General features: G+C 67.5%; 43 protein-coding genes and 1 tRNA gene (2 of these 44 running past the window's edge). 25 read left to right on the top strand and 19 right to left on the bottom strand.

Annotated features, from left to right (window positions below):
* The 4 genes from J2S76_RS18640 to J2S76_RS18625 form a co-directional block, all read left to right on the top strand.
* Window positions 1-1,183: the 3' portion of an HlyD family secretion protein gene (locus J2S76_RS18640; RefSeq protein ID WP_307062875.1), read on the top strand. Its footprint begins 26 nt before the window's first position; 1,183 of the gene's 1,209 nt are visible here — the last part of the coding sequence; the start codon falls outside the window, past its left edge; the stop codon is at window positions 1,181-1,183.
* A gap of 10 nt (window positions 1,184-1,193) precedes the next feature.
* The gene (locus tag J2S76_RS18635) at window positions 1,194-2,777 is read left to right on the top strand and encodes a DHA2 family efflux MFS transporter permease subunit (RefSeq protein WP_370874793.1); all 1,584 of its coding nucleotides are present in this window, start codon (window positions 1,194-1,196) and stop codon (window positions 2,775-2,777) included.
* Between the two features lie 532 nt (window positions 2,778-3,309).
* Window positions 3,310-4,875, top strand: coding sequence for a 2-isopropylmalate synthase (locus J2S76_RS18630; RefSeq protein WP_307062873.1), 1,566 nt, complete (start codon window positions 3,310-3,312; stop codon window positions 4,873-4,875).
* 182 nt (window positions 4,876-5,057) lie between these two features.
* A complete protein-coding gene (locus J2S76_RS18625; RefSeq protein ID WP_307062871.1) occupies window positions 5,058-5,795 on the top strand; it encodes a DUF930 domain-containing protein in 738 nt (245 codons plus the stop codon).
* An 86-nt stretch (window positions 5,796-5,881) separates the two neighbouring features.
* Here the strand turns inward: J2S76_RS18625 and J2S76_RS18620 are convergent, their stop codons facing one another.
* The 4 genes from J2S76_RS18620 to pabB form a co-directional block, all read right to left on the bottom strand.
* On the bottom strand, window positions 5,882-8,161 hold the full coding sequence (locus J2S76_RS18620) for a DUF6600 domain-containing protein (protein WP_307062868.1): 2,280 nt from the start codon (window positions 8,159-8,161) through the stop codon (window positions 5,882-5,884).
* Window positions 8,162-8,351: 190 nt separating this feature from the next.
* On the bottom strand, window positions 8,352-9,140 hold the full coding sequence (locus J2S76_RS18615; protein ID WP_307062866.1) for an aminotransferase class IV: 789 nt from the start codon (window positions 9,138-9,140) through the stop codon (window positions 8,352-8,354).
* Window positions 9,137-9,721, bottom strand: a complete 585-nt coding sequence (locus tag J2S76_RS18610; RefSeq protein WP_307062865.1) for an anthranilate synthase component II — start codon at window positions 9,719-9,721, stop codon at window positions 9,137-9,139. Before J2S76_RS18610 ends, J2S76_RS18615 begins: the two co-directional genes overlap by 4 nt.
* Window positions 9,718-11,133 (bottom strand): aminodeoxychorismate synthase component I, encoded by a 1,416-nt coding sequence (gene pabB, locus J2S76_RS18605; protein ID WP_307062863.1) that lies wholly within the window; start codon window positions 11,131-11,133, stop codon window positions 9,718-9,720. The genes J2S76_RS18610 and pabB overlap by 4 nt, the downstream gene beginning before the upstream one ends.
* Window positions 11,134-11,346: 213 nt before the next feature.
* Between pabB and J2S76_RS18600 the strand changes: the two genes are divergently transcribed.
* The 6 genes from J2S76_RS18600 to J2S76_RS18575 all read left to right on the top strand — a co-directional run bounded on the left by J2S76_RS18600 (window position 11,347) and on the right by J2S76_RS18575 (window position 16,373).
* Window positions 11,347-12,333: a tripartite tricarboxylate transporter substrate binding protein BugD gene (locus J2S76_RS18600; RefSeq protein WP_307062861.1), complete on the top strand. Its 987-nt coding sequence runs from the start codon at window positions 11,347-11,349 to the stop codon at window positions 12,331-12,333.
* Between the two features lie 81 nt (window positions 12,334-12,414).
* Window positions 12,415-12,906 (top strand): tripartite tricarboxylate transporter TctB family protein, encoded by a 492-nt coding sequence (locus tag J2S76_RS18595; protein ID WP_307062860.1) that lies wholly within the window; start codon window positions 12,415-12,417, stop codon window positions 12,904-12,906.
* A 12-nt stretch (window positions 12,907-12,918) separates the two neighbouring features.
* Window positions 12,919-14,418, top strand: coding sequence for a tripartite tricarboxylate transporter permease (locus J2S76_RS18590; RefSeq protein WP_307062858.1), 1,500 nt, complete (start codon window positions 12,919-12,921; stop codon window positions 14,416-14,418).
* 120 nt (window positions 14,419-14,538) lie between these two features.
* Window positions 14,539-14,614 (top strand) — tRNA-Lys (locus J2S76_RS18585).
* A gap of 225 nt (window positions 14,615-14,839) precedes the next feature.
* A complete protein-coding gene (locus J2S76_RS18580; protein ID WP_307062856.1) occupies window positions 14,840-15,052 on the top strand; it encodes a hypothetical protein in 213 nt (70 codons plus the stop codon).
* Window positions 15,053-15,473: 421 nt separating this feature from the next.
* The gene (locus J2S76_RS18575; protein WP_307062854.1) at window positions 15,474-16,373 is read left to right on the top strand and encodes a transglutaminase family protein; all 900 of its coding nucleotides are present in this window, start codon (window positions 15,474-15,476) and stop codon (window positions 16,371-16,373) included.
* 67 nt (window positions 16,374-16,440) lie between these two features.
* On the opposite strand, the gene J2S76_RS18570 is transcribed toward J2S76_RS18575, so the two are convergent.
* Window positions 16,441-17,538 (bottom strand): alkene reductase, encoded by a 1,098-nt coding sequence (locus J2S76_RS18570; protein ID WP_307062852.1) that lies wholly within the window; start codon window positions 17,536-17,538, stop codon window positions 16,441-16,443.
* Between the two features lie 199 nt (window positions 17,539-17,737).
* On the opposite strand from J2S76_RS18570, the gene pncB reads away from it, so the two are divergent.
* From pncB to J2S76_RS18535, 7 genes are all read left to right on the top strand, one after another.
* Complete coding sequence (gene pncB, locus J2S76_RS18565) at window positions 17,738-19,030, top strand: nicotinate phosphoribosyltransferase (RefSeq protein WP_307062850.1); 1,293 nt, start codon at window positions 17,738-17,740, stop codon at window positions 19,028-19,030.
* Between the two features lie 378 nt (window positions 19,031-19,408).
* Window positions 19,409-20,641: an SH3 domain-containing protein gene (locus J2S76_RS18560; RefSeq protein ID WP_307062848.1), complete on the top strand. Its 1,233-nt coding sequence runs from the start codon at window positions 19,409-19,411 to the stop codon at window positions 20,639-20,641.
* Between the two features lie 130 nt (window positions 20,642-20,771).
* Window positions 20,772-21,794: a Gfo/Idh/MocA family protein gene (locus J2S76_RS18555; RefSeq protein ID WP_307062847.1), complete on the top strand. Its 1,023-nt coding sequence runs from the start codon at window positions 20,772-20,774 to the stop codon at window positions 21,792-21,794.
* A gap of 11 nt (window positions 21,795-21,805) precedes the next feature.
* A complete protein-coding gene (locus tag J2S76_RS18550; protein ID WP_307062845.1) occupies window positions 21,806-22,960 on the top strand; it encodes a DegT/DnrJ/EryC1/StrS family aminotransferase in 1,155 nt (384 codons plus the stop codon).
* 90 nt (window positions 22,961-23,050) lie between these two features.
* On the top strand, window positions 23,051-24,601 hold the full coding sequence (gene murJ, locus J2S76_RS18545; RefSeq protein WP_307062843.1) for a murein biosynthesis integral membrane protein MurJ: 1,551 nt from the start codon (window positions 23,051-23,053) through the stop codon (window positions 24,599-24,601).
* Between the two features lie 136 nt (window positions 24,602-24,737).
* Window positions 24,738-25,982, top strand: a complete 1,245-nt coding sequence (locus J2S76_RS18540; protein WP_307062841.1) for an efflux RND transporter periplasmic adaptor subunit — start codon at window positions 24,738-24,740, stop codon at window positions 25,980-25,982.
* 17 nt (window positions 25,983-25,999) lie between these two features.
* A complete protein-coding gene (locus tag J2S76_RS18535) occupies window positions 26,000-29,173 on the top strand; it encodes an efflux RND transporter permease subunit (protein WP_307062839.1) in 3,174 nt (1,057 codons plus the stop codon).
* 545 nt (window positions 29,174-29,718) lie between these two features.
* On the opposite strand, the gene J2S76_RS18530 is transcribed toward J2S76_RS18535, so the two are convergent.
* Window positions 29,719-35,466 (bottom strand): apolipoprotein A-IV repeat region-like domain-containing protein, encoded by a 5,748-nt coding sequence (locus J2S76_RS18530; RefSeq protein WP_307062837.1) that lies wholly within the window; start codon window positions 35,464-35,466, stop codon window positions 29,719-29,721.
* A gap of 401 nt (window positions 35,467-35,867) precedes the next feature.
* On the opposite strand from J2S76_RS18530, the gene J2S76_RS18525 reads away from it, so the two are divergent.
* Window positions 35,868-36,188 (top strand): 2Fe-2S iron-sulfur cluster-binding protein, encoded by a 321-nt coding sequence (locus J2S76_RS18525; RefSeq protein WP_307062835.1) that lies wholly within the window; start codon window positions 35,868-35,870, stop codon window positions 36,186-36,188.
* On the opposite strand, the gene J2S76_RS18520 is transcribed toward J2S76_RS18525, so the two are convergent.
* From J2S76_RS18520 to J2S76_RS18510, 3 genes are read right to left on the bottom strand one after another with little or no spacing between them, the layout of a single operon-like run.
* Window positions 36,179-37,240 (bottom strand): YcjF family protein, encoded by a 1,062-nt coding sequence (locus J2S76_RS18520; protein WP_307062833.1) that lies wholly within the window; start codon window positions 37,238-37,240, stop codon window positions 36,179-36,181. The genes J2S76_RS18525 and J2S76_RS18520 overlap by 10 nt on opposite strands.
* 21 nt (window positions 37,241-37,261) lie before the next feature.
* A complete protein-coding gene (locus J2S76_RS18515) occupies window positions 37,262-38,725 on the bottom strand; it encodes a YcjX family GTP-binding protein (RefSeq protein WP_307062831.1) in 1,464 nt (487 codons plus the stop codon).
* A 2-nt stretch (window positions 38,726-38,727) separates the two neighbouring features.
* Window positions 38,728-39,246, bottom strand: a complete 519-nt coding sequence (locus J2S76_RS18510) for a SixA phosphatase family protein (protein WP_307062829.1) — start codon at window positions 39,244-39,246, stop codon at window positions 38,728-38,730.
* 180 nt (window positions 39,247-39,426) lie between these two features.
* Here J2S76_RS18510 and J2S76_RS18505 point away from each other — a divergent pair, with 180 nt between their 5' ends.
* Both J2S76_RS18505 and dksA read left to right on the top strand, forming a co-directional pair.
* The gene (locus J2S76_RS18505; RefSeq protein WP_307062827.1) at window positions 39,427-40,293 is read left to right on the top strand and encodes a MipA/OmpV family protein; all 867 of its coding nucleotides are present in this window, start codon (window positions 39,427-39,429) and stop codon (window positions 40,291-40,293) included.
* A 221-nt stretch (window positions 40,294-40,514) separates the two neighbouring features.
* On the top strand, window positions 40,515-40,931 hold the full coding sequence (dksA, locus tag J2S76_RS18500) for an RNA polymerase-binding protein DksA (RefSeq protein WP_018386958.1): 417 nt from the start codon (window positions 40,515-40,517) through the stop codon (window positions 40,929-40,931).
* A 178-nt stretch (window positions 40,932-41,109) separates the two neighbouring features.
* Here dksA and J2S76_RS18495 read toward each other — a convergent pair whose 3' ends face one another.
* Window positions 41,110-41,721, bottom strand: coding sequence for a hypothetical protein (locus J2S76_RS18495; RefSeq protein ID WP_307062824.1), 612 nt, complete (start codon window positions 41,719-41,721; stop codon window positions 41,110-41,112).
* 525 nt (window positions 41,722-42,246) lie between these two features.
* Between J2S76_RS18495 and J2S76_RS18490 the strand changes: the two genes are divergently transcribed.
* The 4 genes from J2S76_RS18490 (at window position 42,247) to J2S76_RS18475 (ending at window position 48,739) form a co-directional block, all read left to right on the top strand.
* Window positions 42,247-42,495, top strand: coding sequence for a hypothetical protein (locus J2S76_RS18490; protein ID WP_307062821.1), 249 nt, complete (start codon window positions 42,247-42,249; stop codon window positions 42,493-42,495).
* A 291-nt stretch (window positions 42,496-42,786) separates the two neighbouring features.
* Window positions 42,787-45,315, top strand: a complete 2,529-nt coding sequence (cckA, locus tag J2S76_RS18485; protein WP_307062819.1) for a cell cycle histidine kinase CckA — start codon at window positions 42,787-42,789, stop codon at window positions 45,313-45,315.
* A 31-nt stretch (window positions 45,316-45,346) separates the two neighbouring features.
* Window positions 45,347-46,990, top strand: coding sequence for a glucose-6-phosphate isomerase (gene pgi / locus J2S76_RS18480; RefSeq protein ID WP_307062815.1), 1,644 nt, complete (start codon window positions 45,347-45,349; stop codon window positions 46,988-46,990).
* A 120-nt stretch (window positions 46,991-47,110) separates the two neighbouring features.
* Window positions 47,111-48,739 (top strand): alpha-D-glucose phosphate-specific phosphoglucomutase, encoded by a 1,629-nt coding sequence (locus J2S76_RS18475; RefSeq protein WP_307062813.1) that lies wholly within the window; start codon window positions 47,111-47,113, stop codon window positions 48,737-48,739.
* 69 nt (window positions 48,740-48,808) lie between these two features.
* On the opposite strand, the gene J2S76_RS18470 is transcribed toward J2S76_RS18475, so the two are convergent.
* From J2S76_RS18470 to J2S76_RS18440, 7 genes are all read right to left on the bottom strand, one after another.
* Window positions 48,809-49,357, bottom strand: a complete 549-nt coding sequence (locus J2S76_RS18470; protein WP_307062811.1) for a MarR family winged helix-turn-helix transcriptional regulator — start codon at window positions 49,355-49,357, stop codon at window positions 48,809-48,811.
* Window positions 49,358-49,609: 252 nt separating this feature from the next.
* Window positions 49,610-50,113 carry a DNA starvation/stationary phase protection protein Dps gene (gene dps, locus J2S76_RS18465; RefSeq protein ID WP_307062809.1) on the bottom strand — a complete coding sequence of 168 codons (504 nt, stop codon included), beginning with the start codon at window positions 50,111-50,113 and terminating at the stop codon, window positions 49,610-49,612.
* A 78-nt stretch (window positions 50,114-50,191) separates the two neighbouring features.
* On the bottom strand, window positions 50,192-51,148 hold the full coding sequence (gene speB / locus J2S76_RS18460) for an agmatinase (RefSeq protein ID WP_307062807.1): 957 nt from the start codon (window positions 51,146-51,148) through the stop codon (window positions 50,192-50,194).
* Window positions 51,148-52,104 (bottom strand): agmatinase, encoded by a 957-nt coding sequence (gene speB / locus J2S76_RS18455; RefSeq protein WP_307062805.1) that lies wholly within the window; start codon window positions 52,102-52,104, stop codon window positions 51,148-51,150. The genes speB (J2S76_RS18460) and speB (J2S76_RS18455) overlap by 1 nt, the downstream gene beginning before the upstream one ends.
* Before the next feature lie 193 nt (window positions 52,105-52,297).
* Window positions 52,298-53,074, bottom strand: coding sequence for a creatininase (locus J2S76_RS18450; RefSeq protein WP_307062804.1), 777 nt, complete (start codon window positions 53,072-53,074; stop codon window positions 52,298-52,300).
* 32 nt (window positions 53,075-53,106) lie between these two features.
* A complete protein-coding gene (locus J2S76_RS18445; RefSeq protein ID WP_307062802.1) occupies window positions 53,107-53,847 on the bottom strand; it encodes an SDR family NAD(P)-dependent oxidoreductase in 741 nt (246 codons plus the stop codon).
* Entirely contained in the window at window positions 53,841-54,599 is a 759-nt protein-coding gene (locus J2S76_RS18440) for an SDR family NAD(P)-dependent oxidoreductase (RefSeq protein WP_307062800.1), read from the bottom strand. Before J2S76_RS18440 ends, J2S76_RS18445 begins: the two co-directional genes overlap by 7 nt.
* A gap of 303 nt (window positions 54,600-54,902) precedes the next feature.
* Here J2S76_RS18440 and J2S76_RS18435 point away from each other — a divergent pair, with 303 nt between their 5' ends.
* Complete coding sequence (locus J2S76_RS18435; RefSeq protein ID WP_307062798.1) at window positions 54,903-55,802, top strand: LysR family transcriptional regulator; 900 nt, start codon at window positions 54,903-54,905, stop codon at window positions 55,800-55,802.
* Here the strand turns inward: J2S76_RS18435 and J2S76_RS18430 are convergent.
* Both J2S76_RS18430 and trmFO read right to left on the bottom strand, forming a co-directional pair.
* Window positions 55,799-56,872: a serine/threonine protein kinase gene (locus J2S76_RS18430; RefSeq protein ID WP_307062795.1), complete on the bottom strand. Its 1,074-nt coding sequence runs from the start codon at window positions 56,870-56,872 to the stop codon at window positions 55,799-55,801. The two genes, J2S76_RS18435 and J2S76_RS18430, sit on opposite strands and share 4 nt — an antisense overlap.
* On the bottom strand, window positions 56,869-57,671 hold the 3' portion of the coding sequence (gene trmFO / locus J2S76_RS18425; RefSeq protein WP_307062793.1) for a methylenetetrahydrofolate--tRNA-(uracil(54)-C(5))-methyltransferase (FADH(2)-oxidizing) TrmFO. It continues 631 nt past the right edge of the window; only the last 803 of its 1,434 coding nucleotides appear in the window; its start codon lies beyond the right edge, outside the window; its stop codon occupies window positions 56,869-56,871. The genes J2S76_RS18430 and trmFO overlap by 4 nt, the downstream gene beginning before the upstream one ends.

Here is a 57,671-nt window from a genome sequence, read left to right as displayed (position 1 = left end):
GCCGGCCGTCGAGAGTGGGCGCCCGGGTGCGGGCGAGCCGATTCCGATCACCGCCCGCAGGCCGGGCTCGACACCCGCCGAGGCCGAGCCGGTCCCGGATCTCGCGGCGCCGGCCGGGGCGACCGCCCCGGACGCCGCGCCACCCCGGCGCTCGCGCAAGAAGCTGGTGTTCGGCGCCATCCTCCTCGCCGCCCTGGCGGGAGGGGCCTATTACGGGCTCGACTGGTGGCAGGTGGGACGCTTCCTCGTCTCCACCGATGACGCCTATGTCGGCGCCGACACCTCGATCCTCGCCGCACGGGTCGCCGGCCACATCGTCGCGCTCGATGTCGAGACCAATCAGAGCGTGAAGGCCGGCGACGTCATCGCTCGTATCGACGATGGCGACTACCGGCTGACGCTGCAGGCGGCGCAGGACAAGATCGCCACCCAGCAGGCGACCATTGAGCGCTATGGCGAGCAGATGGCGGCGGCGCGGGCGCAGGTTGACCAGGCGAAGGCGCAGCTCGTCTCCGCCAATGCCGAGTTGCAGCGGGCCGATCTTGAACTCGCCCGCCAGAGCGAGCTGATGAAGGACCAGTTTTCCAGCCGCGCCACGCTGGAGAAAGCCCGCGCTGACCGCGACAAGGCAAAGGCCGCCGTTGATGCCGGCACCGCCGCCATCGCCTCGGCGCAGGCCGATGTCACTGTCCTCGCCGCCCAGCGCACCGAGGCGACGCGCACGCTCGACGAACTGCAGACCGCCCGCGACCAGGCGCAGCGCGACCTCGACTTCACCCTGGTCCGCGCGCCTTTTGACGGCGTGGTCGGCAACCGGGCGGTGCAGGTCGGCCAGCTGGTGCAGTCCGGCACGCGGCTCGTCGCGCTGGTGCCGTTGTCGCAGGTCTATGTCGACGCCAATTTCAAGGAGACCCAGCTCGGCCAGCTGCATCCCGGGCAGAAGGTCGACATCGCGGTCGATGCCTATCCCGACGAAACCTTCCACGGCCATGTGCTCAGCCTTGCCCCGGCCTCGGGCTCGGTGTTCAGCCTGCTGCCGCCGGAGAACGCCACCGGCAACTTCACCAAGATCGTGCAGCGCGTCCCGGTGCGGATCGAGCTCGACGAGGCTGCCCGCGACAAGGCGGAGCTGCGCCCCGGCATGTCGGTGATCGCCACCGTCGACACGCGCGGCGGCGCCTGAGGAGGCTGCCATGTCCGACACGACAGCCATGGCCGGCGCCGGGCCGGGGGCGAAGCCGCGCGCCGCCTCCTCCGAGGGAAGGCGCATGTTCGCCTTCCTGTGCATGGTGTTCGGCATGTTCATGGCGATCCTGGACATCCAGATCGTCTCGGCCTCGCTCTCGGAAATCCAGGCCGGCCTTGCCGCCTCCTCCGACGAGATTTCCTGGGTGCAGACCAGCTACCTCATTGCCGAGGTGGTGATGATCCCGCTGTCGGGCTTCCTGTCGCGGGCGCTGTCGACGCGCTGGCTGTTCGCCGCCTCGGCGGTGGGCTTCACCATCATGAGTTTCATGTGCGCCACCGCCACCTCGATCAACGAGATGATCGTCTATCGGGCGCTGCAGGGCTTTCTCGGCGGCGGCATGATCCCGACCGTGTTCGCCGCCGCCTATTCGGTGTTCCCGCGCGAGAAGCAGGGCGTCGTCGCCCCGCTGATCGGCCTGGTGGCGACGCTGGCGCCCACCATCGGCCCGACCATTGGTGGCTATCTCACCGACCTGTTCTCCTGGCACTGGCTGTTTCTGGTCAACATCATCCCCGGCATCTTTGTCGTCATCACCACGGTGACGCTGGTGGATTTCGACGAGCCGGACCTCGCTTTGCTCGACCGCTTCGACTGGTGGGGCCTTTTGTTCATGGCCGGCTTCCTCGGCAGCCTCGAATTCGTGCTGGAGGAGGGGCCGACCAATGACTGGTTCGAAGACCATTGGATCGTGATCTTCACCGTCCTCTGCGCCGTGTCGGCGGTGGCGTTCTTCGCCCGCGTCTTCCTGGCGCGCGAGCCGGTGGTGGACCTGCGCGCCTTCGCCAACCGCAATTTCGCCGTCGGCTCGGCCTTCAGCTTCGTGGTCGGCATCGGGCTCTACGGGCTGACCTATCTCTACCCGCTCTATCTCGCCCGGGTGCGGGGCTATTCGGCGCTGATGATCGGCGAGACCATGTTTGTCTCCGGCCTCGCCATGTTCCTGTGCGCGCCCATCGCCGGCCGGCTGATGGGCAAGGTCGATCCACGCGCGATGATCGCCTTCGGCTTCGCCGCCTTCGCCCTCGGCACCTGGCAGGTCACCGGGCTGACGGCGGACTGGGATTTCTGGGAACTGCTGGTGCCGCAGATCCTGCGCGGCGTCGGCATCATGATGGCGATGATCCCGATCAACAACATCTCGCTCGGCACCCTGCCGCCGGACCAGCTGAAGAACGCCTCCGGCCTGTTCAACCTGATGCGCAATCTCGGCGGCGCGGTGGGGCTCGCCCTCATCAACACCGTGCTGAACGACCGCTGGGATCTGCACCTCGCCCGGCTGCACGAGAATGTGCAATGGGCCAATGCCGCCGCCGTCGAGCGGCTGGAGGCGATGACGAAGGCACTCGCCGCCATGGGCTCGGATGCCGGTACCGGGGCGCTGAAGCTGATGTCGGCGCAGGTGCGGATGCAGGCACAGGTGATGGCGTTCTCGGACGTGTTCCTCGTCCTCACCGTGCTGTTCGTCGCGCTGTTCTTCGCCGCCCCGCTGCTGCGCCGGCCCTCGCACAAGGTGGAGGGTGGGCATTGAGTTTACCGCTTCCCCGTCAGGTCCGGCCCGTCCGGGCGTGACGGGGTGGAGCGTCATGGCCGGGCTGCCCCGGTTCGCCACGCCGTTCGGGAGGCGCCCCCCCGCCCGACATCGTGCAGGCCCGGCCTCGCCCGGCCATGACGTCACATTCTTCCGGCGGCCGTCATGCCCGGGCTTGGCCCGGGCACCCATGACTTTCCTTGCCGGTTTCCCCCTACACCCCCGCCCTTGCCGTTTCTCCCGCGCTCGGCTATGACCTTGCGCCAGAGCAACCTCGCGAGAGCCGAGCCGTGACGCTATCGTCCGCCCGCCGTTCTTCCGCGACCCCGACCGCGCTGCGGTTTCCGGGGAAGGCTCTGCTTGCGTTCGGGCTTCTTCTTCTTAGCCGCCCCTGAGGGCCGGCCGGGCTTCGCGCCTGGGCGCTCAGGGGATGACGCCGCCACCAGCCGAACCGTCAGATGTGCGCCGGACGATGCCGCAGGGGACAATGAGCCCCGCTGTACCCGGTGCCGGAGCCGAGAAGGAAGCCCCCATGTCCACCCCCCATGACCGCGTCGTCATCTTCGACACCACGCTGCGCGACGGCGAGCAGTGCCCCGGCGCCTCGATGACGCTGGAAGAGAAGCTGCAGGTCGCCGACCTCCTCGACACGATGGGCGTCGACGTGATCGAGGCCGGCTTCCCCATCGCCTCCAATGGCGATTTCGAGTCCGTCGCCGAGATCGCCCGCCGCACGAAGAGGGCGGTGATCGCCGGCCTCGCCCGCGCCATTCCCGCCGATATCGCCCGCGCCGGCGAGGCGGTGAAGGCCGCGCGCCGCCCGCGCATCCACACCTTCGTCTCGACCTCGCCGATCCATCTGGAACACCAGATGCGCAAGACGCAGGACCAGGTGATCGACATCATCGCCGGCACGGTGGCGCAGGCGCGCAACCTCGTCGACGACATCGAGTGGTCGGCGATGGACGCCACCCGCACGCCGATCGACTATCTCTCCCGCTGCGTGGAGACGGCGGTCAAGGCCGGCGCCACCACCATCAACCTGCCCGACACGGTGGGCTATGCCACCCCGTCCGAATATGAGGCGATGTTCCGGCAGGTGCGCGCCCATATTCTCGACCGGGTGCCCCATGGCGAGCAGATCATCTTCTCCGCCCATTGCCATGACGATCTGGGCCTCGCCGTCGCCAATTCGCTGGCGGCGCTGGCCGGCGGCGCGCGGCAGATCGAATGCACCATTAACGGGCTCGGCGAGCGCGCCGGCAATGCGGCGCTGGAAGAGGTGGTCATGGCCATCCGCACCCGCGGCGACGTGCTGCCCTTCGCCACCGGCATCGAGGCGACCATGCTGACCCGCGCCTCCAAGCTGGTGTCGGCCGTCACCTCCTTCCCGGTGCAGTACAACAAGGCGATCGTCGGCCGGAACGCCTTCGCCCATGAGAGCGGCATCCACCAGGACGGCATGCTGAAGAACAACACCACCTACGAGATCATGACCCCCGACAGCGTCGGCGTGTCCAAGACCTCGCTGGTCATGGGCAAGCATTCCGGCCGCGCCGCCTTCCGCGACAAGCTGAAGGCGCTGGGCTACGAGCTGGGCGAGAACGCGCTGAACGATGCGTTCAGCCGGTTCAAGGAACTCGCCGACCGCAAGAAGGTGGTCTATGACGAGGACATCGAGGCGCTGGTCGATCACGAGATCGCCGCCGCCGATGACCGGATGAAGCTGGTCTCGCTCAGCGTCATCGCCGGCAGCCACGGCCCGCAGCGCGCCACCATGAAGATGAAGGTGGACGGCGTCGTCGTCACCGAGGAATGCGAGGGCAACGGCCCGGTGGACGCGGTGTTCAACTGCATCCAGGCCATCGTCCCGCACGCCGCCAAGCTGGCGCTCTATCAGGTGCACGCCGTCACCGAGGGCACGGACGCGCAGGCCGAAGTGTCGGTGCGGCTGGAGGATGGCGACAAGGCAGTGACCGGGCGCGGTTCCGACCCCGACACGCTGGTCGCCTCGGCGCAGGCCTATATCATCGCGCTCAACAAGCTGGCGACCAAGCGCGGCAGCCTGAACGCGCAGGCCCAGCCGGCGGCGGAATAGTTCTTTCCGGCGCCACGGCACGGCCGTTAACGAAGAGAGCCCCGGCGAAATGGCCGGGGCTCTTTTTGATTCAGCAGCACGTGCCTGTCGCGGCGGCATGCGCCATGCCGGCCATAATGCTGCCGGGAGCATCAAGGATGGCTGTGGGACCACCGGAGGCTTCCCATGCCGGCAGATCCTGCATGACGCTCGTCCCGTCCGTGCCGCACGGCGAGAGCGGATCGCTGGGCGCGGGGGAGTGCCGGCCGGCTCGCGGACGAGGCGGGGCGGAGGCGGCGCAACTGGCCGTGTCGGCGGCGCTGCATCTCGCCTTGCTCGCGGCGGCTGTTCTGGCGGGTGCCCGAAGCTTTCCCGAGCCGGCCGACCCGCCGGCGCTGGAGACCGAGATCATCAGCTCCGACGCCTTCTCCGCCCTGCGCGCGGCACCCTTTCCGCCTGTAACGTCACCTTCGGCGGAGGCATCGCGGCCCTCCGGCCCGGCTTATGCGCCGGCACCGTCGCGCGCTCCTGCCGCTAAGCCGGCCGAGCCGCCGGATATGGTGCGCCCCGCGCGGATGCTTTCCGAACAGGCGCTCGGCAATCCCCGCAGCCGGGGCCTGCGCCGCGAGCTTGAGCGCCTCGGCGACGAGGATCGCCTTGCCCAGCTCTGCGATCTTGAGGCGATGGAGCAGATCCACGCCTGGCGTGCGGATTTCCAGCCCGACCGGCTGGTCGACTACGCCTCGGACGACACGAAGATGGAAGGCGCCGTTTTCACCGCCAGGGGCGGTGCGTTTCGCAGCCAACGCCAATGGTACGAGGTGTCGTATCGCTGCGAGCTGGACCCATCGTTGCGAAAGGTCGTGGGTTTCGCCTTCCATGTCGGCGCGGCGATCCCGCGCGAGGAGTGGGCCAGCTACAATCTCCCGACCCTGCATTGATGTGACGGGCCGCTTCGCATACCTCGCGGCTCGGCGGCCGGCAAAGAAGAAAGCCCCGGCCAATGGCCGGGGCTCGTGTCGTGGAGTCACTCCGCGCCGGGCGGGACCGGGGGCTGGCCCGGCTTGGCGCCACCGGGACCGCCCGGAGGGCGCGGCTGGCCCTGGGGCGGGCGCGCCTGCTGGTTCGGCAGCGGACGGGCCTGAGGCGGTCGGGCCTGCTCGGGCCGGGCCTGCTGCGGAGGCCGGGCCTGCGCCGGGTTGGCCTGCGGCGGTCTGGCCTGCGCCGGGGCCTGCGGCGGCTTCTGCTGGCGCGGCGGTGCCTGCTCCTGACGCTGCTGCTGGCGGGCGCGCTGCTGCTCCTGCTGGGCGTTTTGCTTCTGCTGACGCTCCTGCTGGTTCTGCTGCTGGCGCGCACGCTGCTGTTCCTGCTGGGCGTTTTGCTTCTGCTGACGCTCCTGCTGGTTCTGCTGCTGGCGCGCACGCTGCTGTTCCTGCTGGGCGTTCTGCTTCTGCTGGCGCTCGCGCACTTCCTGGTTCCGCTTCGCCCGGTCGGCATTGTTCTGCGGCACCGGGTTAGGAGCCGGTCTCGCCGCAGCCGGCGGCTGACCGGGCACGGGGCGGGGGGCGCCGGGCGTGGTTTGCACCGCGCCGGGTGTGGCGGCTGGGTTGGGCGCGGTACCGGGCGCAGCGGGGCCTCCCGGCTGGCCGGGGGTGGCGTCTGGGCCGTTATTCGGCCCGCCGGGACGCGGGGGTGTGGTCCCAGGTGCACCGGGGCCTCCCGGCTGGCCGGGGGTGGCGTCTGGGCGGTTGTTCGGGCCGCCCGGACGGAGCGGCGTTGTTCCGGGCGCAGCGGGGCCTCCCGGCTGGCCGGGGGTGGCGTCGGGGCGGTTGTTCGGGCCGCCCGGACGCGGCGGTGTGGTCCCAGGTGCACCGGGGCCTCCCGGCTGGCCGGGGGTGGCGTCTGGGCGGTTGTTCGGGCCGCCCGGACGGGGCGGCGTTGTTCCGGGCGCCGCGGGGCCTCCCGGCTGGCCGGGCATGGCGTCGGGGCCGTTATTCGGGCCGCCCGGACGGGGCGGCGTTGTTCCGGGCGCAGCGGGGCCTCCCGGCGTGCCGGGGCGGCCCGCACCGGGACGGGCGTCCGGCCCGCCCGGGCGACCGGGAGCGCCGCCCGGCGCGAAGCCGGTGGGGCGCGCCTTCTGCGCCCGCTCGGCGCGCTGGCGCTGCTCCGCCTGCATCCTCTCAAAGGTCTGGCGCCGCTTCTCCAGCGCCTCGCGCTGCGCGCGCTGCAAGGTGTCGGCGCGCGCCTCGGCCTGCCGGCGCTCGTCGCGCAGCCCCTCCGCCCGGTCGCGCTGGAGGTCGCGCACCTCGCGGCGGTAACGGTCGGGATTATCAAAACGCTGGTCACGCAATTCGCGCCGGCGATCGGGCTGCAACAGGTTCAGCAGCGCCACCGAGGGGGCGAGCAAGCCCGGCACGTCGCGGTCCTCGCGCACATATTGGCGGATCAGCGGACGGCGGTCCGGCTCGATCTCGCGCACGAAGCGCGGCGGCGGGCCGCGCCGGTCGCCGAAGTCGAGGCGCGGGGCGAAGATGCCCAGCGCGTTGCTGCCCGGGTCATAGAACACGTCGTCGCGCCGTTCGACATAATAGACCTCGCGGCTGGCGAGCCGCTCGCGGATCGGCGCGTCATAGACATTGGTGCCGAAGCCGCGATTGACGTAATAGCCGTCATTCCAGCTCGGCTCGTAGATGTCGGGAGCGGCGCCGAGAAACACGTTGATCTCGGGGATCGGCGCCACATGCACCGCGAGGTTCTCCTCGGCGATGTAGCGATCCTCGACAAACACCCAGCTCTCCGCCACCGGCGGGGCATAGTGGTCCGGTCGGCCGATCGCGTAGCCGGGACGATCGGGGGCGATGGGCGCCCAGCCGGTCTTGCCGCCGCCGCGCCGCCACGTCACCCAGGCCGGCGCCCAGGTGTCGCCCGGCACCCAGAACCAGCCATAGGCGGGATCATAGCCCCAGCGGCCGTAATGATAGGTCGCCCAGCCGAACGGCTCGAAGGATTCCCAGTACCAGCCATAGGCATCCGTCCACACCCAGCGCCCTTCCTGATAGGGCCGCCAGCCCGGGCCGACATCGGAGGGGATGAACACATAGCGGTAGTCCGGATGCTCCACCCAGGTGCCGAAGGCGCCCAGCTGATCGTAGAACAGATCGACATCCATCGTCGCGCCGCCGCCCTGCGGGCCGGCCTGCGCCAGCTGGATCGGGGCGTTCTGCGCGAGGGCGGGGAGGGTGGCGACCCCGGCGAGAAGGCTCGCGCCAATTCCGGCGACGAGCATGGGGCGTTTCAGGCGAAGCATGGGCACCTCCGGCGGCTTTGCAGTGCTCCTTAACGCCGTCGCGGTGCAATGGTTTCAAATATTGGTCAGCCGCCTTGACCTGTCGATGCGGCCGAAATCATGGCGCACCGCCTCGCGGCGAAAATGTGATTCCATTATGTCCGCGATCCGCCGCCTCGGTTTCCCGGATGAGACAAGTAAACGGGCGGAATTATCTCGCACTTTCCGCGCCGTTCAGTACGATGTCCTGCAAATTGCGGACGATATCGCCACCATCCCCAAGTAACACCCCATCCAGCGAGCGCACCGGCCGCAGGAAGCGCACGGAGTTGGTCAGGAACACCGCATCCGCCCCGGCGAGCGCCGCCGGCGCCAGCGGGCGTTCCTCAACGGCAAGGCCCAGCCGTGGCGCCGCCTCCATCACCAGCGCCCGCATGATGCCCGGCAGGCAGCCTTCCGCCAGCGAGGGGGTGATCAGCCGCCCGGCGATCAGCGCGAACAGATTGGCGATGGTGGTGCAGGCGATCCGCCCCTGCGTGTTGAGGATCAGCGCATCGTCGACCCCCGCAAGCGCCGCCTCGCGCGCCGCCAGAATGTGGTCGAGATAGCCCAGCGTCTTCAGGTTCGCGGTGGGCGAGAACTCGTTGCGCCGGCCGCTCGCGGTGATGAGCCGCGCCGGCTGGCCGAGCAGGGAAGGGCTCCATGGCGCTGTCGCCACGATGAGCGTCGGCGCGCCGACGCTGGCCGGCCACAGGCCCCGCGCCGCCGTTCCCCGCGTCACCGTGGTGCGTAGGATCATCGGCGCGGCCGTGATCGCGGCCGCCATCGCCGCCTCAATCGCGGCCGCCTCGATGGCAATGCCGATCCGCTGCGCCGCCGCCACCAGCCGCGCCACATGGCGGTCGCGGGCGAAGACGACGCCGCCCAGCGCCAGCGCGGTGTCGAACACGCCGTCGCCGAGGGTGAAGCCGCGATCCTCGGCGCTGATTGTCGCGCTCACGCCGCGCTCTCCTGCGCCCGCGCCAGCTTGAGGAAATTTCCCATCAGCTCGTAGCCCTGTGGGGTCAGCACCGATTCCGGGTGGAACTGCACGCCGTAAGTGGGGTGGTGGCGATGGGCGAGGCCCATGATCTCGCCATCCTCGCTCCAGGCGGTGGGGATCAGCTCCGAACCCTCGTCCAGCTCCACCGCCAGCGAGTGGTAGCGCCCGGCCGGGAAGGGCGAGGGCAGGCCGGCGAACACGTCCGAGCCGGCATGGCGCAGCTGCGAGGCGCGCCCGTGCATCGGCTCCTTCGCCCGCACCACCCGCCCGCCAAAGGCCTGGCCGATGCACTGGTGGCCGAGGCAGATGCCGAGAATGGGCAGCCTTCCCGACAGCGCCCGCACCGCCTCCAGCGAAATGCCGGCCTCATTGGGCGAGCACGGGCCGGGCGAGATCACCAGCGCCTCGGGTGCCAGCCGCTCGATGGCGGCAAGGTCGAGCGCGTCGTTGCGCGCGACCTCCACTTCCTCGCCCAGCTCGGTGAGGTAGCGCGCGACGTTGAAGACGAAGCTGTCGTAATTGTCGATCAGCAGGATCACGCCAGCGCCTCCGGGGTGAAGGCACGAAACAGCCGTTCCGCCTTGGTCAGGCTCTCGGCATGTTCGCCGGCGGGGTCGGAGAGGGTGGTGATGCCGCCGCCGACGCCGAAGCTGGCGACCCCACCCTCCACCGTCACGGTGCGGATGGCGATGTTGAAATCCATCGTGCCGTCGAAGCCGATAGTGCCGATGGAGCCGCAATAGATCCCGCGCGGGCGGCCCTCCAATTCGCGGATGATCTCCATGGCGCGGATCTTTGGCGCCCCGGTGATCGAGCCGCCGGGGAAGGACGCCGCGATCAGGTCCAGCCCGTCGCTTCCCTCGGCAAGCGTGCCCGTCACCACCGAGACGAGGTGATGCACATTGGCATAGGTCTCCAGCCCGCACAGGCGCGGCACCTTCACCGAGCCGGGCCGGCACACGCGCGAGAGATCGTTGCGCAAGAGATCAACGATCATCACATTCTCGGCGCGGTCCTTTTCGCTGGTGGTCAGTGCCCGGCCGCGAAAGGCGTCGAGCGTCGGCTCCACCGAGCGCGGCACCGTGCCCTTGATCGGGCGGGTCTCCACCTCGGCGCCGTCGAGCTTGACGAAGCGCTCGGGCGAGGAAGAGGCGATGATCCGGTCCTCGTTGACGATCAGCGCCGCGAAGGTCGCCGGGTTGGCGCGGCGCAGCTGGTCGTAGAGGGCGAGCGGGTCGACATCGCCCACCTCTGCCGCGAAGCGCTGGGTGAAATTGGCCTGGAAGATGTCGCCGGCGCGGATGTAGTCGATTACCCGGCTCACCGCGCGGCGGTAGCTTTCCGCGTCGAAGTTCGAGCGCCAGTCCTTTGCCAGCACCGGGGGGCCGAGCGGCGCTTCGGGCACCGCCAGCCGCGCGCTGGCCTCGCTGAGCCGCTCGCGGGCGCGACGGGCGCGGCGGGCGGAGTCGCTCTCCGGCCAGCCGGTGGAGATGAGAAAGGCGCGCTCGGCCACCACGTCGAAGGCGATGACGAGATCATAGAAGCCGAGATCGACCTCCGGCCCTTCGCCGGGCTCGGGCTGCGCGGTGGGGAAGCGGTCGAACAGGCGGCCGGCCTCATAGGCGACATAGCCCGCCGCGCCGGCCTGGAAGGCGGCCTCGCCCGGCAGGCGCGGCTGCGCATAGGCTTTCAGCCGCGCCCGCAGCGCCTCCAGCGGGCCCCCGGGCTCACGCTCGCCGTTCCAGCGCGGCACGCCCGCTTCCACCCGGAAGCGTCCGAACGGCTCGGCCATGAGATAAGACCAGCGCCCGAGCACGGGGTGGCGCATCGCGCTGTCAAGAAAGGTCAGCCCCGCCACGCCCGCGCCCTCGCGACGGCCGAGCCGGCGCGCGGCCTGCCACGGCTCCTGCCAGGCGATTTCGACGACGAGGGGCGGCGGCTGCTGAATCATGCGTCGAATATGGAACGTCGCGGCGCGGCTTCCTAGAGCGGCGACGCGCGTGCCGCTGTCGACGGCCGTATTTCGCCACCGCGCGGCATTTTCTAGTCCAAAGAGTCACTTGACGCTGGGTTGCGCGGGTGGTGGCCTTAGCGCCCCATAAAAGGCGCTCGCGACATGAGCGCTGTGACATCAAAACGGATCAATAAGTCTCGGGAGGGACATATGAGGACTTTCAAGGGGGCCGCCGCCGCTCTGGCCGCGCTGACGCTCGCCGTCCTGCCGCTGTCCGCAGTGCAGGCGCAGGATTTCCCGAACCGTCCGGTGACCATGGTCGTCCCGTTCTCGGCCGGCGGCCCGACCGACACGGTGGCGCGGCTGATCGCCGAATCCATGTCGCGCACCCTCGGCCAGCAGGTGGTGGTGGAGAATGTCGGCGGCGCCGGCGGCACGCGCGGCGCCGGGCAGGTGGCGAAGGCCACCCCCGACGGCTACACGGTTCTTCTGCACCATATCGGCCAGGCGACCGCCGCCACGCTGTACCGCAAGCTGCCCTATAATGTGCTGACCGATTTCGAGGAGGTCGGCCTCGTCACCGACGTGCCGATGACCGTGATCGGCAAATCGGCGCTGGAGCCCAAGGATGCCGCCGAGCTGATCGCCTATGTGAAGGCGAACAAGGACGCGGTGATCTATGGCAATGCCGGCGTCGGCTCGGCCTCGCATCTGTGCGGCATGCTGCTCATGTCGGCACTGGGCACGCAGATGACCACCGTTCCCTATCAGGGCACCGGCCCGGCGATGAACGACCTTGTCGGCGGGCAGATCGACCTCTTGTGCGACCAGACCACCAACACGACCGGCCAGATCAAGGCCGGCAAGGTGAAGGCCTATGGCGTCACCACCAAGACCCCGGTGAAGTCGCTGCCCAATCTCCCGACCCTCGATTCCGCCGGCCTGCCCGGCTTCGAAGTGGCGGTGTGGCACGGCATGTACGCGCCCAAGGGCACGCCCAAGGCCGAGATCGACAAGCTGAACGCCGCCCTCGTCGCCGCGCTGCAGGACCCCAAGGTCATTTCCCGCTTCGCCGATCTCGGCACCGAGCCGGTGGCGCTGGAACGCGCCACGCCGGAGGTGCACCAGAAGTTTCTTGAGGCGGAAGTCGCCAAGTGGAAGCCGGTGATCGAGCAGGCCGGCGTGTTCGCCGACTGACGCGCCTGATCCCTCCTCCCGCCGGTCCGCCGCCCAGCGCGCGGGCCGGCGCTTCACGTCCCGGCCGGCGGAAAAGGTGCCATGACGCGCTTTGTCAAAAATTCGAAGGAGGTCGCCAGCGGCCTCCTGATCGTGTTCCTGGCGGCCTTCTTCGCCTGGCAGGCGATGGGGCTGCCCATGGGGCGTGCCATCCGCATGGGGCCGGGCTATTTCCCGATGATCCTGGCGGGTCTGCTTGGTCTCCTTGGCCTGATCGTCCTTCTCACTGGACTCACTCTCCACCCGGTTGAGGATGAAAACGAGACGCAGAAGATCGGTTTTCGGCGCTGGCCATGGGTGCCGCTTGGGCTGGTGACGCTCGCGGTGGTTGTGTTCGGCCTCGGCATCCGCCCGCTGGGGCTCGGCCCCTCCATGGGGCTCGCGGTGTTCCTCTCGACCCTGGCGAGCCGGCGCTTCAAGCTGACGACGGCGTTGCTCTCTTCCTTCATCATGGTGGCGTTCTCCTGGGCCGTGTTCATCAAGGGGCTCGGCCTGCCGCTGCCCATGCTGGGCCCGTGGCTCGGCGGCTACTGAGAGGCGAAGTCCATGGAAATCTTCGACAATCTCGCTCTCGGCTTCTCCGTCGCGGTCACCTTCCAGAACATTTTCTACTGCTTCATCGGCGTGCTTCTGGGCACCCTGATCGGCGTTCTGCCGGGCCTCGGGCCGGTGCCGACCATCGCCATGCTGCTGCCGATTACCTTCGGCCTGCCGCCGGTTTCGGCGCTGATCATGCTGTCGGGCATCTATTACGGCGCGCAATATGGCGGCTCGACCACGGCGATCCTGATCAACCTGCCGGGCGAGAGCTCCTCGGTCGTCACCGCCATTGACGGCTACCAGATGGCGCGTCAGGGCCGCGCCGGCGCCGCGCTCGCCACCGCCGCCATCGGCTCCTTCTTCGCCGGATCGGTCGCCACTTTCCTGCTCGCCGTCTTCGCCCCGCCGCTCGCCGACCTCGCGCTGAAGTTCGGGCCGCCGGAGTATTTTGCGCTGATGGTTCTAGGACTTGTCGCCTCGGTCGCCCTGGCCTCGGGCTCGGTGGTAAAGGCGCTGGCGATGGTGGTTCTGGGCATTTTGCTCGGCCTGTCCGGGCAGGATGTCTACACCGGCACCCCGCGCTTCACCTTCGACATGCTGGAACTGGCGGATGGCATCGAGTTCGTGGCGCTCGCCATGGGCGTGTTCGGCATCGGCGAGATCGTGCGCAACCTGGAGGATGAGCACACCCGAACCGTGATGGTGCAGAAGGTGAAAGGCCTGCTGCTCTCGAAGGAGGATATCAAGCGCATCATCGGCCCGATCCTGCGCGGCACCTTTCTAGGTTCGTTCCTAGGCATCCTGCCGGGCGGCGGGGCGATCCTGTCTTCCTTCGCCGCCTATTCGATCGAGAAGAAGATTTCCCGCCACCCTGAAAAATTCGGCAAGGGCGCCATTGAGGGAGTTGCCGGGCCCGAGGCGGCCAACAATGCCGGCGCGCAGACCTCCTTCATCCCCATGCTCACGCTCGGCATTCCGTCCAACCCTGTCATGGCGCTGATGATCGGCGCGCTCATCATCCAGGGCATCGTGCCGGGCCCTAATGTGGTGAACGAGCAGCCGAGCCTGTTCTGGGGCATCATCGCCTCGATGTGGATCGGCAATCTGATGCTGGTGGTGCTGAACCTGCCGCTGATCGGCATCTGGGTCCGGCTGCTCACCGTGCCGTACCACATCCTGTTTCCGCTCATCGTCGGCTTTTGCTGCATCGGCGTCTACAGCGTGAACAACAATGCCATCGACGTGTTCACCATGGCCCTGTTCGGGGTGGTCGGCTACGTATTGGTTAAGCTGGACTGCGAGCCGGCGCCGCTACTGCTCGGCTTCATCATCGGTCCGATGCTGGAGGAATATCTGCGCCGCGCCATGCTGATCTCGCGCGGCGATCCCACGGTGTTCTTCACCCGGCCGATCTCCGCCACCATGCTGGGGCTGGCAATTCTCGCGTTGGTCGTCGTGCTGCTGCCCTCCGTGCGCAAGAAGCGCGAGGAGGCGTTCCAGGAGTAGCGGGCAGGTCTCCTCTCGGGCTGGCCTGTGGAAAGATCGGGAAGCCGGGCTGTCCCTATGGACACACCCGGGGGGCTCTGCTACATGACCGCCCGTCCGCAAGGCCACGGTCTGCGGCGGGGGCGCATAGCTCAGTTGGTAGAGCAGCTGACTCTTAATCAGCGGGTCCTAGGTTCGAGCCCTAGTGCGCCCACCAAACTCCGATCCTTCGGAGTTTTGGCGGAACCAAGACGAAGTCATCTTCGTCCATCCCCTGTCTTCATCCGTGTCCGGTGGCGCGTCGCTTGTTAAAGCGGCGCGGGACCAGCGGGTTATCCGGCCAGGATAGCCTCCACCCAAGCGCCCGAGGGCGCGGCCGGGCAGGGGGCTGCACGGCGGACGGGGTCCCGGCGATCCCGACCGTTCCGCTCGGGAGGGCGACATGATCGACCAATCTTCCATGCTCTGTGCCCACTGCCAGCGTTGCGGGCGGCGTTCCGTGCTCGGACGCGTCGATGCGGCCTCTCTGGCGCCCCCGGCCGAGGGGGCGGCGCCCCCGCGCCTGCGCTGCGACATGTGCGGAGGGCGGCAGGTGAAGCTGTTCAACGCCAACGGTCCGGTGGAAATGCTCGCCTTTCTCAATGGGCGTATCTGAGCGGGAGCGAGGCGCCGCGTCCCCTCGAACGAAAGTGCGGCTTGCGCGTTAGGCCTTCAAACAGGCGAACAGGCGAGAGCACGCGATGGCTAATCCCAATAATGACTACGGCTCCTCCAGCCGAGGTCCGTTCAGCGAAGGCGGTTCCTCGAGCCCGGGCGCATCGGGCGGGCCGGGTGGCCAGCCGTCCGGCATCGTCGGCGGATCATATGCGTCGGGCGCCTCGGCGCAGGGTGCGCGCGCAGGGTCGCGCGCTTCCGACAGCGTCGCCCAGGCTGCGGCAGGGCAGGAGCCGACACAGCGCTACTCATTTCGCGCTCTGGTTGCAATGGGCCTGATCGGCTTTGCCGTCGGCCGCCTCTGCTCTCGCTGACATCTCCCGCCTGCCTTGGCCCGCGGGCGGACCTTTTCGGAACTCAACATGCAGACCCTGACCGTCCGACACGTCACCCAGTACACGTACGCCAACCCCGTCACCTTCCAGCCGCATCGGCTGATGCTGCGCCCGCGCGACAGCCACGACCTGAGGTTGGTGGGGGCGAACATCTCGCTGTTTCCGCACGGAAACATTCGCTGGATGCACGACGTGTTCGGCAATTCCGTCGCGGTGGTCGACTTTCTCGAACCATCGGATGAATTGAAGATCGAGAGCGTCCTCACGCTGGAGCGCTATGGGTTGGGCGGGCTCGACTTCGAGATCGAGGAGGGCGCGACCTCCTACCCCTTCGTCTATTCTCCGGACGACCGCATCGACCTCGGCCGCATGCTGGACCCACATCATCCTGACCCGCACGGCGAACTGGAAGCCTGGGCGAAGGGGTTCATCGCCGCGCGGCCGACCGACACCATGGCGCTGCTGACGGATATCAACAACAGCATCCACAAGGGTTTCAGCTATAATCTGCGCTTCGAAGAAGGCACCCAGCCGCCGCTGGAGACGCTGCGGCTGGGCACCGGCTCCTGCCGTGACTTCGCGCTGCTGCTCATCGAAACGGCGCGGGCCCTCGGCTTCGGGGCGCGCTTCGTCACCGGCTATCTCTATGATCCGGCGCTCGACGGCGGCGATTCCGCCCTTGTCGGCGCCGGTGCCACCCATGCGTGGGCGGATATCTACTTGCCGGGTGCCGGCTGGGTCGAGTTCGATCCCACCAACGGCACGATTGCTGCCGACAACCTCATCCGCGTCGCCGTGACCCGCGATCCCAGCCAGGCGGTGCCGGTGGCGGGTGGGTTCACGGGCCTGACCGGCGATTATCTCGGCATGGCTGTCGACGTGTCTGTGCGCTGCGTGCGGCCGGAAGAGCCGCTCGCGGCGGCATAGCCGCAGCGCTTTCCCATAAAAAAGGCCCGCCAGAAGGCGGGCCTTTGTCGTTTTGAGCGAGGAACGCTCAGGCGCCGGCGTTCTCCAGCGTCGGATAGTCCGTGTATCCCTTGGCGCCGCCGCCATAGAGGTGGTCGCGGTCCAGCTCATTGAAGGCGACGCCACGGCGCAGGCGTTCCACGGCGTCGGGCGACGAGATGAAGGCCTTGCCGAAGGCGACGAGGTCGGCCTTGCCGGCCGCGACCACCTCTTCCGCCATCGCCTTGTCGTAGCCGTTGTTCACCATCCAGGCGCCGCTGTAGCGGGCGCGCAGGGCCTCGAAATCGAAGTCCGGCACAATGTCGCGCGGGCCGCCCGTGGCACCCTCGATCATATGGACATAGACCGGGTGCAGGCTCTCGACGACGTCCATCACATGGCTGAACAGCGCCTGCGGATCACTGTCGGTGACATCATTGGCCGGCGTGACGGGGGAAAGCCGCAAGCCGGTCCGCGCGGCGCCGATCTCACCGATCACGGCTTGCAGGACCTCCTTCAGGAACCGGGTACGGTTTTCGATCGAGCCGCCATAGGCGTCGGTGCGCTTGTTGGCGCCGTCGCGCAGGAACTGGTCGATCAGATAGCCGTTGGCACCGTGGATTTCGACACCGTCGAAGCCGGCGAGAATGGCGTTGGCCGAGGCCTGGCGGAAATCGTCGACGATGCCGGGGATCTCGTCCAGCGTCAGCGCGCGCGGCTCGTCGACCTCGGCAAAGCTATTGTTCGCATAGGTCTTGGTGTTGGCGCGAAGAGCGGAAGGGGCGAGAGGGGCGGCGCCGTCCGGCTGCAGCGAGCGGAGCGAGACGCGCCCGACATGCCAGAGCTGCACGAAGATGTGGCCACCGGCGCCATGCACGGCGTCGGTGATCTTCCTCCAACCTTCGATCTGCGCCTGCGTGAAGAGGCCGGGCGTGTCCTGGTAGCCCTGGGCGGTCGCGGAGATCTGCGTCGCCTCGGTGATGATGAGCCCGGCGGTGGCGCGCTGGCGATAATACTCAACCGCGAGCGGCGAGGGGACGAGGTCGGCGCCGGCGCGATTGCGCGTCAGCGGGGCCATGACGATACGGTTGGCGAGGATGATGTCGCCGAGGCGATACGTGTCGAAAAGGGATTTCGTGGCAGCCAAGATGCGCTCCTGTCGAAGAAGGGCCCGTAAGCGAGTACGGGCGTTGGAGTGCACTTAAGCATCGGATTGGCCGTTCCAAGTGCCGGAACGCACGATGGCGCTGAACGCCCGAGCCGGCCGGCGCTGCCGTCACTGGCGTGCCCTGCATTTTCGGCCGGCATGCTCTAGAAGGGGAGGCCGGGCAAACGGGGCCTACCGCATGATCGACATCGCGACTCGCGTCTACAATCACACGTGGAAGATCGACCCGATCGTCCGCTCCGTGCTCGACACGGATTTCTACAAGCTGCTGATGGCGCAGACGATCTATCGTCGGCATTTCCACACGCGCGTCACCTTCGGCATCATCAACCGGACGAAGAGCGTGCGAATCGCCGACTTCGTCGACGAGGGCGAACTGCGCGAGCAGCTCGACCATGTGCGGACATTGTCGCTGACGCGCGGGGAATCGACCTGGCTGCGCGGCAACATGTTCTACGGCAAGCGCCAGATGTTCTCGCCGGATTTCATCGCCTGGCTGGAGACGTTCCGCTTTCCCGCCTATCACCTCGAAAAACGCGACGGGCAGTATGAGCTGACCTTCGAGGGGCCGTGGATCGAGACCACGATGTGGGAGATCCCGGCGCTCGCCATCATCAACGAGCTGCGCTCGCGCGCGGTGTTGCGCAGCATGGGCCGCTTCGAGCTGCAGGTGCTCTATGCGCGGGCGATGACGCGCGTCTGGGAGAAGGTCGAGCGGCTGAAGGCGCTGGGCGGCGCGGGCGTCGCCGATTTCGGCACCCGCCGGCGGCACGGCTTCCTCTGGCAGGACTGGTGCGTGCAGGCGATGATGGAGGGCTTGGGCGAGCGCTTCCTCGGCACCTCGAACTGCCTGATCGCGCTGCGGCGCGAAGTGGAGGCCACCGGCACCAACGCCCATGAACTGCCCATGGTCTACGCTGCCCTGGCCGAAACCGACGCGGAACTCGCGCAGGCTCCCTACAGGGTGCTCGCCGACTGGCAGCAGGATTATGAAGGCAATTTGCTGGTGATCCTGCCCGACACGTTCGGCACCAGCCATTTCCTGGAGCAGGCGCCGGACTGGGTGGCGGGCTGGACCGGCATCCGTATCGACAGCAAGGACCCGATCGAGGGCGGCGAGGAGGCGCTGCGCTGGTGGCGGGCACGGGGGCAGGACCCGACCCAGAAGCTGGCCATCTTTTCGGACGCCCTCGATATTGGCGACATCGAACGCATCTACCGCCACTTCCAGGGCCGCCTGCGGATGGGCTTCGGCTGGGGCACGCTGCTGACCAATGATTTTCGCGGCTTTGCCCCCGAGGGGCGACTCGATCCGATTTCCATCGTCTGCAAGGTGATCTCGGCCGATGGACGCGCAACCGTGAAGCTCTCCGACAACCCCACCAAGGCTATGGGGCCGTCCGAGGAGTTGGCCCGCTACCAGCGAATATTTGGTGAGCTGACCGCGCCGGCGCGGGCGGTGCTGGTGTAGGGGCGCAAGCTGGATTCCCACAACTTATTGCATCCATTGGGTTAATTTGATGGGCGCTTAACAGGTGGGGCCAAGAGTTGCCGCAATCTTTGTTCATAAGGAAATTTCCGGCATGTGACATTCTTGCATCAAAGGGCAAAGTGCCGGTAAGTTGTCACCCGTCGCATACGAAGGCGGTTTACGGAACTCGGTCGCGGGCCTTCGGGCGCCGGCCCGAATGGACTGGAAGAACGCATGCGAAGTGGTCAGCGCCGCACCCCTGAACTGGCCGTCCGTGCCTCCGGGCACTGCCGGCGCGCGCACCGTGCCGACGCTTCCGCCCCTACGGTTTCTTCCGTGCTTCCCCGCCTTTCCCCCGTAGCGTAGAGTCTCCGCGCCATGCCAACGTCATCGCAGCAACCGCGCGGAACCGGGCTCTCCTCCTCTCTGATTTCCGATTTCCGGACCATCGTCAGCTCCCTCGAGCAGGAAAAAGCCGACCGTCATGGTGGCGGCGCCGAGGCGCCGCCCGCCGAGCGTCCGAGCAAGGGCAGTGAATCGCGCTCGATGGGCGATGTGCGCAGCCGCCTCGCGGCTCTCGGAGATATGGGCGATGTGCTTTCCGCCCGCCCGGCGGCGGCGCGGCCGGAAATCGGGAGCGCCTCCAGTGCCGATTCGGCCCAGGCGGCCCGCCGGCGCAGCTTCGGCAGCTCGGCGCGCCAGCCGGGAGAAGCCGAGACGCGGCGCAAACGCAACGCTTCCAAAGATGTCATTACCTGGCAGCGGCTGGGCGTGCTTGCCATCTTCATGGCGGTGGTCGGCGGCGGCGCCGTCCTGCTGCAATCGCTGGCCGCCCGCGAGGAGGCGAAGGTGGCCCCCGAGGTGATCGGCAACGCCGCCGTGGCCAGCGTCGCGCCCTCGGCTGTTCAGCCTGAATCGGGTGCTGGCCCGGCCGCCGCCGTTGCGCTGGTCGAGGTGGCGCCCGCCGCGCCGACGCCAGCGGCCTCCTCCGCCCTCGTCAACGCCCTGCCGGGCAACAGCATCCCGCCCGTTCTGCGCAACACGGCGGCGCCTCTCGACGCGGCCGGCGACACTCTGCCCGTGACGGCCTTTGCAGCGCCGGACGCAGACGTCGGGCCTCTATCGGCCCCGGTCGTTCCGGAGGCGGTGGAGGCCGAGCCCGCCGTCGCCTCGATCGAGTTGACCGCGGCTCCCGCGACGGTGGCGCTGCCGAAGGAGATTCCCCTGCCGCCTTCGCGCGCGCGCGAACGTCAGGTGGCGGCCCTTGCGGCTCCGGCTGCGGAAGCCCAGCCCGCCGCCCCGGCTGAGGCCGCCGAGGAAGGCGATACACCCGCAGGGTTTGGTGGCGAGCCGATCGGCACGGCTGTGACGCGCCGTCCCGTCACCATGCGGGCCGCGCCGAAACGGGGTGCGGCTGCCATCGGCAATCTGCCGGCGGGCCAGAAGGTGGAACTCGTGACCTGCCAGCAATGGTGCGAGATCATCGTCGAGGGCAAGCGCGTCTTCGTCTACAAGAGCTTCATTGACGCTGGCGGCACGGCGGGCGCCGCTGCCGCTGCGGAAGGAACGGGCGGGGCCTCCGAGGCCGACGAGGCAACCGCCGCCGAGTGAGCGCCGTCGGTAACAGGTTGAAGCAATTAGTGAAGCAGTTGGCGCGGCTTTGCGATTCCGCCTCTCTCGCCACGCTTGGGGGCGCGTGTTAGACCCCCGACGACGAATTCAGTTGAAAGGATATGCGCGCATGGTTCAGGACCCGGGCGGGGCAGCAATGCCCGTTCGCGTCGGCGTCGTCGGCGTCGGCATCATGGGTTACAACCACGCCCGCGTGCTCACCGACCTACCGGGCGCCGAACTGGTCGGCATTGCCGACCCCGATGCCGGCCAGCGCGAGAAGGTGGCGGCCCTCCTTGGCTGCCGGGCCTTTGCCAGCCTTGACGAGCTGGTGGCGCAGGGGGCAGACGCGCTGGTCATCGCTGCTCCCACCCATCTGCACCACGATGTTGCGCTCGCGGCCATTCATGCCGGCATGCATGTCCTGGTCGAGAAGCCGATCGCGCCCAGCGTTGCCGAGGCGGAGGCGATCGTCGCCGCCGCCAAGGCCAAGGGCGTGGCGCTGGTCGTTGGCCATGTCGAGCGGTTCAATCCGGCGGTCGAGGCGGTGAAGAACGCCATTCGCGACGAAGAGATCCTCTCCATCGCCATCACCCGCGTCGGACCGTTTCCGCCGCGCATGTCGAATGTCGGCGTGGTGATCGATCTCGCGGTGCACGACATCGACCTCATCTGCCATTTCACCGGCTCGCACATCGTCGATGTGCAGCCGCAGGTAAAGGCAGCGGTGGCGGCGCGAGAGGATATCGCGCTGCTGCAGTTCCGCACCGCCAATGGCGTGCTGGCGCATATCAATACCAACTGGCTGACGCCGTTCAAGGCGCGCACCGTGCATGTCGCCACCCGCAAGAAATATGTAATCGGCGACCTGCTCACGCGGCAGGTGACCGAGTATTTCGACTACAAGCCCGATGGCAGCTATTCGATGCGCCACCTTCCGGTGGCCTATGCCGAGCCGCTTCGACTTGAGTTGCTGCGGTTCCTGGATGCCGTGCGCGGCGGCTCGGCCCCGGCCGTGACGGGCGAGGACGGCGTGGCCGCCATCGCCACGGCAATGCGCTGCCTCGAAGCGCTGGAGCCGACACCGACAGAGCCGCTGCCCGCTGAGCCGACGCCTGCTGAGCCGACGCCCTTGCGCGCCAGCGTGGCCTGAGAGGAAGACCGATGAATTCGCATGTGAAGACCGAACTGGCGCCTATTCCGTTCGTCGATATCGCCGCCCAGCGGGCACGGCTGGGCAGCCGGATCGATGATGCGGTGGCGAGGGTTCTCACCCATTGCCGGTTCATCAACGGGCCGGAGGTGACGGAGTTGGAGCAGAAGCTCGCCGCCTTCGCCGGCGCGAAGCACGCCATCGCCTGCTCCAGTGGCACGGACGCGCTGGCCATGATCCTCATGGCCTGGGGCGTGAAAGCGGGCGATGCTGTGTTCTGCCCCGCCTTCACCTTCTGCGCCACCGCCGAGGTGGTGCCGTGGGTGGGCGCAACCCCGGTCTTCGTCGACATTCTCGAAGACACCTTCAACATGGACCCGGCGAGCCTGGAAGCGGCCATCACGGTGGCCAAGCGCGAGGGCCTGACGCCGAAGGTTGTGGTGCCGGTCGATCTGTTCGGCCAGCCCGCCGACATGGACGCCATCGAGGCCATCGCCACGGCGCATGGCCTCAAGGTGCTGTGCGACACCGCGCAGGGCTTTGGCGCCACCTGGAACGGCCGGCGCACCGGCTCCTTCGGCGATGCCACCGCAACCAGCTTCTTCCCCGCCAAGCCGCTCGGCTGCTATGGCGATGGCGGTGCGGTGCTGACCGATGACGATGAGCTGGTGCCGGTGCTGAAGAGCGTGCGCGAGCACGGCCAGGGCGTCGACAAGTACGAGAATGTCCGCCTTGGCATGACCGGCCGGCTCGATACCATCCAGGCGGCGGTGCTGCTGGAGAAGCTGGCGATCTTCGAGGACGAGATCGCTGCCCGCCAGCGCGTGGCCGAGCGCTACAGCGCGGCGCTGGGCGATGTCTGTGCGGTGCCGGCCGTCGACCCGCGCGCCACATCGGTCTGGGCCCAGTACACGATCCGGCTGCCGCACGGCGTGCGTGACGGGTTGGCGGCGGCGCTGCAGAAGGATGGCGTGCCGACCGCCGTCTATTATCGCCTGCCGATGCACCGCCAGCCGGCCTATGCGCAATTCCCCATTGCAGGGAACGGCCTGCCGGTCTGTGAGCGGCTGGCGGGCGAGGTGATCAGCCTGCCCATGCATCCCTATCTCGACGAGGCTGCCCAGGACCGCGTCATCGCGGCGGTGCGCCGCGCGCTCGGCGCCTAACGTTCGGCGGGACTGGCGAGGCGAGGGCGGGGAGGCTAGCTTTCCGCCCGCACCCGCTTCCGGCAGCCATAACTCCTCCGTCGGCATTCCATGATTCGCAGCATCTTCACCGTCGGCGGCTGGACGCTTCTCTCGCGGCTGACGGGTTTTGTCCGCGATATCGTCATGGCCGCCGTCATCGGTGCCGGACCGCTGGCAGATGCGTTCTACATCGCCTTCCGCTTGCCCAATCATTTCCGCTCCATCTTCGCCGAGGGGGCGTTCAACACCGCCTTCATCCCCGCCTATGCGCGCGTGAAGACGGTGGAGGGCGAGGCGAAGGCCCGGACCTTTGCCGACGGCATCCTCACCGGCGTGGTGCTCGTGCAGCTGGCGATCCTTGCGGTCGCGCTGCTGGCGACCGACTGGGTGGTGGCGACGTTGGCGCCGGGGCTTTCGGGCGACCCCCAGCGCTTCGCCCTGACGGTGGATTTCACCCGCATCACCTTCCCCTATCTCGGGCTGATCGCGGTGGTGACGCTGGTCGGTGGCGTGCTCAACGCCAATGACCGCTTCTGGGCGGCGGCCGCCGCCTCGATCCTGCTCAACGTCGCCATGGTCGCCACGCTCAGCGTGGCCGGTCTGTTTCCCACGGCCGGCCATGCGGCGGCGTGGGGGGTGCTGATCTCCGGCTTCCTGCAGCTCGGGCTCCTCGTTTTCGACGCCGAGCGACATGGGCTGGGTCTGCGCTTCGGCCGGCCAAGGCTCGACCCGGAAATGCGCGCCTTCCTGATCGCGCTGGGCCCGGCGATCATCGGTTCGGCCGGCGTCCAGCTGGCGATCTTCGCCGATACCATCATTGCCTCGTTCCTGCCGGAAGGCGCGGTAGCGGCGCTGTTCTATGCCGACCGGATCAACCAGCTGCCGATCGGCGTCGTGGGCATTGCGGCGGGCATTGTGCTGCTGCCGGAGATGTCGCGGCGTATCGCCGCCAATGACCTCGATGGAGCGCGCTTTTCCCAGTCGCGGGCGATCGAGCTGACGCTGCTGCTGGTACTGCCCTTCCTGGCGGCCGCCTTGACGATCCCCGAGATCATCATGCGCGGCCTGTTCATGCGCGGCGCGTTCACCGCCGAGGCCGCGGCGTCGGCCGGGGCGACGCTGGCGGCCTATGGCATCGGCCTCGCGCCCTTCGTGGTGGTGCGCGCCTTCATGGCCCCGTTCTATGCGCGGGGGGATACGCGCACGCCCGTGCTGGCGACGCTGGGGGCCGCCGTGATCAATATCGGCCTGAAAATCCTGCTGATGGACACTCTCGCGCAGGTCGGCCTCGCCTTCGCAACCTCAATAGGCGGCTGGATCACCGTGCTGGTGCTGGCCTATCTTGCCTACCATCGCGGTTATGAATGCGGCGACGCGCAGTTGTGGCGCAGCCTGCCGCGCCTCGCGCTGATCGGCGCCGCCATCGCCGCAGCTCTTTTCGCTGCCGCGCGGTTCGCCGGGCCGTCTCTGGTCGCCTTCAGCCATGGGCGCGACGAGGCGTTGCTGGCAGTGTGCGTTGCAGCAGGCGGCGCTGTTTATGTGGCCCTGGTGCTGGCGCTGTTCGGGCGGCGCTACCTCAGGGGCCTGTTGCGCGGGCGGCCGCCGGTTGTGCCGAGCTGACGATATATTGCTTACGCGGTGCAGCATAACTGTGGTAGTTCGCAGCGGCGTCTTGGGCTCCGGGCGGGGGGCGTCCATGAAACGCGATCTCGGGACAGGGTCCCGAAATGCCTGAAGAGCCTTCTCGGAGACGGATATGATGACCGCGCTGCCGCGCCTTTCCCTCGCTGCCCTCTCTCTGACTCTGGCGCTGGCAGGCTGCTCCGAGCCGAATCAAGGACAGCAGGGGGCGCCGCCTCCGCCGACCGTGACGGTCGCTCACCCGACCACGCGCACCATCACCGATTACGACGAGTATGTCGGCCGCTTTGCCGCCGTTGACCTGGTGAATGTGTACGCGCGGGTCTCGGGCTACCTTGAGAAGGTGGCCTTCACCGACGGCCAGATTGTAAAGCAGGGCGACCTGCTGTTCACCATCGACAAGCGGCCTTTCCAGGTGGCGCATGATCAGGCGCAGGCCAATCTGCAGCGCGCCCAGGCCGAGCTCGATTTCGCCCAGTCGGACCTGCAGCGCGCCCAGACGCTGATCGACGACAAGACCTCGAACGCCATTTCCAAGCAGGCCTATGACCAGCGCCTGCAGAGCGAGCGCACCTCCCGCGCGGGCGTCGCGGCGGCGCAGGCCGCCTTGCAGGCGGCCCAGCTCGACCTCGATTTCACCGACCTCAAGTCGCCGGTCACCGGGCGCATCGGTGACCGCAAGGTCTCGGTGGGTAATCTCGTCACTGGCGGGTCGGGCGGCACCAATACCAACACGCTGCTCGCCACCATCGTCTCGCTCGATCCGATCTATTTCGAGTTCACCTATGACGAGGCCTCCTATCTGCGCTACCAGCGCATGTCGAAGGCGATGGGCGACAAGGGTCAGTCGATTCCGGTCAAGCTGGGGCTGATCGACGAGAAGGGCTTCACCCACGAGGGCACGCTCGACTTCGTCGACAACCGCATCAGCGAGGACACCGGCACGATCCGCGGTCGCGCCACCTTCGCCAATCCCGACGCCACGTTCACGCCGGGCATGTTCGGCCGGATCGAGGTGCCGTCCTCGGCCCCGCATGAGGCGCTTCTGGTGCCGGATGTCGCCATCGGCACCGAACAGACCCGTAAATTCGTCTATGTGCTGCAGCCGGGCGACCAGCCGCAGGCGCCGCAGATGAAATATGTCACGCTCGGCCGCGCCTATGACGGCCAGCGCGTCATCACCGGCGGGCTGGGCAAGGACGACCTCGTCGTGGTCAACGGGCTGATGCGTATCCGCCCCGGTGCGAAGGTGGTTGGCAAGCTGGACACGCCGCCGGCAACCCCGGCCGCTGGTGGTGGAACCGCCGCGGGCGCTGCCGAGACGCCTGCCAAGGCCTCCGCCACCCCGCCCGCGAACTGAGCGCGGAGGCGGTCCCCATGCGTTTCTCTCACTTCTTCATCGATCGCCCAATCTTCGCCTCGGTGGTTTCCATCGTGGTGATGATCCTGGGCGCCGTCGCCTTCGTCGCCCTGCCCGTGGCGCAGTATCCCGACATCGCGCCGCCCGTGGTCAATGTCAGCGGGCAGTATCCGGGCGCCAGCGCGGAAACCGTGGCGGATACGGTGGTCGCGCCGATCGAGCAGCAGATCAACGGCGTCGAGGGGATGCTCTACATCTCCTCCAACTCGACGGCGGACGGGCGCTTTTCGATCGCCGTGACGTTCGATATCGGCACCGATCTCGATATCGCGCAGGTGCAGGTGCAGAACCGTGTCGCGACAGCGACGCCACGCCTGCCGCAGGACGTGCAGCAGATTGGCGTCACGGTCGCCAAGTCCTCCCCGGACATCCTGATGGTGGTGAGCCTGTTCTCGCCGGACGATTCCCGCGACTCGCTGTTCATCTCGAACTACGCCAACCTGCAGATCAAGGACCAGCTTCAGCGGGTGCCGGGCGTCGGCTCGATCACCGTGTTCGGCTCGCGCGACTATGCGATGCAGGTCTGGCTCGACCCGCTGAAGCTGCAGGCGCTGAATCTGACGGCAGGCGACGTCACAGCGGCCCTCCAGGCGCAGAACCTTCAGGTGGCCTCGGGCGTGCTGAACGCGCCGCCCGTGCCGAACCAGATGGGCTTCCAGGTGGCGGTGCGAACCCTCGGGCGACTTTCGACGCCGGAAGAGTTCGGCAATATCGTCGTGCGGGAAACCGGCAACGCCGTGGTGCGGCTGCGCGATGTGGCGCGGATCGGCATCGAGGCGCAGGACAATTCCTCGATCTCCTATTTCGACTCCAAGCCGTCGGTCGCGCTCGGCATCTTCCAGCTGCCAGGCTCGAATGCGTTGGCCACCGGCGAGGCGATCGAGGCCGCGATCAAGGAGATTGCCAAGGGCTTCCCGCCCGGAGTGACCTATTCCACCGCCTACAACCCGACGCAGTTCATCGCGGAATCTGTCCGCGCGGTGGAACACACCATCATGGAGGCCATCGTCCTCGTGGTGATCGTGGTGGTGCTGTTCCTGCAGAGCTGGCGGGCGGCGATCATCCCGATCCTGGCGATTCCCGTCTCGCTGATCGGCACCTTCTTCATCATGAGCCTGTTCGGCTTTTCGCTGAACAACCTCTCGCTATTCGGCCTCGTTCTGGCGATCGGCATCGTGGTGGACGACGCCATCGTGGTGGTGGAGAGCGTGGAGCACAACATCTCCACCGGCCTCAGCCCGCGCGATGCCGCCTACAAGACCATGGACGAGGTGGGCGGGGCGCTGGTGGCGATTTCGCTGGTGCTGGCCTCGGTGTTCATTCCCTCGGCCTTCATCACCGGCATTTCCGGCGAGTTCTATCGGCAGTTCGCGCTGACTATCGCCGGGTCGACGCTGATCTCGCTGCTGGTGTCGCTCACCCTCTCGCCCGCGATGTGCGCGCTGCTTCTCAAGCCGCACAAGGGGGCCGATCACAAGCCGGCTTGGTATGCCCGACCCCTCACCGGCTTCTTCCATTATTTCAACAAGGGCTTTGACGGTGTCTCGCGCGGCTATGGCTGGCTCACCAGCAAGCTGGTGCGCATCGCCGTCGTCGTGTTGCTGGTCTATGTCGCCATTCTCGCCGGCGGCTTCCAGCTGTTCCGCACCACGCCGCAGGGCTTCATCCCTGCGCAGGACCGCGGCTATCTCATCGTCGCGGCACAGCTGCCCGGGGGCGCGGCCCTCTCGCGCACCAATGCGGTGATGACCAAGGCGGCGCAGGAGGTTCTGGCGACCCCCGGCGTGGCGCACGTAGTCAACATCGTCGGTTTCTCCGGCGCGACCTTCACCAATGCGCCCAATGCCGGCGCCATGTTCGTCATCCTCGGCCCGGCGGCCGAGCGTGCCGAGCATCCCGGCCAGTCTGCCGCCGCCATCCAGGGTACGCTGTTCGGCAAGCTGGCCTCGGTGGAAGAAGCGCAGATGATCGTCGTCATGCCGCCGCCCGTCGCGGGCATCGGCAATGCCGGGGGCTACCGCATGATGATCGAGGATCGCGGCGGGCGCGGCTATGAGGCGCTGCAGGGCGCGGTCTATGCCATGATGGGGGCGGCCAACCAGACGCCGGGGCTCAAGCAGGTCTATTCGCTGTTCGAGACCTCGACGCCGCAGCTCTTCCTCGATATCGACCGCACCAAGGCGCAGCTGCTCGGCGTGAACATCGCCGACGTGTTCTCGACGCTGCAGACCTATATCGGCTCGTCCTATGTCAACGACTTCAACCTGTTCGGCCGCACCTACCGTGTGCAGGCGCAGGCCGACGCACCCTACCGGCTGACTCCGGACGACCTGCTGCGGCTGCGGGTGAAGAATGCGGAGGGACAGCTTGTGCCGCTCGGCTCCTTCACCACGGTGAAGGACATCTCCGGTCCCTACCGCGTGCCGCGCTACAATCTCTATCCGGCGGCGGAACTCGACGGCGACACCATGCCGGGGACCTCGCAGGGGCAGGCGATCCAGAAAATGCAGCAGATCGCCGCCCAGACACTGCCGGATGGATTCGCCTTCGAGTGGACGACGCTGGCCTATCAGCAGGTGAGGGCGGGCAATACCGCGATCTTCGCCTTCGCGCTGGGCGTGGTGTTCGTCTTCCTCGTGCTGGCGGCGCAGTATGAGAGCCTGACCCTGCCGCTGGCGGTGATCCTTATCGTCCCCATGTGCCTGATCGCCGCCGTGGTGGGCATCCAGCTACGCGGACAGGACAACAACATCCTGAGTCAGGTCGGCTTCATCGTCCTGATCGGCCTGGCGGCGAAGAACGCGATCCTGATCGTCGAATTCGCCAAGCAATTGGAAGATCGCGGGGAAAATCGCTTCGTCGCGGCGACCGAGGCTGCCAAGCTGCGCCTGCGGCCGATTATCATGACCTCACTGGCCTTCATCTTCGGCGTGGTGCCGCTGGTCATCGCCACCGGCGCCGGCGCCGAGCTGCGGCAGGCGCTGGGCACGGCGGTGTTCTCCGGCATGATCGGCGTGACCATTTTCGGCCTGCTGTTCACGCCCACCTTCTACGTGACCGCCCGCTGGATCGCCGGCTTTGGTGAACGCCGCCGCGCCCGCAAGCAGGAAGTTGCGTCCGAGCCGCACTGATGCCGGCGGCGCCTTCGCCGACTGCAAAATAGAAAGCCCCGCCGCTCCTCCCGAGCGGCGGGGTTTTTCTTTGCCCGCCGCTCGGGAGGCCCGAGCCGGAACGGTAGAGGCCGCGCCCGTCGGCTGAAGACGGAACGCCACGTTTGGGTGCGCGGCCTATCCCGGGCCGGCATAGGGGCTCTACGGCGGCAGCTCCGTCTCTCCCCCAGCCGGAGGAGCGCAGATCGTCCCCGCGCCTTCGCTTGGTGCGCGTGCGGGCGGCGGGGCTGAGGGTCCATATGGGCGCGCGGCCCGTGGCTTTGGTCGGGCCCCCAACCATTTTGCGTATCGGCGGCGGGCCCGGTTCTCCCGACCTGACGGGTAATCGTGGATCCGCCTGTGCTGCGGCTCCAGGAAGGCGGTGCCGGAGAGGGGACTGATGGAGGCGCCTGTTCCTGCTGGTCGGGAAGGGGGAGACCTGCCCGGCATGGCCGGCCAGCGTGCCCAAACAAAAACCCCCGCACAGGGCGGGGGTTTTCATCAGGCGAGGTCGGCTTAGGGGCGCGTCAGTCGAAGCGGCCGGCGGCGTGGGCCAGCAGCGTATAGACCTTGCCCGTATCCGAGGTCAGATAGGTCTTGGTCAGCTCCTGCCCGCGCTCGTCGCGCGAGACCTGCTCGAGCAGTCGCTCGAACTCGCCGATATAGCGGTCGACCGTGTCGCGGAATTCGAGGTCGCGCCGATATTTGCGGCGGATTTCCTCGAAGGTCTGCTGCCCCTGCATGGTGTAGAGCCGGCGGGTGAAGACATTGCGCTCACCCTTCTTGTAGCGCTCCCACAGATCGACCGCGGCCTCGTGGTCGATCATCCGGGCGATGTCCACCGACAGCGAGTCGAGCGACTCGATGGTGTGGTGCACCGGCCGTTCGGGCTGCCCCTGGCGCGGATCGAAATTGCGGGGGGGCGTGACAGGAACGCTGCGAGGAACGGGGCCGGTCGGTGCCGGGCCTTCGCCATCGGACGCGCGGGCCAACAGCTCGGAAAGCCAGCCGCCCTTGTCGGCTCCGCCACGCTCCGGCGTCGGCGGGGTGATGTTAGCGCGGCGCTGCGGCATGGCACCGCCATTGCCGTTGCCGCGCGGCGGATCGAAATAGGAGGGGACTTCTGAGCGGGCCGGCTCGGGGCGCGGCGCGGGCGGCTGGGCACGCGAGACCGGTGCGCGGGGAGCCGGGGCCAGCGGCGCGGCCGGGAGCGGCGCCGGGCCAACCAGCGGGCCGGCGAGGCGCGGGCGCGGCCCGGCATCGACGTCGAGGGTACGACCGTGACGCGAGACGATCTCGTTCAGCTCGGCCAAGGCCTTGATCTGCTCAGCCACCGTGCGGCGCATGGCGGAAGCGTTGGCCTCGGTTTCCTCCGGCAGCTCCAGGATACCGCGCTTGAGTTCCTCGCGGGTCGTCTCCAGCAGGCGCTGGATGTCGAGCACGGAGGCGCGCAGCGCCTGGGCGGCGCCGGAGAAGCCCTGATTGGCCTGTCGCATCAGCGTGTCGACCTCACGCACGGCCTGCTCATAGGTCTCGTGCAGGGAGGCGACGGTACGCTCGCGCTCGGCTTCGGTCGTCTCGCGCACTTCCTTCTGCTGGCGCACGATGGCGTCAGTCGAGGAGCTGGCTGCGGCGAGGATGGACTGGGAGATGGCGCCCACGCGCTCCTCGGCGCGGCCGAAGGTGCTTTCCAGCGTGCTGGTGTAGTGCGACAGCCGCTCGTCGAGCTCGGCGGTGCGCCCGGAGACCTGCTCGGCGAGGGCGAGAAGCGCCTCGTGCCGGCCGCCGAGCGTATCGTCGAGGTTCTCATGCGCGCTGCCAAGGGCGTTGGCGACGTTGGTGATGAGGTTCGCCTGCTCGCCGAAGGAATGGCTGAGCCGGGCGACATCCTTGAGGACGTCGGTGGAGACGGCGCGGAGATCGCGGATCTGCTCGTCCATGCGGGAGGAGGCGAGCGTGCTGGCTTCCTCGACATTGGTGACCGTGCTGCGGAAGGCTTCCAGCCGCTCGGTGATTGTCTTCTCGGTTTCGGCGAGGTTGTTGACCGAACTGGCGAGCACGTCCTGAAGCTGGACGTTCACATCGCCAAGCCGTTCCAGCAGGCCGGTGACGTCGCCTTGCAGCGCTTCGTTCGTCGCGGCGATTTCAGCCACGGCGGACCGGCCGCTGGCCGCGATCGCCTCGATCAGGCCGCTGCCACGGCCCTCGAGCGATGCCGCGAACTGTTCGGCCAGCCGGGCGAACTCCTCGGAGGCGACGTTGGTGGCCTGGCGGGCGCTGTCGACGAACTGGACGCCCTGACCGCCGAACTCGTCGACGAAGCGGGCGAACTCCTCGGAAACGCCGCCGGTCGCCTGGCGAACGCTTTCGACCAGCTGGGCGCCGCGCCCGTCGAACTCGTCGACGAGGCGCGAGAACTCGCCGGATGCAATTCCGGTCGCCTGACGGGCGCTGTCCACCAGCTGGGCTCCGCGCCCGTCGAACTCGTCGACGAGGCGGGAGAACTCGCTGGAGGCGATTTCGGTCGCCTGGCGGGCGCTTTCCACCAGCTGGGCGCCGCGTCCATCAAACTCGCTGAGCAGCGTATCGCCAGCGCGGGCAATCTCCTGCGTGACCTGGCCGCCGATCTGCTGAAGCGAGGTCGACACCTCGCCGGTGGCAAGCCTGAGCGAGGAATTGACGTCGCTGCCGACCGACTGGAGCGAGGCGGTGACTTCACCTCCTGCGGCCTGCAGAGAGGCAGCGACGTCGCCAGTGATCTGCTGCAGCGAGGAAACGACATCGCCGCTGATCTGCATGAGCTGGTCGGCCCGGCCGGTGGTCGCCGTCTCGAAGGCCGAGATGATGGCGTCTGAACGGGTTTCCAGCGTGTTCAGCAGGTCATCGCTGGCGCGCATGATGTCGGAGACCGCACCGTTGCGGGTGGTGTCGAGCGCCGTCACCAGGTTCTGGCGGTGATCGTCGATGGCCGAGAGCAGTTCGGTGCTGGCGCGGGCGATCTCGCTGGTGATGGAGATGCTTCGGTCTTCCAGCGCCGTGAGAAGGCCATTGCCGCGCTCTTCGACGATGCGGGCGATCTCGTCGGTGCGGGAATCGAAGAGCGTCGTCACCTCGCCGGCACGATCGACCAACGTGCGGCTGACATTGTCGGCGAGCGAGGTCAGGCTGCTTTCGATCTCGGCGGCTTCCGTGCGGAGCTGGCCGGCGACCGCGCCAATGCGCTGGCCGAGGAGGTCGGCCATGGCGGCGCCGCGCACCTCGACCGAGGTGGCGACATTGTCGATGCGGCTGACGACGGTCGCCTCGAAGCGGCCGACCCGATCGTCCAGAGACGTCGCGATGTCCTGGGCTCGTGCCGCAAGGGTGCGGTCAGCCTGGTCGATGTGCTGCGAGAGCTGGTCGGTGATGGTGCCGGCGCGCTCATCGAAGAAGCTGCTCAGCATTTCCAGCGACTGACTCATCGCGTCATTGGCCTGGCGCGCACCTTCCGACAGCGTGTGGGCGAATTCGACGGTACGGTTGCCGAGCGTCTCGTTGAGGCCGTCGACGCCCCGATCCAGCACGCCTTCGATGTTGGCAATGCGCATGTCGAGCGCGGCGGCGACCTGCTCGGCCTTGTTGGAGACCTGGTCGTCGAAGCCGGAGAGGTTGGTGTCGATGGCGCGGGTAACGGCCTCGACGCGGTCCGAAATCCGCTGAACGAGCTCGCCGCCATGGCTGTGAAGGACGCCATCGAAGTCCCGCAGACCGTCGACGATCTGGCGGCCGAGCGTCGAGGTGTCGGTCGAGATACGGTCGGCGATCTCGCCGCCGCGGACGCTGACAAGATCCTCGATGTTGCGGAACTGCTGCTCCAGATGGTCGCGCATGTTTTCGCTGCGCGTGGTGAGGTCGGAGGCGAGATAGTCGGCCGCCTCGCGGAACTGCTCGGTCACGCGGGCGCCATTGTCGGCGAGGGTCTGCGCCGCCTCGGCGCCGACATGGGCGAGCTGCTGGGTCAGGGCCTGGCCCCGATAGTCGATGTCCTGGGAGACGCGGCCCGCTGCCTCGGCAAGGGCGTCGTGGATGCCGGTGCCGGCCTGCGAGAGCTGGTGGACGACGCGCTGGCCGGTTTCGCCCAGGAGGCGCTCCAGCTCGGCGCCGCGCACGGCGACGGCGTCGTAGATTCGGTTGCCGGTGTCGGCGATGCGGTCCGCAAGGTCGTCGCCGCGCACGGTGATGGTGTCGGCGACCCGGTTGCCGGTTTCCTCCAGCTTGCGGACGACTTCGCCGCCGCGCACCGAGAGGTCGAGCACGAGCGCATCGCCGGTGCTCTTGAGCGTCTGATTGACCTGACTGGCCCGAATGGCGATCTCATCGGCCAGCCGCGTGCCGGTGCTCACCAGCGCGTCGGTGATCTCGTCGGAGCGAGCGGTGAGGGTGCTGGTGAGGTTGATGGTGGTGGCGGAAAGCTTGTCACCCATCTCCTCGGTGCGCAGGTTCACCACATGCGACAGCTCGGCGGCGGTGCGCAGCAGGCGATCGCCGATCTCGTCGGTACGCGCGGCCAAAGTGTCGCTCAGGTTTTCGGTGACACCGGCCAGCTGGCGGCTGATCTCATCGGTCCGGGTGGCGAGAGTGTCGGACAGGTTTTCCGTGACGCCGGAGAGCTGGCGGCTGATCGCATCCGTGCGCGAGGCCAGGGTGTCGGTGAGGTTCTCGGCGATGCCAGCAAGCCGCAGGCCGATTTCGTCCGAGCGCGCGGTGAGGGTCTTGGACAGAGTGTCGGTGGCGCCGGACAGCTGGCGGCTGATGTCGTCGGTCCGGGTGGACAGCGTGTCGGTCAGCTGGGTGGTGACGCCGGAGAGACGGTCGCCGATCTGCTCGCTCTGCGCTGAGAGGGTCGAGATAAGGTGGTCGCTGGCGTCGGAGAGGTTGGTGTTGACCTCCGATCCCGTGGCCTGCAGCCGATCGATGAGGTCGCCGCCCTTGTCGGAAAGGGCCTCGATGATGGTGTCGCCGACGCGGCCGAGCGCGAGCGTGATGTGCTCGCCACGGTCGGAAAGCGTATGGGCCACCCGGTCGGCGGCCAGCATGACGGTCTCGTTGATGCGCTCGCTGACGTTGCCGACTTCCTCCGCGAAGGTGTACTGCGAGGAGGCGATCGTCTCGCGCACATGCTCCGTCTGGGTCAGTATGGCATCGCGTTCGAGCTGCAGGCGCTCGATCAGCTGATGCATCTTGCGATTATTGTCGTCATAGGCCTGGGCGAGAGCCGCGACCTCGCCCCGCACGAAGGCTTCCGCCTCGCTGGCGCGGGTGACGGCCTGCTCCAGACCTGCATATTGGGCGAGAGTGTCCGGCGAGACGCCAGCGGGCATCTGGATCGCGGTAAGGCCAGCGCCCGTAGCGGCAACGGCCGGCGAGGGGACAGGGGCGGGTGCCGGGGACGGAGTCCGGGCCGGCTCGGCCAGGCGGATGGCGACCTGCGCCATCGAATAGGCGACGATCCGCATTTCCTGCATGCGCCGCACCATGGCGGCGAGCACGAGGAAGAAGATTGGGGGGATGATGGTCGCAGCGACGCCGGCGAGGAAGCCGGGGGCGTTCACCATCGCGGTGAGGTTGCCGGTCAAGCCGCCGAACTGGGCCTGCAGCAGCACCCCGCCGGCGACGAGCCAGGCGAGCGAGGCGATGGTCGCCAAAACATAGGGCCCGGAGGACGGCCGGCGCTGGAGCGAGGACAGAAGCTGACCGATGCTCTCGCGGTCGTCATTGGCCGCACGGCGCCCCTTGGGGCCCGATCGCGACGTATCCGAAGTCTCAGTTTCCGCACGGGTCTCGCCGCGCGTCAGGGCGGCGGCGGCACCGGCGGCCGCCGCGCTCGCCGCTAGGGCGGGGGCGACCGGGGCAAGGTCCGCCTCGCTGGGAGAGGCGGCAAAGTCGAAATTCGGCTCGCTGCTCCGGTCGAGCTCCGAGGCTTCGGCAAGATCAGCTTCCGTCAGGGTGAAACCGTCATCGTCGAGCGAAGAGGCTTCCAGGTCCTGCGGGTCCGTCGTGTCGCCGAACAGGTCGATGTCATCGAGAAAGCGCGAGGAGCCGGCCTCGCCGGCCGCGCCGGCGCGGGTTTCGATGCGCGGGCCCTCTGGTTCGCGGGCCGGGGGAAGCTCGAAGTCGTCCTGCGCCGATGGGGCGAAGCCGTCATCGGGCGAGTGGTCGAGACTCAGGGCCTCCTCGATAGCCGACAACGCGGCCTCGGCGGGATCCTGCTGAACCTTCTTCGTATTCGTCGACATCGGCGCCTGCCTCCGGTCCGTACTCTACTCCGACCGGCTTGCGCCGTCGGGCCGGGGTTTTGCGGAGTTGTGGTATTCCCGTCAGCGGGAGAAGTTCCGCACTTGACGAGAGGAACGCCAGTCCCCCGCACCTTTATCCTACGCTCTTGACCATGAAAAATGGAACGGGGGTTAACACGGCGATTTCAGTTATCGTTAACGCCCTGTTTACCACATCCCGAAACCTCAGATTCACCCTCCCGGCAAGAACGCCAAAAAGTGCCCCAGCCGGACGAATCGCGCCTGGGTAGAACCAGTTTGATAGCGCCGCTCCTGCGCGACCCCGCTGGCATTCCCAGCAACCGGCGGCTATCTAGGGCGAGCCTTCCTGTAGCCATTCAAAATCATTGAAGCTCCGCCCCATGCCCAAGATCACCTTCATCGACGCCACCGGCACCGAGCGCACCGTGGAAGCCCAGGTCGGCGCCACCGTGATGGAAGCGGCCATCCGCAACGGCGTCCCGGGAATCGACGCCGAATGCGGCGGCGCCTGCGCCTGTGCCACATGTCACGTCTATGTGGACGAAGCATGGCGGACCGCGACCGGCGAACCGGGACCCATGGAGGAGGACATGCTGGATTTTGCCTCCGATGTACGGCCCACCTCGCGGCTGTCCTGCCAGATCAAGATCACCGAGTCGCTTGATGGCCTCGTTGTGAGCACCCCCGAAAATCAGGGTTGAGTGCGGTCCGAGGGCAGCTTCTGGCCTTCTTTGGGGCTTTCCTTGAGCTCGCCTCGGCTGATCAGGCCGGATGCGACATCGCCGAGCGCGGGCGCCGGCAGGGCGACGAAGGGCAGAGGCCGCGTGACCTCGATCGCGGCAAGGCCGAGCCGGGCCGTGAGAAGGCCGTTGACCACTCCCTCGCCGAGCCGAGCCGACAGCTTGGCGGCGATGCCGTGGCCAACCACTTGCTGGATCAGCGAATCGCCCGCCGCCATGCCGCCGGTGACCGCCAGATGCGTGACGACCTGCCGGAACAGCCGCACCATGCCGAGCGCCCCGGGGCGCCCCCCATAGAGCAGCGCCAGCCGACGCACGAGCCCGATGGCCGTGACCAGTACAAAAATGAGGTCTACTGCCGCACGCGGCGAGACAGCTGTGACGACCGAGACGCGTTTGGCCGCGTTCGACACCAGCTGGGTCGCCTCGGCGTCGAGCGGCCCCATCAGCAGGCGCTCGGTGAGCCGGATGAGATCGGCACCGTCGATAATCGCCCCGAGATGGCCGGAGAGCTCCGTACGGGCGCGGAACAGGCGCGGCGAAGTGGCAGCGATGGCCAGCAGTTCCGTCGTCACCGTTTCGGCCAGCCGCCGGTCGTCCTTCGCCACCGCCTCGGCGGCCTGTTCGCGCAAATGGTTCAGCGTGCGCAGCCGCATGAGCCCGAAGGCCTCTCGCGCCAGAATAGCCAGGCTCGCCAGCGCCAGCGCCAGCGCGAAGACGAGGCCGACATAGCCGAGCCAGTCGGCGCGGGCGAACAGATCCTCTACCAGTTTCGTTATCGCCAGGCCGACGCCGAGGCTCACGAGCCCGCCCAGCCCGGTCCAAAATAGCTGCCCCCAGCGCGAGGTCTTGGGCGGCGGCAGTGGAAGGGGGGCGAGGTCGTCCGGGCTTTCCGTTGGGGTCGGGGTGACGATCACAGCGCCGCGCGGGGCGGCGTGGCCTTCTTCGGCCAGAACGACGCCGGGATCGTCGAGACGAAAGGCCTGCGGGCGGCGAGGGGTGCGGTCGCTCATGCGTTTCTGTTTCAGCGGGTTCTATTTGAGCCGATCACCGAGCAGGAATTCCAGCGCGCGATCGAGACGAATATGGGGCAGCGGCAAAGCGAGACCGTCGGCATTGCGCTCGACCTGCGGGGGGCGAAAGCGCAGGAAACGGAAGTCGCCGCCGGCCGCGTCCGAAAGTCCGTTGAAGCCGTGGGCGGGATCGAACAGGGCGGATGGGTTCTCGGGCAGGTCGCCGGGAAAGACGGCGGCCTCGGCTAGTCCGTCAAACGCATCGGCGCCGTGCTGGCCGGCCTCCGGCACGCCGACGATGGCCGGCAGATGCGCCCGCCCCCGCTTGACCATGGCCTCGCGCGTCGCCCGTACGGCGGCGATGGCCACGACGTCGATGTCGGCGCCCGCGCCTTCCGCCCGCGCCAGCGCCCGCTCGACCAGGCGGCGCAAGATCGCCTCCAGTGGGTCGTGGCTGGTGTGGTGCAGGTGATCGGCCTTGGTGGCGGCGAACAGCACCTTGCCGATGCGGTGGCGGAACAGGGAGGACAGCCACGAATTCCGGCCGATGCGGAACGCGGCGAGGATGCCGTCCAGCGCCGATTCGAGGTCAGCCAGCGCCGCCGGCCCTGCATTGAGCGCGGACAGAACGTCGATCAGCACGATTTGCCGGTCGAGCCGGGCGAAATGGTCGCGGAAGAATGGGCGGACGATACGTTCCTTATAGGCCTCGAAGCGCCGCTCCATCATTGCGTGCACCGACCCTGTGGGAGAAACCGCCCCCTCGGCGAGATCGAGTGGGGCGAACGTAAGGGCGGGCGAGCCTTCGAGGTCGCCGGGCATGAGGAAGCGGCCCGGCGGCAGCAGGCTCATCGACACCGTCTCGGCCCGGCAGGCGGCGAGATAGTCGGTGAACAGCGCGGCTAGCCGGCGTGCATCAGATTCGTCGGCGGGAGCAATGGCATCGGTCGCGTCCAGAGCGGCCAGGAACGGGCCGGCCAGCGGGCGGCGGGCCGCAGCGCGAGCGAGCGCCAGGCTGTTGGCGCAGAAATCGGCAAAGGACTGGTCGAGCAGGGGCAGATCGAGCAGCCACTCGCCGGGATAGTCGACAATGTCGAGGGTGAGCGTGCGCCGTCCGCCGCGCGCGGGCGCGTAATCGATAGCGAGGCGCAACTCGCTGATTCGCCGGGTCGATTCTGGCCAGCGACAGTCATCCACCAGCGTCGCGAGATGGCCCTCATAGTCGAAGCGTGGCACGCCGTCGTCGGGCTGCGGCTCCAACCGGGCGGTGGCGATGCGTCCTTCATGCATGGCGCGGAAGACCGGAAGCCTTCCGCCGCGCATCAGCGCATGGATCAGCGCCGTGGTGAAGACTGTCTTGCCCGCCCGCGACAGGCCGGTGATACCGAGCCGCAGCGTCGGGCTCGCGAGGTCCTCAGCCCGGTCGATGAGGGTCTGCGCCGTCAGACGCGCCTCGTCCAGCAGCCAGTCGAAGCGCGAGAGCACGGCTAGTCCTTCTCCTTCTGGACGCCGAGCGCACGCGGGGTAACGAAACGCTCCAGCGTGCCGATGCCGGGTTCGATGTCGGACCAATTCGCGATTTGCACGTCGATGACGGCAAGCGCCCCGGTGGGGAATTTCGGCAGCACCTTGGCGCGTTGCTCGCGCCGCAGGAGGAGGGCGGTGAAGTCTTCCATCCCCGGATTGTGCCCGACCAGCATCAGCGGCGAGACCTCGTCCTGCGCCCTGACCAGGCGCATCAGATTGGCGGCAGGCGCCTCATAGATACTGCGCTCGTAGGAGGGCAAGGGATGGGAAGGCCAAACGCGGGTGGCGATCTCCCAGGTTTCGATGGTGCGGCGCGCCGGCGAGACGAAGATGCGCGCCGGCAGCAGTTCTTCCTGCGCCATATAGGCGCCGACGGCGACCGCTGCGCGCTCGCCCCGCCCGGCGAGGGGGCGGTCGATGTCGGCAACACCGTTCGGCCAGGCGGACTTGGCGTGACGGAGGAGGATGAGGCGCAGCATGGGGTTCGCGTAAGGTCCGGTGGAGAGGATCCGTCAACATATAGGCACGACCGCGCCGGGTGCGAGCACCCGCGCTCCTTACCGTCCAAATGATTGACGTGCGTTAAGTGACTTTTCGGCAACCACTTGGATGCTAGGCTGCTGTAAGGAATAGTTTCTGGGTTTCACAGGATGGTTGCAATGCGGTCAGTCGGCTTCGCTGGTGTCGTGGTTGTCGCGGGGACACTTGGTCTGTCGGCCTCGCTGGCCCAGGCCGCCGACATGACCTACAAGGGTGATCCGGCCTATGCGCCGGCTGAATCGCGCGACCGTCAGTGGACGGTGACGCTGGGCGGCTACGTGATGGCGGTGCCGACCTGGATGGGCTCGGACGATTACGAGTTCGGCTTCAAGCCCATCATCAGCATCAGCCGCGCTGACCGGCTGAGCCAGTTCAAGAGCTTCAACGACAATCCCAGCATCGCCCTGTTCGACACCGGCGTGTTCGAGGCCGGTATCACTGGCACGATGAATTGGAAGCGTGATTCCTCGAATTCCAACGCCCTGCGCGGCATGGCCGACATCGATTACGCCTTCCAGATCGGCGGCTATGCCCAGTGGTTCCCGATGGACTGGCTACGCGTGCGTGGTGACGTGCGCTACGGCTTTGGCGGCTTCGAGGGCGTGGTGGCGGACTTCGCGGTCGACGCGATCCATTTCAGCCCGGAACTCTGGGGTGTCACTCTTTCGGCCGGCCCGCGCATGACGCTGGCGAGCTCGGGCTATATCGACACGTATTATGGCGTGACGCCGACCGAGGCGGCCTTTGCCCAGGCTCTCGGCAATCCGCTGACGCCTTACCAGGCGGGCGGCGGCATCTATTCGGTGGGTTTCGGCGGCCAGGTGGTTAAGCGTTTCACCGAGAACATCACCGGTTCGGTGTTCGCTGAGTACAAATATCTGATGGATGATGCGGCCGACAGCCCGCTCGTTGTGCAGAATGGCGACCGCAACCAGTTCCAAACGGGTGTCTCGCTCTCCTACACCTTCTTCCTCGGTTTCGAATAAGAGCGCGGGTCCCGTTACCGGCCCCGCGGCTGGCGGCGGCGTGGACTATTACCACGCCAGGCAGCAAAGCCTGCTCTTTGCCTCGTTTCGGCGCTCAAGCTGCTGAAAAATCCGGCATTTTGTGTCACCCGCATGACGCTGTGAGGTGTTGTGCGGGGCGGGGCGGGGCGATATAAGCTCGGCCCGTTAGGGGTGCCCCCGGAAAACGAGGACCAAGGCCGATGTCGGTTGAGATCGACCAAGAGTATCGCCCCCGCGAGGACGAGCCTTTCATGAACGAGCGGCAGCGGGAGTATTTCCGCCAGAAGCTGCTGCAGTGGAAGGAAGACATCCTGCGCGAGGCGAAAGAGACGCTTCAGCACCTTCAGGACGAGAATCAGAATCACCCTGACATCGCCGATCGCGCATCGTCGGAAACCGATCGCGCCATTGAGCTCAGGGCACGAGACCGCCAGCGCAAGCTGATCGCCAAGATCGAATCGGCGCTTGAGCGGATCGACGACGGGTCCTACGGCTATTGCGAGGAGACCGGCGAGCCGATCTCGCTCAAACGGCTTGAGGCCCGGCCAATTGCCACGCTTTCGATCGAAGCGCAGGAGCGCCATGAGCGCCGCGAGCGTGTCTACCGCGACGACTAAGAGCCGGCGATCAGTATCCGTCTTCGGGAAAGCTCTGGATTGAAGGCCCGGTGACGTCTCGGTCGTGCCGGGCGTCTCAGGGAGCAGCGGCGGCGAAGGAATACGAAAAAGGGCGGCCCGCATGACGGGTCGCCCTTTTTCGTATCAACGCTTTGGTTCGGCTCCGCAGACTTCGCGCTCAGGGTCGGCGGTTCCGACCCAGAAGATTGGCCATTTCTTCCTCAAACAGATCGGTCGGCTCGGTCGGCCGCAGTTCGTCGGCCGCGGCGGGAAGATCGATCTCCGGCGCGAACATGTCGATGGCGCGAATGGGCGGCGCCGACTGCCCCATCGGGGTCGCCTCGGCCGCACTCACATCCAGCCGAATTTCGGGGGCGGGCGGGTTGGGCGCAGATGCGTCGGGCTGCTCGATCACCGGCGGGGCCGCATGAGGGACAGGCGAGGTTGGGACAGGCGCCACTACGGTTGATGGGGAGCCTGTGATGACCGGCGTCGGTGAGGTCGCGGAGGGGCCGGCCGGACGACCCGGTTCGTCCGGTCGCCGCACCTCGGTCCCGCGCACAGGTGCGGTCGGACGGTCGATTGCCCGCTCAAGGGCGCGCTCGAAGGCCGGCGAGGTGATGGCCGTGGGCTGCAGGATCGGGCCCGGCTGTCGGCCGGCCTCACCTTCGGCAGGCAGCGCCGGGCGTCGCAGCGCCTCCTCGAGATGGTCGGCCATGCCGGCGAAGAGCGGATCGACCTTCACCGTCAGCCGTCCGCCAGTCTCCGGCTCGGAGGGCTGCGCGATCACAGGTTCCGGGCGGTGGACCACCGGGGCCGGCTGGGGGTGGTGGGGCGTTTGAAGTGACGGCGCCGGCCCGCGCACCAGTTCATCCGGGCCCTGAACGCGAGGCTCCATCGACCGACGGGCAAAGGGCGGCGCCGCGACGATGGGCGCCGGGGCCATTGGGGCAGGAGAAAGGGCGGCCGGCTCTACGGGGATATCGCGTGCCGGGCCGCGAGACACCATTGTCGGACGTGGCTCGACAGCTGTGCGCGCTTCAGGCGGCAGAGGAATGGGACGCGGCGACCGCGGCGCGGCTGCGGGAAGCGGCGGCGGTACGTCGCGCGGGCTGCGGACTGGTTCGCGCAGTGGCTCGGCGCGCAGCGGGCCCGCGCGGTGGGGCTCCGCCGCACGCAGAGGTTCAGCGCGCAGCGGTTCCGCCGCCCGCACTGAGTCGTGCGGGGGCGGTGGCTCGTGCGGCCGCGCCACCTCGGCACCCCGTGCCGGCTCGGACCCACGGGGTGGTGCGTTCGGATGCTGTGGTGCACGGGCATGGACGGCGCCAATGCCGCTTTCCACCAGAAAGTCGCTGCCTCCGCCGAGCACGACGAGGTGCTGGACATCGTCGCGCTGGATGAGCACGAGACGTCGGGTATCGTCGATCTGTATATGGTCGATGACCGCCAGCCGGTGGCCAGCGACAAGGCCGTGGCTCCGGTTGCGCCGTGCCCGGCGCCCGAGCCAGACGACGAGGCCCGCCAGCACGATCAGCCCGACAAGGGCGAGGATCGGCACGGTTAACGATCCGAGATCGGCCAGTACATCCATCATGAGCCACATCTCCTGCAAGGCCGAAGGCCTGCGCAGGCGTCGCACAGGCCGATCACATGCGCCCTTTGTGTCGCGTAAGGGCGCGCCGGGCAAGCCCCGCGCCCCTTTCCGCCCATTCGCCCTGCTCGGAACTCGATGCCGGCGGCGGATAAGCCCAATCGGGCCTTGCCCCCGGGGAGCGTGTCAGGCACCAAGAAGGACAGGTTGAATCGCCTCGCTGCGCTGCGTCGGTGGCGGCAGCGAAAGGCTTCTGGCTTGAATATGGCGAACGGCGGACGCGACGATCCCACGATCGACCGAAGCGAGATCGGCGGCAGCATAAGGCTGGTGCTTCTGGTGGCGCTGGCGCTTGTCGGCGCTGTGGTGTCGCTGCTGCTGCTGGGGCGTGACCGCGCCGACCCGTGGATCATCGGGCTGCTGACCGTTCTGGCCGTCATCGGTGTCTTTGCACTTTTCGCCTACGCCGCCGGCCTGCTGCGCTTCGGTGCGCCGGACATGCGCGATGAACTCGCCCGCCGAATCGTCGACAGCGCCCCCGAGGGGGTGAGTATCGTCGACGCGCTGGGGCGTGTGCTCTACGCCAATCCGCGCTATTGCGAGATCACTGGCGCGGCCACTCCTGCGGAGGCGCGACCGGTGGAGCGCCTGTTCACCAGCGACCCCGACGCCTCCGAGGCGGTCTATCGCCTGGTGCAGGGGGTTCGCGAAGGCCGCGCAGCTGTCGAAGAGGTGCGCCTCGCCGGCCCCGGTCAGCCGGTGCGCTGGCTCCGGCTCGGCGCGCGGCGCGCTGCCCACTCCGGCAAGGGCGTGCGCGCCACCGTGTGGACGGTCAGCGACCTGACCCGCGAGCGCGAGCGGCAGGAGACAGCCTTTCTCGAGCTGCAGCACGCCATCGACTATCTTGACCACGCGCCGGCCGGTTTCTTCTCGGCGGCTGGCGGGGCGATCCACTACATCAACGCCACGCTGGTGGACTGGCTGGGCTACGACCTCGCCGAGTTCGGCCCGGGCGGCCTCTCTGTCGGCGACATCGTGCCCGGCCCGGCGGCGGCGCTGTTGACCGGCATGGCGCCGCTGCCCGGTGGGGTCCGTACCGAGGTGCTCGACCTTGACCTGCGGCGCAAGAACGGTCAGCCGCTGCCGGCCCGCCTCTGGCACCGGGTTGCCTACGCCTCGGACGGCACCCCCGGGGCCTCGCGCACTCTGGTGGTCAATCGCTCGCGTGAGGACAATGCCGCCGATCCGGCGCGCGCGGCCGAGGTGCGCTTTGCGCGCTTCTTCCACAATTCGCCGATCGCCATCGCCGAAGTCGATGTGGATGGTCGCATCGTCCGCGCCAATGCCATGTTCGCCCGGCTGTTCGGCGGGCGCGAGGATGAGCGTCGGCGCATCGTCGACATCGTGCCCGAGGCGGCGCGCAGCCCGCTGGAGCTGGCACTGGCGGCGGCGGTGCACGGGCAGGCGCCCGCCGCGCCGCTGGACATCGTGCTGGAGCGCGAGGGCGGGCGCTCGGCGCGCCTCTATTTCGCGTCGGTCGAGGACGGAGCCGGCGCGCGCGAGGCGGCGATCGTCTATGTCATCGAGACGACCGAGCAGAGGGCGCTGGAGGCCCAGTTCGCCCAGTCGCAGAAGATGCAGGCGGTCGGCCAGCTCGCCGGCGGCGTGGCGCACGACTTCAACAATGTGCTGACCGCGATCATCGGCTATTCCGATCTCCTGCTGGCCAATGCCCGGCCCACCGACCCGTCCTTCCAGGACGTGATGCAGATCAAGCAGAATGCCAACCGCGCGGCGGGCCTGGTTCGCCAGCTGCTCGCCTTCTCGCGCCGGCAGACCCTCCGCCCGCAGGTACTGCGCCTCGGCGACGTGATGAGCGACCTCACCATGCTGCTGCGCCGCCTGCTGGGCGAGACCATCAAGCTGGAGGTCAAGGAGGAGCGCGACCTCTGGCCGGTGAAAGCGGATCTCAACCAGTTCGAACAGGTGATCGTCAATCTCGCCGTCAATGCCCGCGACGCCATGCCCAAGGGTGGCACGCTCTCCATCCGCACTGCCAATGTCAGTGCGGCACAGAGCGCGTCCTATGCCGAGGCCGGGCTGCCGGAGGCTGACCATGTGCTGGTCGAGGTGGCGGACTCCGGCACCGGCATCCCGCCCGACATTCTCGACAAGATCTTCGAGCCCTTCTTTTCCACCAAGGATGTCGGCAAGGGCACCGGCCTCGGGCTCTCGACCGTCTACGGCATCGTCAAACAGACGGGCGGCACGCTGCAGGTGGAGAGCGAGATGGGGCAGGGCTCGGTGTTCCGGGTCTTCCTGCCGCGCCACGTGCCCGATGCGGCCGAACTGGCGCCGCGCGCGCCGGAGCCCGAGCTCCCGGTCAAGGCCACCGATCTCACCGGTCGTGGCACGCTGTTGCTGGTGGAGGACGAGGAGGCGGTGCGCGCCTTCGCCGCCCGTGCGCTGATGTCGCGCGGCTATCACGTGCTGGAGGCGGGTTCCGGCGTCGAGGCGCTGGAGGTGATGGCCCAGCATCCCGGCGAGGTCGAACTGATCCTTTCCGACGTGGTGATGCCGGAAATGGACGGCCCGACGCTGCTGAAAGAGTTGCGCCCCACTCATCCCGACATCAAGGTGATATTCATGTCGGGTTATGCCGAGGAAGCCTTCGCCAAGAACCTGCCGGAGGGCGCGGATTTCGGCTTCCTGCCGAAGCCGTTCACCCTCAAGCAGCTGATCGAGGCGGTGAAGGCGAGCATGGGCCGGAGCGAGCCGGGCCGAACCGAGTAATGTCCCGCGAGGGGACCGTCTGGAGGATGAGATGAGCGCAGCGACCGAGGACGTCTTCAAGGCTCTGGCCGCCGACCATGCTTCCCGGGTCGAGGAAAAGGTGGCGAGCCTGTTCGCCGCCGATCCCGACCGTTTCGCCAGCTTCTCCGCCTCTTATGAGGACATGCTGCTCGATTTCTCCAAATGTTCGCTGACCGCGCACACGCTCGGCCTGCTGCTCGACCTGGTGCGCGCGGCCGGTGTCGAGGCCAAGCGCGAGGCGATGTTCACGGGCGAGCACATCAACCTCACCGAGGACCGGGCCGTGCTGCACACGGCTCTGCGCGACCCGGGCGAGACGCCGCTCACAGTCGACGGGCAGGATGTGCGCGCCGACGTGGCCGCCGTGCTCGCGGCCATGGCGACCTTCGCCGAGGGCATCCGCTCCGGCGCGCTGAAGGGTTGGACGGGCAAGCCGATCACCGACGTGGTGAATATCGGCATTGGCGGCTCCGATCTCGGCCCTGTTATGGCGACCATCGCGCTGACGCCCTATCACGATGGTCCGCGCGCCCATTACGTTTCTAATGTCGACGGTGCCCATCTCTACGACACGGTGAAGGACCTCGATCCGGCCTCCACTCTGTTTATCGTGGCCTCCAAGACCTTCACCACCCAGGAGACGATGTCGAACGCCGCGAGTGCCAGGCACTGGATCGTCGAGGCACTGGGCGAGGCGGCGGTGGCGAACCACTTCGCCGCCGTTTCCACCGCGCTCGACAAGGTCGCCGCCTTCGGCATCGCGCCGGACCGGGTGTTCGGCTTTTGGGACTGGGTCGGCGGGCGCTATTCGGTGTGGTCGGCGATCGGCCTGCCTGTCATGATCGCCGTGGGCGAAGCACATTTCCGCCGCTTCCTTGCTGGCGGCCATGCGATGGACACGCACTTCCGCACCGCGCCGCTGGAGAAGAATCTTCCTGTCCTGCTCGCCCTTGTCGGCCTCTGGCATCGCGATGTGTGCGGCTATGCCACGCGCGCGGTCATTCCCTATGACCAGCATCTAGCGCGACTGCCGGCCTATCTCCAGCAGCTCGACATGGAGAGCAACGGCAAGCATGTGACGCTCGACGGCAAGACCGTCGCCCATGACACCGGGCCGGTGGTCTGGGGCGAGCCGGGCACCAACGGCCAGCACGCGTTCTTCCAGCTCATCCACCAGGGCACCAGCCCGATCCCGGTCGAGTTCCTGATCGCCGCCCATGGGCATGCCGAAGAAGCCGAGCCGGGCCTCAAGCGCCAGCACGCGATGCTGATCGCCAATTGCCTCGCCCAGTCCGAGGCGCTGATGCGCGGGCGCACGCTGGAGGAGGCGAAGGCGCAGCTCCTCGCCGCCGGCCGCGACGAGGCTACCGCCGACAAGATCGCCCCGCACCGCGTCTTCACCGGCAGCCGGCCCTCGGTGACGCTCGCCTATGAGACGCTCGACGCCTACACGCTCGGACGCATCATCGCGCTCTATGAGCACCGCGTGTTCGTCGAGGGAGCGGTTTGGAACATCAACAGTTTCGACCAGTGGGGCGTGGAACTCGGCAAGGAACTCGCCAGCACGCTGCTGCCGGCGGTGGAAAGCGGCGTCGCCCCCGACAGCGTCTCGACCTCGGCGGCCGGTCTGCTCCGCCATCTCGTGGCCAAATAACGTCGAGCGTGGTCTCGGCCCCCCGCCCGTGGCGGGAACCGGGACCGCTCGCCAAACGTCTAATGATCCCGGTTCGGCTGCGGCGGCCGGGGATGAGTTGAGCAAAGTCCGGGAGCGAGCATGATCCGCGTCGTCGCCACCACTCCGTTCGAAGGCCAGAAGCCCGGCACCTCGGGCCTGCGCAAGAAGGTCACGGTCTTCCAGCAGCCGCATTACATTGAGAATTTTGTGCAGGGGCTGTTCGACAGTCTCGATGCCTTCGAGGGAGAAACCCTCATCGTCGGTGGTGACGGGCGGTATTATAATCGCGAAGCGATCCAGATCGTCATCAAGATGGCGGCGGCCGCCGGCTTTGGCCGGGTATTGGTCGGCAAGGGCGGCATCTTGTCGACGCCGGCAGCGTCCTGTGTCATCCGCAAGCATGAGGCGTTCGGCGGCATCATCCTCTCGGCCAGCCATAACCCGGGCGGCGAGCACGGAGATTTTGGCATCAAGTACAATATCGGCAATGGCGGCCCGGCGCCCGAGCATGTCACCGATGCCATTTTCGAGCGGACGAAGACAATCCGCGAATATCGGATCATGGAGGCCGACGATGTCGATCTCGACGCGCTGGGCATCACCCGCGTCGGCGACATGGTGGTCGACGTCATCGACCCGGTCGAAGACTATGCCGAGCTGATGGGCGAACTGTTCGATTTCGACGCCATTCGCGACCTATTCGCCTCCGGCTTCACCATGCGCTTCGATGCGATGAGCGCGGTAACGGGCCCCTATGCGGGGGCGATCCTGGAGGAAACTCTGGGCGCTCGGCCGGGCACGGTGATGCATGGCGAGCCGCTGCCGGATTTCGGCGGCCACCATCCCGACCCGAATCTCGTCCACGCCAAGGAATTGAACGACCTCCTGATGTCGGAAGACGGGCCCGACCTTGGCGCCGCCTCGGACGGCGATGGCGACCGCAACATGATCATCGGCCGGGGGCGGTTTGTCACGCCGTCGGATTCGCTCGCCATCATCGCCGCCAATGCCCATCTGGCGCCGGGCTACAAGGAAGGCATAGCCGGCATCGCCCGTTCCATGCCGACCAGCGGCGCGGCGGACCGGGTGGCCGAGAAGCTCGGCGTGAAATGCTACGAGACGCCGACGGGCTGGAAGTTCTTCGGCAATCTTCTCGATGCCGGTCTCGCCACCGTGTGCGGCGAGGAGAGCTTCGGCACCGGCTCGAATCATGTGCGCGAGAAGGACGGGCTGTGGGCCGTGCTGATGTGGCTCAACATCCTCGCCGTGCGCCGGCAGAGCGTGGCGGAGATCGTTGCCGAGCACTGGGAAGCCTATGGGCGCAACTATTACACCCGCCACGATTATGAAGAGGTCGACAGCGCGGCCGCCGATGCGCTGATGGCGGACCTTCGGGCGCGGCTCGACAATTTGCCGGGCACGGTCATCAACGGGCTGACCGTCGAGCGCGCGGATGACTTCGCCTATCACGATCCGATCGACGGTTCAGTGACGACCAAGCAGGGCGTTCGTGTGTTCTTCACTGATGGCTCGCGCCTCGTCTATCGCCTCTCCGGCACCGGTACGGCTGGCGCGACGCTGCGCATCTATTTGGAGCGCTTCGAGCCCGATCCGGCCCGCCACGACCTCGACACCCAGGACGCGCTTGCCGCCCTGGTGCAGATCGCCCGAGACGTGGCGGACATTGAGGGCCGCACCGGCCGCAGCACCCCCACCGTCATCACCTGAGCGGCTTATCAGGAGACGTCCCCTGACCTCGGGGGAAATGCCGTCGGCCGGTGGAAAAAAGCCGGCGCCTCAGCGCAGGGCGCCGGTCCAGTGCAGTTCCAGTCGACGCAGCACGCCATAGGCGATGCCCAGCTCGCCGCTCTGATCGTCGTCCGGGCCGACCTGGCGGCTGTCATGGATCGTGCGGATAGCGTCACATAAGCTCTGCGCCTTGGTGGTCAGACGCAGGCGGGCTGAGCGCTTGTCCCGCTGCGAGGCGGTGCGATGGATATAGTCGGCATCGACCAGCTGCTTGAGATTGTAGGAGGCATTCGAACCGAGATAGTGGCCGCGCTCCAGCAGGTCGCGGACGGAAAGCTCGTCACTGCCAATCGTGAATAGCAACATCACCTGAGATGGGCTGATGTCGTCGACGCCGAGGCGGGTCAACTCGGCACGCAGCACGTCCAGGAAACGCCGATGGGCGCGCTCGATCAGTCGTCCGATCTCCCAATGGGTGATCGGCGTCGCGCCGGCAGCTGGGGCGGCAAAGGCCGTTGCCAGAAAGGCCGCCCGTGGCGCGTCGGAGGTTTCGGCCGTCTCGACTGCCGGGGAAGCTTTTCGTGCGGTTGACCTCATGCCTGACGTTCCCGTCCCAGTATCTACGCCTGTGGCCGATGTGCCCGCCACCGTCTCCGCCGTGACCGGAGCGGTCACGAGCAGAATGGCGATGATGTTGGCCAGTAGATTATTGAGAAATTAGGGCAGTGGCCAACCTATTTATGAGAGGGGCGCCTGGATCCACGGAAAAACATCGACTGGCAGGCTCCAGCACTGCGAGCTCTGCCAGTCGCAAGGGTTCGGACTGAGGAAGGCGGGACTCAGATTCCGTCAGCGCGGGACTTCGAGATGCGATTCGAGAAACCAGAGCGCCTTATCGAGGGAGCGTGAGGCGGCGGTGAAGATGTCGGCGGTGGTCGGGTCGCCAGCGTCGTCGGAATCGTTGATTGCCTTGCGAACATTGTTCGCCACCGTGCCGAAGCGTTCGGCCAGCGCCTTAAGGTGCTCCGGGATGGCATAGATGTCCGTGGGGTACGGCTTCAGGGGGCTTGCCTCGGCAACGGCCTGGGTGGTGCCAAGCGCCGTCCCACCCAGCTGAACAACGCGCTCAGCCATGGTGTCGGTATGGCCGTCCATTTCGGCGCGGAAGCCGTCGAGCATTTCGTGGACGGCGATGAACTGCGGCCCCTTCAGGTTCCAGTGTGCCTGCTTGATGGCCAGCGCGAGGTCGATGCCTGCGGCGAGGTTGGCATTGAGCAACTCGATGGCAACATTCTTGGCGTTCGAGGGGACGTCGTTAGCGGTGTCGTGGACGGGCATGGGAGTCCTCTTCATGGACTGCCCCGCATCGGGGCGGTCAGGCGGTGCGGAAGGTGCATCGTCAGGGAGAAGATTGGACCGATCAAACGGTATTCAAGAGCCCCGGCGGTGAAGAATCCGTCCGATGAAGTTGAGCAACACCTGGGCAGCCAGAATGGCGGTGACGCCGGCAGGATCGTATTCTCGGGCCACCTCGACCAGGTCGACCCCGACGACGTTGCCGCGTTGGGTCAGCCCATCGAGCAGTTCCAGTACCTCGTAATAGGTGAACCCGCCATGGCTCGGCGTGCCGGTTCCGGGGGCGATGGAGGGGTCGAAGCCGTCAATGTCGATAGTGACATAGTAGCGCTTGCCGGCCGGAATGCGCGCCAGCACCGCTTCCGTTCCCAGCTTGCGAATCTGGCGTACGGACAGGATGTCCGACCCCATGGCACGGGCGGCGTCATAGCCCTCGCGCGCGGTGGAGGAGACGTTGCGGATGCCGAGCTGGGTGAGCCCGGTGACATAGGGCTTTTCCGCAGCGCGGCGCAGCGGGTTGCCATGGCCGCGCCGCACGCCGTGACGCTCGTCGACGAAGTCGAGATGGGCGTCGAATTGGACGATATGGATCGGCTCCTGCTCCGAGAACGCCTCGATGCAGGGAATGTTGACGGAATGATCGCCCCCCAACACCACGGGCAGCGCACCGGCCGCGAGGATCTTGCGCACGGCATATTCGATGTTGGCGTGGCTGCCTTCGGTATCGGTGTGGATCATGTCGGCGTCGCCAACATCGACGATGCGGGTGGTCTCCGCCGCCAGATAGGTCACGTCGTCTTCGTGATCATAAGCGCCGGCGTGGCCGAAGGAGAACAGAGTCGAGGCCTCGCGGATGGCGCGCGGGCCGGAACGCGCGCCCGAGCGCCATTGCGTCCCGAGATCGAACGGCGCGCCGAGGATAACGACATCGGCATCGATCTTGTCCCAGTCGAGCTGGAGCGGGTACTTGCCGAACGTGCAGATGCCGACAAACGGAAGATCGAGCCGGCCGCTCTCGTAACCATGAGCCATCAGCGCGCCCCCTTCTTTGCAACGACGCCGGCGAGCACGCAGAGCAGTTCGAACATGATCGTCGCCCCGGTCAGGGCCGTGAGGCCAGAGGGGTCGAAGGGCGGTGCGACCTCGACCAGGTCGGCGCCGATGATGTCCAGTCCGTCGAGCCGGCGCACCATCGCCTGCGCTTCACGGGTGGAGAAGCCGCCGATTTCCGGCGTGCCGGTCCCCGGTGCCTGCGAAGGATCGATGCCGTCAATGTCGAAGGTGACATAGGTCGGGGCTGCGCCGACGATGGCGCGGGCTTCCGCCATCACGTCCTCGATGCCGCGGGCCATGAATTCTTCAATGAAGATGATGCGCACGCCCATGTCGCGGGCATAATCGTAATTGCTGGCGTTGGAGATGGCGCCGCGCAGGCCAATCTGGACGAAGCGCTTGGGGTCGACCAGCCCTTCCTCAATGGCGCGGCGGAACGGTGTGCCGTGGGTGTAGCGGCTTCCGTTGAAAAAGGTGTCGTAGGTGTCGGAATGGGCGTCGAACTGGATCAGGCCCACGGGGCCGTCCTTTGCGAGGCCGCGCAGGATCGGCAGGCTGATGAGATGGTCGCCTCCGGCGGTCAACGGCAGGGCACCGGCGGCGCGGACGCCCTCATAATGTGCGGCGATGATGTCGAGCGAGCGCATCAGGTCGAACGGATCGATGATGACATCGCCGCAATCGGCGACGCGGGCACGGTCATAGGGCGACAGGCCGGTGACATGGTGCACGCGCCGCATCAGGCTCGACTGGTTGCGCAGTTCGCGCGGTCCGTGGCGGGTGCCGGCGCGGTTGGTCGTGCCGAGGTCGAACGGCACGCCGATAATGGCGATGTCCACCTGCGAGGGCTCGGCCACCGGCAGCCGCATGAAGGTGGGGAGCCCGGCAAAGCGGGGGACGGTGCCGGAATCGAGCGGCTCGAAGGTGTTGGTCATATCAGCCTCATTGGGGCGCTGCCCCGTTTTCCTGTGTCCCGGACAAGCTGCGCGTAGCGCGGCGCCGATCCGGGACCCTGCGCAAGACGTCGCCGCGGGCGGCAAAGACAAGGCAAAATGGAGCCTCGGGGTTTTTCCATGGATCCCGGCGCGGCGCTCTGCCTGCGGCGTCGCTGGGCCGGGACACGCAGGCCTACAGCCCGAATTCCTTGCGGATGGCGGCGGAGATGTGGGTGACGTAGTCGGCCATCAGCGCCTCGCCCTTTTCCACGGTCGAGCCGGTGGCGACCGCCAGCACCCCGGAGGGAGGCAGGCCGAAATCGTCCGGCACGGGGAAGCGATCATAGGGCGGGAAGGTTGCGGGTCCGTCGGACGGGACCTTGTCCATCTCGACCAGATCCGGCCGCAGCACCATCATCAGCGATGTCTCCATCAGGCTGGCATGCTCCAGCTCGATGCCGGGGAAGCCCGCGGGAAAGATGCTCTCCAGCGTCGCCCGCTGGGCGAAGTCCCAATATTCCAGCCGCATCACGGTGAAGTCGGTGATGCCGTCGCGGGCGATCTCGCGGCGGGCGAGGTCGAGGCCTTCGACCGAGGGCCACAGGTTCTCGTAATGGCCGTTCAGCACCACCAGCCGGCGCACGCCCTGCCGGGCGAGGTTTCGGATCACGTCGCGCAGCACCAGCGCGAAGGTATGGGCGTCGACGCTGAGCGTGCCGGGGAACTGCTCGCCGCCGCCCGAGCGCGGCATCGACTTGCAGCCATAGGCCACTGTAGGGGCGACGAGGCCGCCGACCTCGCGGGCGATGCGCTCGCACACGCCGGTGGGCAGCACCACGTCGACATTGAGCGGCAGATGCGGCCCGTGCTGCTCGGTGGAGCCGAGCGGCAGCAGCACTGGCGCGCCGGCCGCGATTTTCGCCGCGAATTCCGGCCAGCTGAGTTCGTCGAGACGCACGCTGTCGACCATCCGGTCCCCCTGAGTGTTGATCGCTGATCGGTTCAGTGCATCGCCGCGCCGCCATCGACGCTGAGGCACTGGCCGGTGATGAAGGTGGTGGTGCGGCTCGCGAGGAACAGCACGGCCTGCGCGACCTCCTCGGGCCGGCCGACGCGGCCAGCCGGGTTGCCCGTCTCCAGCCGCTTCAGCTCGTCGCTGAGATTGTCGAAGTCGAGTAGGGGCGTATCCACCGGGCCCGGTGCGATGGCGTTGACGAGGATGTCCGGGCCCAGCTCGCGTGCCCAGGAGCGGGTGAGGGTGAGCACCGCGCCCTTGGTGCCGGCATAACCGGAGAAGCCGGCGCGGCCGAGATAGGCGAGCTCAGAGGCGATGTTGATGATGCGTCCGCGCACCGGCCCCTCGTCGCTGAAGCGCTTTAGGGCCTCGCGCGCCATCAGGATCGGCCCGCGCATATTCACCGCTGTCATGCGTTCAAAAGCGGCGATGTCAAAGCTCGCCAGCGGCGTCTCCACGCAGATGCCGGCGCAGTTGACGATGACGTCGAGGCCACGCATTTCCCGGACCGCCGCCTCCATGCCGCCGATGACCGAGGCCTCGTCGGCCACATTGACCAGGATGGTCGGCCAGTGCGTCTCGTCCGGTGGCGGATGAAGGTCGAAGCCGATCACCTTGGCGCCGGCGGCACTGAGTGCATCGGCGCTGGCCCGGCCGATGCCGCTGGCCGCGCCGGTGACGATGACGCGCAAGTCCCTGTGGGAGGTGTCTTTGTGGTGGGCTACCATGGAAATTCTCCTCGATCGACGCCCAGACTCTGGCCGGTGATGTTGCCGGCAAGGTCGGACGCGAGGAAGAGATAAGTGCCCGCGACATCCTCAGGGTCCATGAAACCGGGGAGAATCTGCGCCGCCACGATCTCCTGCAGCAGAGATTCCGGTGCGATTCCGGTGCGTTCAGCCATGGCGTGCAGGGAGCGCAGCGAGGCCTCCGTGCGCACCCAGCCGGGGCAGACGGCGTTCACGGTGATGCCGCGCGGGCCGAGTTCCTTCGCCCAGGTCTTGGTAAGGCCGATCACCGCGTGCTTGGAGGCGACATAGGCGCCGAACAGTGATTCGGCGCCACGCGACCAGATCGAGGCGGTGTTGATGATGCGCCCGCCATGGCTGAGGCTGGGCAGCAGGGCGCGGGTGATGAGGAAGGTGCCGACGACATTGATTTCCACCACCCGGCGGAAGATCGCTTCGTTCGCGTCGCTCGCATCGTCCAATGGTGTGACGCGCTCCAGCCCGGCATTGTTCACCAGCACGTCGAGATGGGGGAGGTCCTCGGCGACCTTTGCCACGTCCCCGGCCGAGGTGATGTCGGCGCGGTGGCCGCGCGCGCCAAGCCGTTCGGCCGCCTCGAAGATCGCCTCATCCTCGGCGAGCATGTGCAGCTCAGCGCCCGAAGCGGCGAAGGCGCGGGCTATGCCAAGGCCGATGCCACGGCTGGCTCCCGTAACCAGCACGGTGCGCCCGGAAAGGCCGTCGAGTGTCATGGGCGGGACGGGACGCGGCGGGGGAAGACGGGCACGGCGGGCTCCTTGCGACCGGTCCATGCTCGCGCATCTTCACTTCAATAAAAATCGGAATTAATGGAAAGATACATCGGCAAAGGTTGATGTGAGTTTGGCTGGTGTGAGCCGAGCGTGCCGCCGTCATCCCGGAAGGTCCGCAGAACCGATCCGGGATCGTCTGCCGGAGGTGGGGCCGCGTCACGCGATCCCGACTTTCGCTGCGCTCGGCCGGGATGACGACGGCTTCGGGGGCCGGCGCGCCGCCCGGACGGATGGGGAGCCCGCATGCGCCGTCTCGACAATATCGACCTGCGGCTGCTGCGGGTTTTCGTGGTGCTGGCGCAGGAGGGCGGCTTCCAGGACGCCCAGATCGCGCTGAACCTGTCGCAATCCACTCTATCGACCCATCTGGCGGCGCTGGAGCGCAAGCTCGGCGGGCAGCTTTGCGAGCGCGGACGGGCGGGTTTCCGGCTGACGCCGTTCGGCGAATCGACCCTCGCCGCCACCAAGCGGCTGTTCGAGGACATCGACGCCTTCCATGGCCGAATCGGCCGTGATCAGCAGCGGCTGGTAGGGCGGCTACGGGTCGGCATTGTTGATGGTGTCGTCACCAACCCGCAGCTCGGACTGCAGACCGCGCTGTCGCGCTACATGGCCTATGCCTCAGAGGTGTTCGTCGATCTGGAACTCGGAACGCCGCTTGTGCTGGAGCGAGCGCTGATGGACGGCGCGCGCGACCTCGTCGTTGGGCCTTTCTCGCAAAAGGTGCCCGGCATCACCTATGTCCCGCTGAACCGAGAGGCGCAGGCACTGTATTGCGGGCGGGGCCATGGGCTGTTCGATGTGCCAGGCGCCGACATCACCCATGCCCGCATCGAGGAGGCGCTGTTCTCGGTGCGGCGCTATCGCCATCTCGACGACCTCTACCGTGTCAACCACCCGCGCGCGAGCGGCGCCATCGTGCAGATGGAGGCGCAGGTGATGATGATCCTGTCCGGCCGCTTCATCGGATATCTCCCGCGCCATATCGGCGAGGACTGGGTGGCGCGTGGTCAGATGCGGGTGCTGAAGCCAGAGGCCTATGGCTTCGAGACCACCCATTTCGCCGCCACAAGACGGCTGAAGGGCGAGCAGCCGCTGGTCGACGCCTTTGTGCGGGAGTTGCGGGCACAGGCTGCGGATTAGATTCCGCCGCGCACCCGATCGCTGAGATTGCGGCGGTCGCGGATGATGGCCGCCAGCGTCGCTTCTTCCTGCGGCCCGCGCGGCAGCTGGGAGAGCTGGTCGAGCTGATTGAGAGCGACCAGACGAACGAGGTCGTCGCGCACGGCGCCCGTAGCGTCGCGTGGCAAGGCGGGAACGACCTGGAGATGCTCGGGCGGCAGCAGGTCCGGCAGGCGGGCTGCGAGATGGGCGCGCAGCGCCTCCTCGGTGACACCCTCTGCCTCGACAAAGGCATAGAGGCCGAAGGAATGGCCGGCGGTGGGGAAGTCGCAGATATGCACGGCGCGCACGCCCGCCACTTCCGCCAGCGTGGTGGCGATGCGCGGGCCCTGCTCCATGGCGCGCGGGCCGCGCCCTTCGGTGTCGTGATAATTGAGCAGGCGGCGGGTGACGAAATTGTAGACCTTCTTGCCGGTCTTCATCCACACGCGGGTGAACAGGCTCTTGCGGGCCAGAATCTTCTTCTCCCGCGCGGTCAGCGCCTCCGGGCAGTAGCTGCGCTTCTGCTTGAGGAAATGGCGGATGTCCTCATAGGCCGCGACCCGGAACGCCTTGCTGCGCCGGGAAAAAACCATGGCGAGCTGGAAGTCCATCAGCACGGCGCGCCCGTCGGCGGCGTAGAGCCAGTTCTGCGGCTTGGCGAGGTCGTTATGGGCGATGTTGCGGCGATGCACTTCGCGCAAGCCCTTGCGGGCCGAGGCAAAATAGGCGAGGTCGCCGCGCGGTCGGGCGATCTGCAACGGAATGCCGTCGACAAAGCCGCGCACCAGATAGCCTTCCTCTAGGGCGTAGACCGGCACCGTGTGGCCGCTGCCCTCGGCGCGGATCAGCGCGCGGGCCTCACGGGCGGCGAAGTGACGGGCGAGTGGCTTCACCCACCATTTCACCTCGGCATAGTTGCGGCGCACTGCGGGGAAGACATTGCCGGCGGGGTCGTGCCAGAGGCCGCGCTCGATAGTGGAGAATGTGTCGCGCTTGAGCACCGTGTCGAGCTCGAACACGCCGCCCTTGGCGGGGACCGTGAAACTCACGCCGCTGCCTCGTTCGGCTCGTCGGCATTGGCCTTCGCCCAGGCGTCGAGATCGGCGAGGGCGCGGGCGGCGAGCACCTGCTTCTTGGCGACAGTTTTCTGCGCGCCGCGCAGGCGGTTGCCTTCCGTGTCGCGGGTGGGATTGGCGTCGAGCGGCGGAAACAGGCCGAAATTGATGTTCATCGGCTGGAAGGAGCGCGGGCCCGCTTCCACCGTCTCGATATGACCGCCGGTGATGTGGTTGAGAAGGGCACCATGGGCGGTGGTCGGCGGGGGCAGGGCGGGCGCTTCGCCGCGTTGCTCGGCGGCGGCGAACAGGCCGGCCATCAGCCCCATGGCGGAGCTCTCGACATAGCCCTCGCAGCCGGTGATCTGGCCGGCAAAACGCAGGCGCGGCAAGGCTTTGAGCCGCAGAGAGGCATCCAGAAGGCGGGGGGAATTGAGGTAGGTGTTGCGGTGCAGTCCGCCCAACCGGGCGAATTCAGCCTTCTCCAGCCCCGGGATCATGCGGAACAGGCGCACCTGTTCGGAATGGCGGGTCTTGGTCTGGAAGCCGACCATATTGTAGAGCGTTCCCAAGGCGTTGTCCTGGCGCAGCTGGACAACGGCATAGGCCTTCACGGTCGGATTATGGGCGTTGGTCAAGCCCATCGGCTTCATCGGGCCGTGGCGCAGCGTCTCGGGGCCGCGCGCGGCCATCACTTCGATCGGCAGGCAGCCGTCGAAATAGGGCGTGTTGGCCTCGAATTCGCGGAAGGGGACGGTGTCGGAGGCGACCAGGGCGGCGACGAAGGCCTCGT

The sequence above is a fragment of the Ancylobacter vacuolatus genome, assembly GCF_030813595.1.
Lineage (GTDB): Bacteria > Pseudomonadota > Alphaproteobacteria > Rhizobiales > Xanthobacteraceae > Ancylobacter > Ancylobacter vacuolatus.
This window is presented reverse-complemented; position numbering and strand designations above follow the sequence as displayed.

What these genes read in the sequence shown, in the direction of transcription:
- J2S76_RS18525 (WP_307062835.1), top strand. Translation starts at nt 35,868, where the DNA reads ATGCCCAAGATCACCTTCATCGACGCCACCGGCACCGAGCGCACCGTG.
- dps (WP_307062809.1), bottom strand. Translation starts at nt 50,113, where the DNA reads ATGAAGAGGACTCCCATGCCCGTCCACGACACCGCTAACGACGTCCCC.
- J2S76_RS18510 (WP_307062829.1), bottom strand. Translation starts at nt 39,246, where the DNA reads ATGCTGCGCCTCATCCTCCTCCGTCACGCCAAGTCCGCCTGGCCGAAC.
- J2S76_RS18555 (WP_307062847.1), top strand. Translation starts at nt 20,772, where the DNA reads ATGGTTCAGGACCCGGGCGGGGCAGCAATGCCCGTTCGCGTCGGCGTC.
- pabB (WP_307062863.1), bottom strand. Translation starts at nt 11,133, where the DNA reads ATGATTCAGCAGCCGCCGCCCCTCGTCGTCGAAATCGCCTGGCAGGAG.
- pncB (WP_307062850.1), top strand. Translation starts at nt 17,738, where the DNA reads ATGATCGACATCGCGACTCGCGTCTACAATCACACGTGGAAGATCGAC.
- J2S76_RS18625 (WP_307062871.1), top strand. Translation starts at nt 5,058, where the DNA reads ATGACGCTCGTCCCGTCCGTGCCGCACGGCGAGAGCGGATCGCTGGGC.
- speB (WP_307062807.1), bottom strand. Translation starts at nt 51,148, where the DNA reads ATGGCTCATGGTTACGAGAGCGGCCGGCTCGATCTTCCGTTTGTCGGC.
- J2S76_RS18445 (WP_307062802.1), bottom strand. Translation starts at nt 53,847, where the DNA reads ATGGTAGCCCACCACAAAGACACCTCCCACAGGGACTTGCGCGTCATC.
- cckA (WP_307062819.1), top strand. Translation starts at nt 42,787, where the DNA reads ATGGCGAACGGCGGACGCGACGATCCCACGATCGACCGAAGCGAGATC.
- J2S76_RS18620 (WP_307062868.1), bottom strand. Translation starts at nt 8,161, where the DNA reads ATGCTTCGCCTGAAACGCCCCATGCTCGTCGCCGGAATTGGCGCGAGC.
- J2S76_RS18550 (WP_307062845.1), top strand. Translation starts at nt 21,806, where the DNA reads ATGAATTCGCATGTGAAGACCGAACTGGCGCCTATTCCGTTCGTCGAT.
- J2S76_RS18505 (WP_307062827.1), top strand. Translation starts at nt 39,427, where the DNA reads ATGCGGTCAGTCGGCTTCGCTGGTGTCGTGGTTGTCGCGGGGACACTT.
- J2S76_RS18530 (WP_307062837.1), bottom strand. Translation starts at nt 35,466, where the DNA reads ATGTCGACGAATACGAAGAAGGTTCAGCAGGATCCCGCCGAGGCCGCG.
- J2S76_RS18580 (WP_307062856.1), top strand. Translation starts at nt 14,840, where the DNA reads ATGATCGACCAATCTTCCATGCTCTGTGCCCACTGCCAGCGTTGCGGG.
- J2S76_RS18575 (WP_307062854.1), top strand. Translation starts at nt 15,474, where the DNA reads ATGCAGACCCTGACCGTCCGACACGTCACCCAGTACACGTACGCCAAC.
- murJ (WP_307062843.1), top strand. Translation starts at nt 23,051, where the DNA reads ATGATTCGCAGCATCTTCACCGTCGGCGGCTGGACGCTTCTCTCGCGG.
- dksA (WP_018386958.1), top strand. Translation starts at nt 40,515, where the DNA reads ATGTCGGTTGAGATCGACCAAGAGTATCGCCCCCGCGAGGACGAGCCT.
- J2S76_RS18540 (WP_307062841.1), top strand. Translation starts at nt 24,738, where the DNA reads ATGATGACCGCGCTGCCGCGCCTTTCCCTCGCTGCCCTCTCTCTGACT.
- J2S76_RS18535 (WP_307062839.1), top strand. Translation starts at nt 26,000, where the DNA reads ATGCGTTTCTCTCACTTCTTCATCGATCGCCCAATCTTCGCCTCGGTG.
- speB (WP_307062805.1), bottom strand. Translation starts at nt 52,104, where the DNA reads ATGACCAACACCTTCGAGCCGCTCGATTCCGGCACCGTCCCCCGCTTT.
- J2S76_RS18450 (WP_307062804.1), bottom strand. Translation starts at nt 53,074, where the DNA reads ATGGTCGACAGCGTGCGTCTCGACGAACTCAGCTGGCCGGAATTCGCG.
- J2S76_RS18590 (WP_307062858.1), top strand. Translation starts at nt 12,919, where the DNA reads ATGGAAATCTTCGACAATCTCGCTCTCGGCTTCTCCGTCGCGGTCACC.
- J2S76_RS18630 (WP_307062873.1), top strand. Translation starts at nt 3,310, where the DNA reads ATGTCCACCCCCCATGACCGCGTCGTCATCTTCGACACCACGCTGCGC.
- J2S76_RS18435 (WP_307062798.1), top strand. Translation starts at nt 54,903, where the DNA reads ATGCGCCGTCTCGACAATATCGACCTGCGGCTGCTGCGGGTTTTCGTG.
- J2S76_RS18595 (WP_307062860.1), top strand. Translation starts at nt 12,415, where the DNA reads ATGACGCGCTTTGTCAAAAATTCGAAGGAGGTCGCCAGCGGCCTCCTG.
- J2S76_RS18490 (WP_307062821.1), top strand. Translation starts at nt 42,247, where the DNA reads ATGGACGGCGCCAATGCCGCTTTCCACCAGAAAGTCGCTGCCTCCGCC.
- J2S76_RS18440 (WP_307062800.1), bottom strand. Translation starts at nt 54,599, where the DNA reads ATGACACTCGACGGCCTTTCCGGGCGCACCGTGCTGGTTACGGGAGCC.
- J2S76_RS18475 (WP_307062813.1), top strand. Translation starts at nt 47,111, where the DNA reads ATGATCCGCGTCGTCGCCACCACTCCGTTCGAAGGCCAGAAGCCCGGC.
- J2S76_RS18520 (WP_307062833.1), bottom strand. Translation starts at nt 37,240, where the DNA reads ATGAGCGACCGCACCCCTCGCCGCCCGCAGGCCTTTCGTCTCGACGAT.
- J2S76_RS18560 (WP_307062848.1), top strand. Translation starts at nt 19,409, where the DNA reads ATGCCAACGTCATCGCAGCAACCGCGCGGAACCGGGCTCTCCTCCTCT.
- J2S76_RS18635 (WP_370874793.1), top strand. Translation starts at nt 1,194, where the DNA reads ATGTCCGACACGACAGCCATGGCCGGCGCCGGGCCGGGGGCGAAGCCG.
- J2S76_RS18470 (WP_307062811.1), bottom strand. Translation starts at nt 49,357, where the DNA reads ATGAGGTCAACCGCACGAAAAGCTTCCCCGGCAGTCGAGACGGCCGAA.
- J2S76_RS18600 (WP_307062861.1), top strand. Translation starts at nt 11,347, where the DNA reads ATGAGGACTTTCAAGGGGGCCGCCGCCGCTCTGGCCGCGCTGACGCTC.
- pgi (WP_307062815.1), top strand. Translation starts at nt 45,347, where the DNA reads ATGAGCGCAGCGACCGAGGACGTCTTCAAGGCTCTGGCCGCCGACCAT.